General features: G+C 36.8%; 32 protein-coding genes (2 of these 32 only partly in view). 18 read left to right on the top strand and 14 right to left on the bottom strand.

What is annotated here, in order from left to right; genetic code table 11:
* A protein-coding gene (locus UABAM_RS22565) for a hypothetical protein (RefSeq protein ID WP_151970256.1) crosses the window boundary here: on the top strand, positions 1-596 show its 3' end. Its footprint begins 3,514 nt before the window's first position; the window shows 596 of its 4,110 coding nt (coding positions 3,515-4,110); the start codon falls outside the window, past its left edge; the stop codon is at positions 594-596.
* Positions 597-891: 295 nt separating this feature from the next.
* On the opposite strand, the gene UABAM_RS34020 is transcribed toward UABAM_RS22565, so the two are convergent.
* Positions 892-1,239 (bottom strand): transposase, encoded by a 348-nt coding sequence (locus UABAM_RS34020; protein WP_173013504.1) that lies wholly within the window; start codon positions 1,237-1,239, stop codon positions 892-894.
* Positions 1,240-1,398: 159 nt separating this feature from the next.
* Here UABAM_RS34020 and UABAM_RS22555 point away from each other — a divergent pair, with 159 nt between their 5' ends.
* Together UABAM_RS22555 and UABAM_RS22550 are read left to right on the top strand one after the other, a co-directional pair.
* A complete protein-coding gene (locus tag UABAM_RS22555; protein ID WP_151970254.1) occupies positions 1,399-3,702 on the top strand; it encodes a protein kinase domain-containing protein in 2,304 nt (767 codons plus the stop codon).
* A 76-nt stretch (positions 3,703-3,778) separates the two neighbouring features.
* On the top strand, positions 3,779-4,207 hold the full coding sequence (locus UABAM_RS22550) for a hypothetical protein (RefSeq protein ID WP_151970253.1): 429 nt from the start codon (positions 3,779-3,781) through the stop codon (positions 4,205-4,207).
* A gap of 6 nt (positions 4,208-4,213) precedes the next feature.
* Here UABAM_RS22550 and UABAM_RS22545 read toward each other — a convergent pair whose 3' ends face one another.
* Complete coding sequence (locus UABAM_RS22545) at positions 4,214-5,500, bottom strand: IS4 family transposase (RefSeq protein ID WP_261344000.1); 1,287 nt, start codon at positions 5,498-5,500, stop codon at positions 4,214-4,216.
* Here UABAM_RS22545 and UABAM_RS22540 point away from each other — a divergent pair.
* Positions 5,385-7,574, top strand: a complete 2,190-nt coding sequence (locus UABAM_RS22540; RefSeq protein ID WP_229759296.1) for a serine/threonine-protein kinase — start codon at positions 5,385-5,387, stop codon at positions 7,572-7,574. The genes UABAM_RS22545 and UABAM_RS22540 overlap by 116 nt on opposite strands.
* Before the next feature lie 161 nt (positions 7,575-7,735).
* Here the strand turns inward: UABAM_RS22540 and UABAM_RS22535 are convergent, their stop codons facing one another.
* The 4 genes from UABAM_RS22535 to UABAM_RS22520 all read right to left on the bottom strand — a co-directional run bounded on the left by UABAM_RS22535 (position 7,736) and on the right by UABAM_RS22520 (position 15,294).
* The gene (locus tag UABAM_RS22535) at positions 7,736-9,409 is read right to left on the bottom strand and encodes a hypothetical protein (RefSeq protein ID WP_151970251.1); all 1,674 of its coding nucleotides are present in this window, start codon (positions 9,407-9,409) and stop codon (positions 7,736-7,738) included.
* Positions 9,410-9,425: 16 nt separating this feature from the next.
* Positions 9,426-10,898, bottom strand: coding sequence for a C39 family peptidase (locus UABAM_RS22530; RefSeq protein ID WP_151970250.1), 1,473 nt, complete (start codon positions 10,896-10,898; stop codon positions 9,426-9,428).
* Between the two features lie 61 nt (positions 10,899-10,959).
* Positions 10,960-13,350 (bottom strand): autotransporter outer membrane beta-barrel domain-containing protein, encoded by a 2,391-nt coding sequence (locus UABAM_RS22525; protein WP_151970249.1) that lies wholly within the window; start codon positions 13,348-13,350, stop codon positions 10,960-10,962.
* 138 nt (positions 13,351-13,488) lie between these two features.
* On the bottom strand, positions 13,489-15,294 hold the full coding sequence (locus UABAM_RS22520) for a zinc dependent phospholipase C family protein (RefSeq protein ID WP_151970248.1): 1,806 nt from the start codon (positions 15,292-15,294) through the stop codon (positions 13,489-13,491).
* Between the two features lie 308 nt (positions 15,295-15,602).
* Between UABAM_RS22520 and UABAM_RS22515 the strand changes: the two genes are divergently transcribed.
* The 3 genes from UABAM_RS22515 to UABAM_RS22505 are packed head-to-tail and all read left to right on the top strand — an operon-like array spanning position 15,603 to position 19,422.
* The gene (locus UABAM_RS22515) at positions 15,603-15,908 is read left to right on the top strand and encodes a hypothetical protein (RefSeq protein ID WP_151970247.1); all 306 of its coding nucleotides are present in this window, start codon (positions 15,603-15,605) and stop codon (positions 15,906-15,908) included.
* A gap of 47 nt (positions 15,909-15,955) precedes the next feature.
* Positions 15,956-17,686, top strand: a complete 1,731-nt coding sequence (locus UABAM_RS22510) for a serine/threonine-protein kinase (protein ID WP_151970246.1) — start codon at positions 15,956-15,958, stop codon at positions 17,684-17,686.
* A 29-nt stretch (positions 17,687-17,715) separates the two neighbouring features.
* Positions 17,716-19,422: a serine/threonine-protein kinase gene (locus tag UABAM_RS22505; RefSeq protein ID WP_151970245.1), complete on the top strand. Its 1,707-nt coding sequence runs from the start codon at positions 17,716-17,718 to the stop codon at positions 19,420-19,422.
* Between the two features lie 349 nt (positions 19,423-19,771).
* Here the strand turns inward: UABAM_RS22505 and istB are convergent, their stop codons facing one another.
* Entirely contained in the window at positions 19,772-20,464 is a 693-nt protein-coding gene (gene istB / locus UABAM_RS22500) for an IS21-like element helper ATPase IstB (protein WP_151970244.1), read from the bottom strand.
* Entirely contained in the window at positions 20,454-21,983 is a 1,530-nt protein-coding gene (gene istA / locus UABAM_RS22495) for an IS21 family transposase (protein ID WP_173013502.1), read from the bottom strand. The genes istB and istA overlap by 11 nt, the downstream gene beginning before the upstream one ends.
* A 232-nt stretch (positions 21,984-22,215) precedes the next feature.
* Here istA and UABAM_RS34340 point away from each other — a divergent pair, with 232 nt between their 5' ends.
* The 9 genes from UABAM_RS34340 (at position 22,216) to UABAM_RS22455 (ending at position 45,021) form a co-directional block, all read left to right on the top strand.
* Complete coding sequence (locus UABAM_RS34340) at positions 22,216-22,461, top strand: hypothetical protein (RefSeq protein ID WP_449254487.1); 246 nt, start codon at positions 22,216-22,218, stop codon at positions 22,459-22,461.
* A gap of 197 nt (positions 22,462-22,658) precedes the next feature.
* Positions 22,659-26,876 (top strand): HEAT repeat domain-containing protein, encoded by a 4,218-nt coding sequence (locus UABAM_RS22490; RefSeq protein ID WP_151970242.1) that lies wholly within the window; start codon positions 22,659-22,661, stop codon positions 26,874-26,876.
* Positions 26,877-26,881: 5 nt separating this feature from the next.
* Positions 26,882-29,695 carry a HEAT repeat domain-containing protein gene (locus UABAM_RS22485; protein ID WP_151970241.1) on the top strand — a complete coding sequence of 938 codons (2,814 nt, stop codon included), beginning with the start codon at positions 26,882-26,884 and terminating at the stop codon, positions 29,693-29,695.
* A 309-nt stretch (positions 29,696-30,004) separates the two neighbouring features.
* A complete protein-coding gene (locus UABAM_RS22480) occupies positions 30,005-31,291 on the top strand; it encodes an IS4 family transposase (protein ID WP_261344000.1) in 1,287 nt (428 codons plus the stop codon).
* A 207-nt stretch (positions 31,292-31,498) separates the two neighbouring features.
* Complete coding sequence (locus UABAM_RS22475; RefSeq protein WP_151970240.1) at positions 31,499-32,974, top strand: hypothetical protein; 1,476 nt, start codon at positions 31,499-31,501, stop codon at positions 32,972-32,974.
* 47 nt (positions 32,975-33,021) lie between these two features.
* Complete coding sequence (locus UABAM_RS22470) at positions 33,022-34,710, top strand: hypothetical protein (protein WP_151970239.1); 1,689 nt, start codon at positions 33,022-33,024, stop codon at positions 34,708-34,710.
* Positions 34,711-34,734: 24 nt separating this feature from the next.
* Complete coding sequence (locus tag UABAM_RS22465; protein WP_151970238.1) at positions 34,735-36,891, top strand: lipase family protein; 2,157 nt, start codon at positions 34,735-34,737, stop codon at positions 36,889-36,891.
* Between the two features lie 33 nt (positions 36,892-36,924).
* Positions 36,925-38,595: a 3-coathanger stack domain-containing protein gene (locus UABAM_RS22460; protein WP_151970237.1), complete on the top strand. Its 1,671-nt coding sequence runs from the start codon at positions 36,925-36,927 to the stop codon at positions 38,593-38,595.
* Between the two features lie 72 nt (positions 38,596-38,667).
* Complete coding sequence (locus UABAM_RS22455; RefSeq protein WP_151970236.1) at positions 38,668-45,021, top strand: HEAT repeat domain-containing protein; 6,354 nt, start codon at positions 38,668-38,670, stop codon at positions 45,019-45,021.
* 355 nt (positions 45,022-45,376) lie between these two features.
* Here UABAM_RS22455 and UABAM_RS22450 read toward each other — a convergent pair whose 3' ends face one another.
* A complete protein-coding gene (locus tag UABAM_RS22450; RefSeq protein WP_151970235.1) occupies positions 45,377-52,513 on the bottom strand; it encodes a HEAT repeat domain-containing protein in 7,137 nt (2,378 codons plus the stop codon).
* Positions 52,514-53,690: 1,177 nt separating this feature from the next.
* On the opposite strand from UABAM_RS22450, the gene UABAM_RS22445 reads away from it, so the two are divergent.
* Entirely contained in the window at positions 53,691-54,161 is a 471-nt protein-coding gene (locus UABAM_RS22445; RefSeq protein WP_151970234.1) for a hypothetical protein, read from the top strand.
* A 299-nt stretch (positions 54,162-54,460) separates the two neighbouring features.
* Here UABAM_RS22445 and UABAM_RS22440 read toward each other — a convergent pair whose 3' ends face one another.
* Together UABAM_RS22440 and UABAM_RS22435 are read right to left on the bottom strand one after the other, a co-directional pair.
* Positions 54,461-55,363, bottom strand: coding sequence for a hypothetical protein (locus tag UABAM_RS22440; protein WP_151970233.1), 903 nt, complete (start codon positions 55,361-55,363; stop codon positions 54,461-54,463).
* A 93-nt stretch (positions 55,364-55,456) separates the two neighbouring features.
* Positions 55,457-55,669, bottom strand: a complete 213-nt coding sequence (locus UABAM_RS22435) for a hypothetical protein (RefSeq protein ID WP_151970232.1) — start codon at positions 55,667-55,669, stop codon at positions 55,457-55,459.
* A gap of 170 nt (positions 55,670-55,839) precedes the next feature.
* On the opposite strand from UABAM_RS22435, the gene UABAM_RS22430 reads away from it, so the two are divergent.
* On the top strand, positions 55,840-56,166 hold the full coding sequence (locus UABAM_RS22430) for a hypothetical protein (RefSeq protein WP_151970231.1): 327 nt from the start codon (positions 55,840-55,842) through the stop codon (positions 56,164-56,166).
* A gap of 126 nt (positions 56,167-56,292) precedes the next feature.
* Here UABAM_RS22430 and yidD read toward each other — a convergent pair whose 3' ends face one another.
* The 3 genes from yidD to UABAM_RS22415 form a co-directional block, all read right to left on the bottom strand.
* On the bottom strand, positions 56,293-56,664 hold the full coding sequence (gene yidD, locus UABAM_RS22425) for a membrane protein insertion efficiency factor YidD (RefSeq protein ID WP_173013501.1): 372 nt from the start codon (positions 56,662-56,664) through the stop codon (positions 56,293-56,295).
* A 66-nt stretch (positions 56,665-56,730) separates the two neighbouring features.
* The gene (locus UABAM_RS22420) at positions 56,731-57,129 is read right to left on the bottom strand and encodes a response regulator (RefSeq protein ID WP_173013500.1); all 399 of its coding nucleotides are present in this window, start codon (positions 57,127-57,129) and stop codon (positions 56,731-56,733) included.
* Positions 57,130-57,378: 249 nt separating this feature from the next.
* On the bottom strand, positions 57,379-57,671 hold the end of the coding sequence (locus tag UABAM_RS22415; protein WP_151966752.1) for a hypothetical protein. It continues 958 nt past the right edge of the window; the window shows 293 of its 1,251 coding nt (coding positions 959-1,251); its start codon lies beyond the right edge, outside the window; it ends in the stop codon at positions 57,379-57,381.

Below are 57,671 nucleotides of genomic sequence, written 5' to 3'. Positions count from 1 at the left end.
AAGTACGTCCACTTCTTGATAAACTTAGCATAAAAAAAGAGTTACTAAAACAATACATCCATTTGTTTTATCCTATTTCTGGTCAGTATATAACTCAGCAATCCTTGAAGCAACTTCCTGACGGGGAAATGATAAAGAAAGAGTATGAGAGTATAAATACAGGTAGTGACACTGTAGATATACGTCAATCGTTCGGAAAAACATTTCCACCATTCTTTGAACAATCTCTTTTGAGATTAATAAAGGAAAAAGCAGAGGTACCACCTATGTTAGAAAAAACCATGGAACAACTTCAAATTTTAGCTACTGTGTATGAGCGAAAATCTGAATACACAAGTTCTGTAAAATTTAAGATAATGAAAAAAGTAAATAAAACAAAAACGGAAGTTGTTCTCGAATCAAATGCTCCAGAGATTGACTCATTCAAATCGATTCTTGATTCTATGGATGTTAAAGCTGAAGAAACGAATGGTGTATTTGAAGTTTTTTTCGAAGAAACTAAAATATCAGCAAGTGATATTCGTATACAAATGGAGTACTTGAGTAAATCCGAAGATATAGAGTATGTACCAGTTTGGCAAAAGTATAAAGAATAGAAAAGTGAGCACATAATAAAGATAGAGAGTATATATAAATCCAGCGATGATAAGTAGACGGTTTTAATAGATGCGTTACTCTATAGTATTTAGTTTTGTTAGATTTTAAGTAGAAGTCTCTAACAAATGTTAGAGACTTCTACTTAATTTAAATCACCATGAATGATTAAGTCAGAAAATAATTTAAACAACGCTTCACCACAACACAAAATGAAGCTTGAGAGATATTCACAAGTTATGGATTTCATAACCTCTATTGCAGTAATTATTGGGAATGTACCACGAACTGTGGACATTACATTTCTATACCTAGGCGATCAGGAAACATGATAACAAGTTGTTGGAGGATGAGAGGCCAATTATGGATAGGCATCGTCCACTTAGTTTTCGCCTGCTGGACACCTAGGTATACAGATTTGAGAACCGCCTGGTCATGAGGAAAGATTTTTTTACCCCTAGTAACCTTGCGGATGTTGCTGTTCAAACTTTCGATGATATTAGTAGTATACATGATCTTGCGCACCTCGCAAGGGAAATCAAAGAAAGCGGTGAGGTTGTCGAGGGTGTGCCACTTTTTCCAGAAAGTGTTATAATGTAAGTAAACGAAGGAGTACAGTATGGAGCACGATGACCCTATTCGCAAGATTCGTAGCAATAAGGAACTGTCAGATCACTTCAAAGAATTAGTAGCTGTCGTTTTAGGTGAAAAAAACAACACGCAATAGTTCCGTCAAAACCATAATTCAAAACAAATGACTCTCAAAAATTTTATTGTATTTATCGATATAAAAACGAGTAAAAAATGAAAAATTCGGAATTCAAATCCCTATGGACAAAAGTAGTCGGTGCTGAACTACTCAAAAGCAATGAAGTAAGTGCCACATATAAATCGAATAACATGTCATTCTCTAATGACATAACCATGCTTCCTGATGATATAGCAGCAGAGACATTCTCAAGTAGTGAAACAGTTGCTCCGCATAACTCCAGCCATACTTTCTCCGAAGAAAACACCATTGCACAACAGCAAAACGCAACATTCTCAAAAGAAGAAACGATTGCGCCAGTTTCGCAATCGCAACAAATCAACCTCAACTGCAAAAGCGATTATCAGAATTTTCGAGAAATTAATCGTGGTGGGATGGGCATTATTTACGAAGCGCAACAAAGTAAGTTAAAAAGAAAAATAGCCATAAAAAAAATGCTTGCTAATGCACCAAAAGAGAAGTTTTTGGCAGAGTCTTTGGTAACGGCTTACCTGGAGCATCCTAATATAGTACCTGTCCACGACATGGAACAAAACGAAAACGATGAAATCTTACTTGCGATGAAGTTGGTAAAGGGATTGTCTTGGAAACAAATTCTCTACCCGAAAACGCAAGAAGAAAATGAGAAAGCCACACAATATGACCAGCAAGCACATTTGCAAATTCTGATGACAGTATGCAATGCGATCGATTACGCGCATAGTAAAGGAATTGTGCATTGTGATTTAAAGCCAGAAAATATAATGATCGGTGACTTTGGCGAAGTTTTGGTGATGGACTGGGGAATCGCAGTAGACATCAATGAAAATACAAAAGAACAGCGTACTCTTTGCAAGAGTGATATTACAACGCCTATGGGGACACCTTGTTACATGCCACCGGAATTAGCTGAGGGAAGAGGAGAAGATATATCGCCAGCGACAGATATATACCTTCTGGGAGGAATTTTGTATGAAATCTTGCATAAAGAACCTCCTCGAAAAGGTAAAGATTTATGGCAGATACTATTTATGGCAAAAGAAGGTCAAATGCCACATTTTGATGAAACGCTCCCCAACGAATTAATACATATTTGTCGCCAAGCATTGGCTAAAAATATTAGCAATCGTTATGTAAACGTTGGTGAATTTAAAACAGCAATAGAGGACTATTTAAGCCACCATAAGAGTATCGTGATCGCTCAAGAGGCAGAAAAAATTTTAGAAGAGTGTACAAGCGCAGAAGCTTCGGAGATGAAACATGAAGAGGTATACCGAATGTTCACAAAGTCAATCGCTACCTTTGAACAAGCGATTGAACTTTGGCAAGACAATGAGGCGGCCAAGCAAAATTTACTACAGGCGCGAAATTTATATATAAAAACCGCTATTGCAAATGATGATATTGGTATTGCCGAAACCCAAAAAAAATTTTTACAGGCCAAAGAAAAAAAATTACATAATCAAATCGGTAGAATGCAAACTTCAAAATTTATTAATTCAAAACTAATGAAAATCTTAAGTATAGGACTCTCATGCGTTGCCACATTGATATTTTGCTATATAGCAGAATCAATATTCTCAAGTCAAACCTCAGATAATCTTTTAGTATCGCCACTTATAATCTTTTTTGTGGTCAAAGCAACAGAGGAAATAATAAAGGCCCAGACTCAATCCTCTAGCAGTGTACATCAAAATACAATTGTATCTAGCATTCTGTGTTACATATGTATCAATATTGTAACTTTTCCGCTTATTGCCATCGCTATTTATGCTTTTCTGATGTTGTGCTACAGTTATCTGTGGGTAAAAATAGATTTTCGTCAACGACTATCCTTAGTAGTACAACAGATATCCCTCTTCATACTTTATACTTTTATACAACTAATATTTGAACAACTTCATCCAAATTTGGGGCTGGAAAGTCTACTTCAAGTTATAGCCGCTTTATCCGTTGCAGTCATTTTATTTGTGTCATCTAGGTATGCTCAAAAAACAATAGATATCTTTAACTATTACAAGCAGCCATGGCTAAAAACCTTACTTTTTTTGATAAATCTCATGGTTACAGCGGTACTCTATTATGCCATAGATGAATTTCATCATGAATATTTATACTCTCAGAGCTCAAGTGGGTATACCGATCTAATAAATTTTGTTGCCTTCCTTATAGCAAGTTTAGCATGTGTTGCTATTTTTTTTGTTGTATATCTTCGTATATACAATGTCTGGCCAGAAAAATATGACACTAAAGAAAAATTTTTCGCCATGTTGTACCATGTGTTTATCTTTTTTTCGATAACAGTTTTCTTGTTAAATGAACGCCTTCTAAAGATATTAGGATTAACAACCTTGGGCTAATGACCGAATTATTTAGGTAATCAAAACTAATTAATAATCAAGTTCTAAATTCAAAACAAGTGGAAAAGGAGTTCTTATGGATAATAATGTCTTCCGGTCATTATGGTCTAAAATAATTGAAGATTCTCAAAACAAAAACTCTTCTCAAAGCACCTATAGATCAAATACGATGACATTTTCCAACGACATAACCGTTGATCCTAATAAAGTGGTAGAAGAGACATTCTCAAACAGTGAAACAGTTGCTCCTCACTCCAGCAATACTTTTTCGGAAGACAAAACCATCCTACAACAGCAAAACAAAACATTCTCAAAAGAAGAAACTATTGCGCCGGTTTTGCAGTCACAAATCAACGTCGACAGCAAAAGTGACTATCAAAATTTTAAAGAGATAAATCGCGGTGGAATGGGAATCATTTATGAAGCGCAGCAAAATAAGTTAAAAAGAGATGTTGCCATAAAAAAAATGCTACCAGGGACTGACAGGGCAAGCCCATTGACTTAAGAAAATCTAGTAAGTAGGTTTTCGTTTTCTTTTATAGTAATTAACTTGTTTTCGAGGAGATTTAACTCGGGGTCGAGGGCGATCTTTTCGAATGCAAGTAGGAGAAGAAAGAAAAAGTTGAGTAAGTTTTTCAAAAAGTAAATCAGAGTCATTTTCAAAAAGTAAATCAAGAGCGTAGTTTTTAATGGTATTAAAAGAAACGGATTTATTGACCTGCTGAGGATACTTATTGCTAGAAGTTTTCTGATCAAGAATATCTTGAGCATCTTCAATAAGAATAGATTCAAGACCACTAATGTAAATAGTAGCATAGAAATCTTGTTGAACAGATAGAGTAGTTTTGCCAGTGAAATTCTCAAGGTCAAGACGGTTTTTAATGCGATCAAAGAAAGTTTCTATACCCCATCTAAACCAATAAAGCTCTTTAAAATCATCAGTGGGGTACAATTGTTCATCCACTAAGGAAGAAACAAGGACTTCAACATCACCTGTATCAAGCATAACACGAACAAAACGTACAGAAATTTTCGATGGTAGAGACTGGTCATTAACTAATTTCTTTTTATCGTCAGGAGGTTCAATAGTTGTAATACAGCTCTCAATTTTCTGCTTAAACATTTTGTTTGCTTGATAGAAAGAATTAACAGGACATCTAACTACAAAATTGATACCTTTTTTACATAAATGTGCTAACAGGGTATATGAACAATAACCTCTGTCGAAGAGAATGAGATCATTTTCATTTGCATGTTGAAAGTGTTTGTAAGCAAATAGCTCTTCATCTTTTTTACAGTGTCCTATTTCGCTATCAATTGCGATTTCGTTTAGTAGATCATAAAGTACTGACACTGTTGCAAATGCGTGTGATCCTTCTACACTTATGTTTTTATTTTTATATCTTATTGTGCCAAAATGTTCTTCTATCTCTTTTTCATTTGGAAGTCTTACTTTTGATCCGTCTATTGCACATAGACGAAAACCTTTGTATTTTCTGTAGTCTTCATCTTCATACAATGTTTCAACTACTGCTTGCTTATTTAACTCTATAAAGGCTGTATAATTCAGCTTTTTCCTTGCTTTTGTATATGCTCCTGAGGTTACCGTTGTAAAATTTGTAAGCAAGTCTTTTACGAATTCGTTTAGCCTATTTTGTATTGATTTTATGCTTTTACGTATCATGAATACCATTAATCTTGAAAAAGGTAGTTTTCTTTCTCTTGTAAAGTCTTTTTCGTTTTTACGATGCATTTTTTTGAAACGCTCTGACTCTAATAGTTCTTTACTTTTATCTATTACTCTTTTTTTTCATAATCTCTTCTTTTACTGTTTTAAATTATTTTATACTATATACTTACGCTTAAGTCAATGGGCTTGGACTGACAGGGATAAATTCCTAGCAGAATCCTTAGCCAGTGCATACTTAGAGCATCCAAACATAGTTCCAATACATGATATCCAACAAAATGACAATGATGAAATTCTCTTAGCAATGAAACTTGTCAAGGGAACTTCATGGAAACAACTTTTATATCCGAAAACGGAAGAAGAAAAAGAAAAAGCCAAAAAATACAGTCAACAAACACATTTGCAAATTTTAGTCAATGTTTGTAATGCCATTAGTTACGCTCACAGCAAAGGTATTGTGCATTGTGACCTAAAGCCTGAAAATATCATGATAGGTGACTTTGGGGAAATTTATGTTATGGATTGGGGAATCGCTGTTGATGTAACTGACAACATCGATGACAAGCGTACTTTTCACAAAAGTTCCATCACCGAACCGATGGGGACGCCTTGTTATATGTCTCCAGAACTAGCAGAAGGAAGAGGACAAGATATCTCGTATGCAACAGATATATATCTTCTGGGAGGAATTTTGTATGAAATTTTGCATAAAAAACCACCGCGAAAAGAAAAAAGTTTGTGGCTTACATTACTGGCAGCCAAAAAAGGTAAAATGCCTGTATTTGACAGGGCCATTCCCGAAGAACTCATAAAAATTTGTCAGCAAGCATTGGCGAAAAATGCTACACAAAGACCGCAAAATGTAAATTCATTCCGGATAGCAATAGAAGATTATTTCAAACATTACGAAAGCATAATCATCACCCAAAAAGCGGAAAAAATTTTAGAAAAATGCACCGATAAAAAAGCTCGGGGAATGAAAAAAACACAGTTATACGAGATGTACACCAAAGCAATCACTGGCTTTGAACAAGCAATTAACTTATGGCAAGAGAATGAAAATGCGCAAAAAAGTCTGTTAAAAGCACACAACTTGTATACTAAATCAGCAATTGCAAATGACGATTTTGGCATTGCAAAAACTCAAATAGAACACTTACACGAAACAAAAGAAAGGAAGGCTTTACAGAAGAAAATTAGTAAAAAGGAAGCCGTTAAATTCGGAATTTCAATTGTAGTTAAATTCGCACAATTTGGAATTTTATCCATATTTATACTTATGTCGAGTATTATTATTGCACCTTTTTTTGTAAACGTAAAAGATATAGAAAATATTGATTATCTCATGATTCCATTAACTGTGATGATTTGTTTCGTAACAAAGTCGACAGAAGAAGCGATAAAAGCAAAAACGCAACATACAGCAAACATATGGATTAACACAATTATCTCTAGCTTTTTATGTTACATATGCGTGGGGGTTTCGCCGATATGGGCAAGCAAATACTCTATCCTACTAGGTAAATACTCAACTGTTCTCTTTTGGATTGCAACGATTACTTTCTACATATTTATGATGTTACTGTACAGCCGGACATGGATCAAAGTAAGTTTTTCGAAAAGATTGTCCATTGTACTTACACAGATAGGTCCTCTTATTTCCTTTATCACTATACTTGTATTATTTGAAATCATTAGCAATGTTTTTACAATATCAATTTTGCAATCCAAAATAATAATGTTAGTTATAACCACACTATTTTCATCGATAGGCGCAGGAAAAACCGTAGAATTTATAGTTAAGTGTAAACAGCCATGGTGGAAGCAGGTACTTTTTATTATACCGATGGTGTTATCCGTAGCTATCTTCTGCGCTGCTTTGACAATATGCTTTGTTTTGCTAGTTTCTGCTACTGGGGGAGAAGGAGCTCAAGCTATTCTTGCATTGACAGTAATCTTCGGAGGACCTTTGATAGGTATATTGAGCATCATTATTTTTTACAATTTATATTTTCGTATATACAATGTCTGGCCGAAAAAATATCGATTTAAAGAGAAATTTTGGATGATGCTGTATCATGTTTTTGTATTTTTTTCCTTACAAGCCTTTTACCTAACGGGAATATTTCTTTTTTCAACAAAAGGTAAGGCTCTATTGCAGAGTATTAAAAATTATTTTTGATCCAGTCTCTAAATTATCTGGAGTACAAAGCATAATTGCTTTCTTTCAAAAATAACACCAACCTTTTCTTATTGTGTTTTGGTACAAAAACACAATAAGAAAATTAGTTATTATTCATTGCCATCTAAAGCCTGGAAATATAATAATAGTCAGTGAATGTACTAAGGTCGAACTAAACGCACAGCGATGTAAGGTTGCCAGGAAATTGTCGGACTGAGTGTCACACCGGCTACCTTGTTTTTTCCCGAGTATTCCGCCACTCCGGCTTTAAACTCAATCCTAAACCCCTTTGCTTCTTGTGCTTTTCTCTCTAAAGCAGTGACCAAATCACCAATCGCATCTTCAGGGCTTTTTCCATCAATGAGCGCTTTGAAAAAAGTGAGGATAATTTGTTGTGCGAAATCAGTGACTTCGTCCATCAGGCTTTCTAGCTGGCCTTCAAAGTAACCGCTAAATTCATCGACAACATTTTCACTAAGCTTTTCTATAGATTCGAGTCCGATCTGTTCGAGAACGGACATTGTCGCTGTCCCTCCTCCGCCATAGACATCTGCCCCAATAGCGCCGGCAATTTCAAGTAGATCCACCTCCGTAACTTCTCGTCCCCAGGCAACGCGCCAACCGCCTTTTCTGATGCGATCGCGAACTTTCCATTTGGTTGTTTCATAGGTACTGAGATTCTCGAGTTTGTCAAAGAATGCGCCTGCGTCATTTTTGATTTGTATGAATTTCTTTTCGGCTTTTTTGAATTCTCTTTGCAGAACTTCGAGGCGTTGATTGATGTAGCCTTCCACTCTTCTGTATGCATAGTCGCTATCTTTTCCATAAGTTTCTGCGACAAAATACTCCCCTCCCAGTGCAGATAGGTACATCGTTACTCCGTGATACTCTTGGTCATTACTACTTCCTAACTTGTCGATGTAACGATTGCACCCAAAGTTCAGATTTACGTTGATGAGAAAGTAACCTTGTGGAGGCGTTGTTGATTTGATGATTTTTAAATCACTGACAGGATTGCTGTGGTAACCATGTTTGTAGTAAAGATACACACCTGCTGTACCATAACCACACCCTTTGTTTAAATCTCCCACATAAGTGTAACCCGGAGGACCAGTAATTCCGTCGGGGCCACCAATAATCGCAATACCGGTAATTCTTTGATGTGGAGCAACTCGGGCTTTTTTGCCACCGAGTAAAACCCAGGGAGTGTCTGGTCCTGAACCTGCTGTTAAACCATTGTCAACGTGAATCACTTTATGGCCATCTGCCTGGGCCATATGCGCGGCTTTGTCGACATCATGGCTCCATCCTAAGCGCAAAGAGGTATAAGCTTCTTTTAGGATTTTGACTTCGAAACTAACCTCAATAGGATAACCTTCATATACCGTAGATATTACAATATCAATAAAAAAGTCGCGTTTAACTGCTTTGGTGGTAAGAAGTCCGTTGTGGATGCTGGCGTAGTTACTGTGAGAAACATGCCACTTGTAATTGTTGGTAATATCTTTACTATGGCCATTTGGAAAGATTACCGTACTTTTGTATTGCGCTTTGGAATTTTCGTATAGTTCTACTGGCCCGGTAATGGAAACTTCGCGGGGGATATTTGAGGAAACTTTTACTTCTAAACTTCCGCCTGGTGCAACGGCTGCCCCTGGAAGTAGTTCTACTGTTTGTTGTGCTGCCAGAGTTAGGTGATGACCACTCGAAATGGTTTTGTGCTGCAACTTCATGTGAGTGGGAATTTTTTTGGTAATTGTTTTATTGGGCCCCACGTATTCAGCGCTTAGGGAAATCATAAAAATGATCATGACAATGTAAAATTTTGCATTCACTTTAGATATACTCCTCTTAATTTTTAGGCGTTATCTTAACGAAACTTCCTTGTTGTAGATTAGTACCTGGTTGTAACTCAACGGTTTTAGCTGAAATGGTTACATGTGCATCTTTTGTCATAGTTGTAGAGTTTATGGTAATAGAATCTGCGGCAGCTAATTTACCAAATGAGTGAACGGTTTTATTTTGTAGGGTAATTTTCGATGGCGGTGTTTGCTGGCGTTTTTTTATTTCGTTATCAATGTAGTCTACACCATGTTTTTCAAGGAGAGACCTAAAGTAAGATTCTTTATCGTCGGGGATCAAGTTATACTTGTGGTAACATTCTGCAACAACTTGGGGATACTTACTCAGCACTTCTTTTCTAAAATCTGCCACAGAATGTGTGTACAATTTGTTGACAATTTTCTTTTGTACTTCTGTTCTTGCAAATTTGAAAGAATCATGACCGTGACCATTTTTAGTTTTGAGGTCGCTACTAAAATTTTCGACAACTCCGGCAATGATATTACCCTCTTTTACCAGACATTTGTAACGAAATGAAGATACGAATACCATGTTCCAGTTTTCCTTTTTAGGGCCGCCGACGCGAATAAAAGTTTTTCGATCATAGTACGCGTAGGCCGGAAGTTGGATATCAAAAGTGTAGTGATTTCCTACGCGATTGACTCTTTTTACCTTCATATTTCCTGTTTGGGTATCTCGTAACCATGTTTCGTTACCGGTTTTCCCAAATATCGACGATTCACTTTCATCAATGTGGAAATAGAAGGATTTGTGGCAAATAGTATCGTAAATTTTATTTTCAGGAAAAGAAAAAGGCGTTTCTTTATTTTTGAATTCATTTATTGTGGGCCATGCAAAAGATGGATATATCATTGTATTTTGCGGCGCTTGAGTATTTAATAGCGCAATCAGTCCTAAAACAGTTAACTGTACTGGTGCCGGAATTACCTCTCCCCACATTGCGGTTTCGTATCGCCAGCAAGACTCTAAGGCTTCCGATGGTGTGTAGAGGTTACTGTATAAATAATCACGGATATGATAGATTCCGGTACCACCTGGGTCGGAAATTTTGAAATCGTCATTGATTTCATCGTAGCCAATTACAACAACGTAATGCCACATAGCCACACCAGAGCGCACTAAAACGATCGTTGGTATTCCTTTTTTCGCATTGTTTTTTAAATCTGCAATGGTTCCTTTTTTGCGAGTGACAGATAGATCATACTCTTCAATTGCTTTTTCCAAATCATCAGGAGTCGTATAGCCCCAACCTTCTTCTTCTAAAATGCGAGAATCAGCCTTTGTTTTTAAAGGACCAATTCCAGCACTTATGTTGTAGTACTTTAAAAGCATAGAAGCGCACGCTGGCCCACAGCTAAAACCGTCAGGTTGTTCGTAGTTGGGAAAATTTTTGATTTCTTGAGTGGATATGAAGATACTGGTGACAAAGAAAAAAACACATAAAGGTATCATGTGTCGCATGATATATACTCCCTGTTGTAGTTTGTAAGAAATGAAGGTGCCTTCATTTCTTACAATGTATTTATTTTTCTGAAATTTTGTTTAACTTACGTTGCATCTCTAGCATTTGCTTTCGCATCTGCTTCATTTTCTTTTCTTGTTCAATGGTGTAAAGAGTAAGCTCTTCAATTTTCTTCAGTAAGCTGGCGGACAAATTTCCCACATCGACACCTTTTTTGACATCTTCTTTTGAAGGAATTCCTGGAAGGTGTTTTTGTTTTTTGATTTGCTTTTCCAATTCTTCTAGAGATGTCAGTTTGTAGTTTTCATCAAAAACATAGTCTGGCCATTGTACGGCGGCTTTGACAAGAACACTTTGCGCCTGAAGTTGACCTTTGATAAAAGCACTAGTCGAACACAGGCTGCCATTTACATTTATGCGACTTCCCACAGACAGTTTTCCATATACATCAAGATCTCCGCTTCCTCCCCATTCCGTACCAATTTTTACAGCATGTTCTGGTTTTTTGGTTAGTAAGAAAAGATGTTCTTCTGCAGAAATATGCATACGGTGAGGCGAAGCGACGTACTTACTTGTAACACTTGCCCCTTCGATCTTCCCTTCTACTGCAAATGTAGCTTTTTCCGGGTCTTTGCCTGTGACCACAAGTTTATCTGTGTCATGAGCTATTTTCATGTTGTATCCAGTTCCGCTTGCAATCTTCGAAAAGTAGATATTAGACTTGTTTTTCGAAGCTAATCTCAAAATAAAATTATTCGAATCATCGACATAACCTCCCAAGTTCGAAGACCCAAATGTGTTTATTGATAAGTTATCAAATCTTCCGATGGGAGCAATCACTGATTTCGATGTTTTTATATCTGACTTGGCAATAATCATTTTATTCGCGGTTAGGTTACTATCCACAGTAAGAGTCCCTGTAACAGTTAAGCTACTTGTTACATCCGTTGGTTGTGCGATCGTCACTTTATGACGATGCGCTTTTATGATATCGTTACCATCGATTGAGACACCCACATATTCTTGTTTTTTATAACTTTTCTGATCTTCTTCTAGTTCTTCTTCTAGAGGGTCTGTACCCTCATAATCAAAATTAGGATCGTATTTGCTACCATAGAAATAAATTTTCGCGGTAGTGACACTGTTTTTATTAAAATGAATGCCACGAGAACTATTTTGTGTGTCTGAATTGACATTTACAAAAGTCGGTACAGAACTAAAGCCAGCTTGTAGATTACTCACATCTGTTTGCAATTTACTTATTTGCGCATTGTCTATGTTTCCGGAAATTTTGACATTGCCCGCAACGTTTAAAGCCACATTATTTGTTGGTTTAGTTCCTATACCAACCAATCCACCACGATCGATATACATTCTTGTTTGCCCTTGGGTTTTGAAAATCATGGCGCCATGTTGGCTAGTGCCACCCGTGACATCGAAAATCAAATCAAGAGCAGAACTACCACCAAATGCACTAGAAACCACTGTCCCTTCCGCAGTACGTCCAGCGTTAAAGCCATTAAGCTCTAATTTACCGCCTTTGAGTAGACCACCCGCGGTAATACTACCAGAAGCGTTGACATTTCCAGCGACCGTTAGTTTGTCGTTGGTTGGCTTTGTACCAATACCGACATTTCCACCACGGTTGATATTGATTCTGTCGGCCCCCTGTGTACGGAAAATCATGGCGCCATGTTGGCTAGTGCCACCCGTGACATCGAAAATCAAATCAAGAGCAGAACTACCACCAAATGCACTAGAAACCACTGTCCCTTCATCTGTACGACCGGCACTTAGACCATTGAGAGTTAGTTTTCCCGCTTCGATTGTTCCTCCCACTTTGACGCCGTACATAAAGTTTGCATTTCCCCCAACTTTTAAGATGTAGCCTCCTGCAGGGCGTACGCCGATTCCTACTAGTCCACCGCGGTCAATATACATTCTTTCTTTGCTTTGCGTACGAAAAATCATTGCGCCAGAGGAGCTTGTTCCACCATTTATATCCAAAATCATGTTGCGCGGAGAACTTGCTCCAAATGCACTATGAATCTTAGACCCTTCGGAAGTATACTCAAGCTTTAAATGCGGCCCTACAACCTCTAAGGCTTTTGCTCTTAATGTTCCGTTGTTGAAAACGGTCAAGAGAGCATAGTTAAAATCAGCAGCTTCTCTATAATCCCGACCAGATACACGCCCAATGATAAAACGATCATGAGAACGATACGGATTTCCAAAATACCATGAATTACTTCCATAAGTACCATAAATACCAGTTCCACGACTACTTTGCCCAGAGTGTAACTTTATCGCTGCATGGGTCCATCCTGCACCAGTACCACTGACAGTAACCAGTCCACTATTGCTATTTGGGTTGTGAACGTTTACATGCGTGAACGATTGCGCTGTAAGAAATGAGGTGACTGTAACGAATAATAAAATCCATTTTGTCATGAATAATTCCTTTGTATAGTAAATGTTATAAAATATTGTTCTTCACGAGAATGGGGTAAAATCCAAAATCGATATCAAATAAAATTACGACCAACGTTCGTTATCGATTTTTCGTTGTAAGATCTAAGATATGCAAAGCTATTGATCTGCTGATAACTCAGATCCTGGTTGTACTTCAAATCCTGGGGTAAATTCTATCTCTGGTGCTTTAAATACAACCTTCTTTTGCTCTTTTATGATGAACCCTCCACCAGCTTTGATTTTCGAATTTGCTTTATAAATGAATTTACCTGCAAAAAATTGATTTAAGTCTAAGCTATCTTGCACGGGCACATTTATTTTGGTTTCTCCGGCTTGGAACATAAAAATTCGCTGGTAGAATTCCATATCTTGTGCGAAAACCATTTTCGAAGTGCAGCATGCCCACTGGTTGTCGGCATCTAGATTTTCGATAAACCCAAGCATGATGTTGGCTGTGGTCAATCTTCGATATGTCCCTAAGTCTTGCAGTAGTTGATTGATCGTAGATTGATCAAGAAGAATGAGTTTGCTAATAGTGACAGTGTTATACGCCGGAGCAAATTTTTGCCAGTCGAAATAATCACTACTTTTTGCTAAATGAAGATAATTTTTATAAAACTCACCCAACGTTGGTCGAGCCGATCCTTGTCCTAAATGGATGACATCATTAAAATACGTCTCTGGAGACTTGAGGTATTTACTATACTCTTCGGCGGACATTCCAAAGGCTTTTTTGCAAAGATAATTGAGAAAATCATTTTTTATTTTTTCTAGTTCCGCCAAAATCACTTTTAAAGCAGGAACCTTTTCCATGATAAACTCGATTAGAGCCGCTATTTGCTTTAGTGCTTCTTGAATTACGTCGCCAACGACATCTGGAGCACCAATCATCGAAAGATAATGGTCTAGCAAAAAATCTTGCGCCACTTTCTTCGCTTTTTCAAGGTTGGTTCCCGAAGGATCAAACATAAGTGCTGTCGCAATTTCATGGCTAACTTTTGGCCACACCTTCAAACCGCGATCGATATCCTTTATCCATTCACGAGCGTAATTTACAGCATGAATACGCGCGTTGATAAAAGTAGACTTATCAGCTTCGAGAACGCCAATTTCTGCTAACCGTGAAGTTATTGCAAATATATCGGGAATTATTTTTTCTCGCTCTCTTTGGTTTTTCTTTTTCAGACCATCAATCTCTTCATTTCTTTTTTGAATCCAGTTAGAGTAGTCTTGAATATATCTTTCCAACCAACTTTTTGTTTTTGAAGCATAAAGCGGCAAAGATAAATCTGTTCCTTCTCCTTTGAGAAGATATTTTCTTAAATGAGAATCGGGATGGGCATTGATCAAGGTTTGGTAAATAAAGTCTTCAACACCTGCAATGCTAGCATTATAGGTTTTTAAAGGCGGGTTCCTATTTGCCACACAGCTTTCTACCACAAAGTGTTTCACTGCATTGTACTCTGCAAAACTAAATGGCCCTCCTGAAAAATGGTTAATAAAAGTATGCCCAAACATATCTCCGGCGCCATGAGTCATATAGCCTAAGACAAAAGCCTTTGCCGCAGGATCAGCGCTTTGAGCCCTAGACCATAAATACTCGAACCATTTTCCGGCATATTTGGGATGAATAGCTTGTTGCCCAGTGAATATATCCGGATAAGCATCTGGGCCAAGAACACCTGCCCGGTACTGCGCCGCGTGATTGCGCAAAGCGTAGAGAACTTCACTAGATACCGGATACTCCCCAATAGCCCCAACAATTTTTTTCCCTTCATAATCCACATAGTGGATTGTCACCTTGCCATCATCCAAAGCATCTTCAATTGCAATTTCAGCAAGATAAACATGTGTTTTAGGTTTGAACGCATATGCCATGGTTGTGAGAGAAAATAGGAGGCAAGCGATAACGATTGTCTTCATAAATTATCCTTCATGTAGAGGATGTTTTGAAAGGTAAAATAAAGTAAAAAAACTTCAATGTTTAACACCTATCTCTACTGAGTCAAGGTTTAATTTTTTACATTAAAATGATTTGTTTAATATTAACAAAAAGATAAAATATCTTATTATATTTCATATGGTAGTCAAATATTATTTGCACGAATTTGGTGGTTATGTTGCGTAAAGGAAAAAATGAAACCACAGAGACATAAAAGATAACACATGAGCATGGTAATGAGTGGTAGTGGTAAAGTGATAGGATTTTCTGTAAGCAAAAGGCAAAAATAATGAAAAAATTTAGCGTATTGTTTTTATTTGTTCTTATAGCATTCTCAAATGTTTTAGCCCAGTCCATTAACTCTAGTGCCGTGCTAGAACAACTCCAGTCTCCAAATGTCAAACAACGATTCTCTGCCCTTGCTGAAATAGAACAACTTGGGTCAAAAGCCAAAAAATTAAGACCTTCTTTGATAAAACTACAAACAAAAACCCTTCTTGAAGGTAAAACTCCTAAACAGGTTGAGGAGACTATCAAAGCAGAAGAAAAAAGACAAAACGAAGATACAGATATGTGGGAAGAAGAAGCCTGGTAAAACAATAGACAACTTTCTGTATATGTAGGATGGAGATATGTTGAAAAATGAAAGATTCGGAATTCAAATCCTTATGGACAAAAGTAGTAAGTACTGAACTACTCAAAGGTAATGAAATAAGTACCACGTATAAATCAAAGAACATGGCATTTTCAAATGATACAACCGTTTTTCCTGATAAAGTAACAGAAACATTTTCAAGTAGTGAAACAATTGCTCCGCACAACCCCAACAATACTTTCTCTGAAGATAAAACCATTGCACAGCAAAATGAAACATTCTCTAAAGAAGAAACTATTGCATTAGCTTCACAGTCGCAACAAATTAGAGTCGACAGCAATAGTGGCTATCAAGATTTCAAAGAAATCAATCGCGGTGGGATGGGAGTTATTTATTGTGCTCGACAATCTAAGCTTAGTAGAGATGTTGCCGTAAAAAAAATGTTGCCTGAAGCACAAAAAAACAAATTTTTGGCAGAATCTTTAGTAACTGCGTATCTCGATCATCCAAACATTGTACCGATTCATGACATAGAGGAAAATGAAAACGGTGAAATTTTACTTGCGATGAAGTTAGTAAAGGGCATGTCGTGGAAGCAACTTTTATATCCAAAAACACCAGAAGAAAAAGAAAAAGCAAAGCCGTACGATCTTAATGTGCATTTGCAAATTTTACTTAATGTGTGTGATGCGATTAGTTATGCCCATAGTAAAGGCATTGTACATTGTGATTTGAAGCCTGAGAATGTAATGATTGGTGACTATGGTGAAGTTTTGGTAATGGATTGGGGAATAGCTGTTGAGGTAACTGAAAACGTACAAGAAATGCGTACTTTTCATAAGAATGGTATACAAAGCCCCATGGGAACACCTTGTTATATGCCTCCTGAACTAGCCCAAGGACAAGGCAAAGATATCGCATATGCCACAGATGTCTACCTTTTGGGAGGGATCTTATACGAAATCTTATACAAAAAACCGCCGCGACGGGGTAAAAACTTATGGTTAACGTTACTAGATGCCAAACATGGAAAAATGCCTGAGTTTTCGGATAGCAAACCTGCTTTGCTTAACTCCATTTGTCGTCAAGCGATGTTAAAGTTTACGATGTATCGATATGACAATGTTGATAAATTTAAGAAACGCATCGAAAACTTTTTGTCACATCAAGAAAGTATACGAATGTGTGACCGGGCAAAAAGCTGTCTAAATAAGAGCCAAGTTCGCCTTGAAGATATCGAATGTGAAATGAGCAAATTAAAAGATGAAATCAAAGGGCTAAGATGGAAACTCGCTGTCGGAACAGTAAAAGAAGAAATAGATACGGCTACAAAAAAAATACAAGAAAAAAACAAAGACAAACTGCTAGTCAATGACTTATTTTTAGAGAGTATTTTTGGTTTTAAAAATGCATTGAAACTTTGGAGTGAAAATAATGAGGCAATACAAGGTGAAATTCAAGCACGTTTAGAATATGCAAAATTTGCTCTTGGCAACGGAGATGCTCGTCTTGTTACTTCGCAATTGGAAAATCTAAACTCTAAAAATTTGACACTTGAACAGCGAAAACAAATAAAAGAGATACAAGACAAAATAGCAGGCAAACTGAGTATTTATTTTACAACGCAAAAAAATGTATTATCCATTATAACGATGATTCCCCGCTTTCTTTGTTACTTTTTCTTGTCGTTACTTTTTGTAATATTTGGAGAAATTCTAAGCACCTTGCATATCCCAGCAGGACGAACAGGTCAGAAAACAGACAGAAACGGCAAATGATAGCTTTTTACAATTGGTAGAGGTCTACGATGAATGATTTAGAATTTAAATCGCTATGGACAAAAGTTATTGATAAAAAAATACTAGACAGCGATAAAATAAGTCACACTTACAAACCCAACGATATGACGTTTTCAAATGACATAACAGTCTTTCCTACCCACCAAACATTCTCTGAGCAAAATACTCTAGTTATAAAAAATATTGACCAAACTTTTTCTGGAGAAAAGACTGTTGGAGCACAAACGGACGAAACGTTTTCAAACGAAAAAACAACAGCATTATGTTTAGAATCTCCGGATATTAACTTCCAAAAAAATGATCAGGATATACAACAGGTCGATGCTCAGACAGACGTCATCTCTCAGGCATGGCAAAACAAATTAAAAAGAAAGGTGTCAATCAAAAAAATTCCCTCGACATCTCATAACAACAAAGTTCTGACAGAGGCTCAAGTGACAGCTTATCTTGAACATCCCAACATTTTGCCGATCCACAATATCGAAGAAAACGCCCAGGGGCAGACTTTACTTGTAATGAAACTATTGGAAGGCTACTCATGGAGTCAATTGTTGCACCCGCAAACAGAAGAGCAAAAAAACAAATCAAAACAATACAACCTTAGCGCTCATATTCGTATTTTAACAAAAGTGTGCAACGCAGTTCGATATGCACATAGTAAAGGAATTGTTCATTGTGATTTGAAGCCTGAAAATGTGTTAATAGGAAATTACGGTGAAGTCCTTGTTATCGGTTGGGGCATTGCGGTTAGTGTAGATAACGATGTAAAAAAGGTTAGTATCCTTTACAAAGATTCCATTTGCGAACCAATGGGAACACCTTGTTATATGCCTCCTGAATTAGCCGAAGGAAGAGGTAAAGATATATCAACAACAACAGATATATATCTTTTAGGAGCAATCTTATATGAAATTTTGCACAAAAGCGCTCCGCGCAAAAACAAAAATTTATGGAACACATTGCTCGAAGCGCAGAGTGGTACACTGCCAAAATTTGATGGTAAAAATCCTCAAAATTTAATAAACACATGCCAGCGTGCCATGGCAAAGCATACGCATCTACGATACCAAACTGTCGATGAATTTCAGATGGAGATAGAAAGTTTTTTATCGAACCAAGAAAGTGTCGTAATAAGTGATGAAGCAAAAAGCAATCTCGACAACTGCTTAGAACGCATGAAAAATCTAAACTCAGAGATAGTCAAAACCAAGAAAAAGTCATTCTTTACCAAAAGACAAGAGAAACAGAAAGAGAAATTGAAAGCTCATCTTTATGATATGTTTATTGAAAGTATTTTTGGTTTTAAAAACGCCAGTGAAATTTGGCAAGAGAATGTCGAAGCAATACAAGGAGAGATTACCGCGCGACTAGAATACGCGAATTTTGCATTTCAAAATGCAGATACAAATCTTGCTTTGTCGCAGCTAGAAAAATTAGATGAATTAGATACAACTCAAAAAAACAAAGAAGAAATAAGTGAATTGTATGAAAAAATAGCCCGAGATAAACGCGATGTATACTCAAAAATAAATCACCATACTCATGGTGTGCTTTCCGTTACGATTTCTATTATTGGAGCTTGCATACTCTTTGTCGTTTTTTTTCATGCATTCATATTTTTTTCCAAGTGGATTCCGTCACCTGTGTTTGAAGTGTCTATTTTTATAGCAATAATTATAACTCTTATAAAAGTAGCAAGTATAAAAAAACGCTAGTAATAGTCGCGTATACGACTATTGGTAACGGCAAGTTAAAAATCTTTGGTCGTGGCTTTTTAATGTTCTACACCGTCAAAAATTTACAAAAAAATACCCATTTCCCTTCATCCCCACCTCCTTCATTTTCCCAGGAGGTGGGGAGAAGACAGGATAACATAAGTTTTAAGATGAGTAAGGTAATGTAGTTGGCTCGTAGCTTCAGCAAACAACATGACTAAGTTTACGTCCCGCTGCAAGCAGGCAGGCGAGTTGTTTGATAAGCGAAGAGACTACGTAATTAGCCTTACGGTCGCAAAAATTACTTCTTTTTATTTCCCTTCATTGCTTGTTTAAAGCGTATACTACCTCAGTTATACTTGATGATGGTTGCATTATGTGTAAGTCGATCAAGTAAAGCAGTTGTCATTTTCTTGTCGATAAACACCTGTGTCCATTCACTGAAGTTCAAGTTACTGGTAACAACGATAGATCCAGCTTCGTAGCGGTCAGAGAACACCTGGAAGAGTAGTTCTGCACCTTTCTTTGAGAAGGGAACATATCCCAGTTCATCGATGATGAGAAGTCCGTATTTCCGAAGTTTCATCATAAACTTTTCGATTCGTCCCTCTTTATATTCAGACAGAAGTTTGTTAACTAGCTGGCTTGCAGTGTAAAACTTAACAGAGATATCTTTCTGACAAGCTTCGATACCAAGGGCTATCGCTAGATGAGTCTTTCCTCCTCCACTATCGCCAACAAGAACAACGTTTTCCTTTTGCTTGATAAATTCAGTAGTAAACAGCTCCTGTACTTTTTGTTTTGGTAACTTTGGAGCTTTTTTGTAGTCAAGCATTGATTGAGTTTTTACTTTTGGAAACGTCGCTGCTTTTATTCGTCGTTTTACTTTAGCACTGAACCTTTTTTCTCGTTCTAACTGGCAGAGTTTTAACAAGGTTTTTTCAAGGTTAACTTTACCAGAGATGTATTGTTCATAATTTTCTTGGAACGCCTTTAACTTCAGCTCTCTGAGTAAAACTTGAAGATTCGTTTTAGTTGGCATTTTGTCCCTCCATCAGTTGATCAAACTTGTTAACATCTGGTTGTGGAAGGTCGAATTCTTTTATCGCTTTGATATGGTCGACAGAAGCTTCTCCTGCTACTATTTCTTTTTCTGTAAGAGCATCATAAAGATTTTGTATACTTGCTTTGCAAAAAGTATTGTTTTCTATTGCAAGTTCTATAACACTAATCATGTCTCCGTAGTCTTTATTTTTAAACAACAGAAGGCTATCGATGAACTCTTTTGTTCCTTTTTCATCGCCGTATTTCAGTCTCTGTTGATTCCAGAGTTCTTTTACTACAGGACTCCATTTTTCTTCGATAGTTGTTAGTATCCTGGAGCTTTTAAAAGCTCGCGATTTTTTGCGCAACATTTCCATGTAATGCCAGGGATCTAGCTGCCAGTAACCACGATGGTAAACTCTCTGATGCCTCGCTATCAACTTGCTTTGGTAGGTGATTCTTACGTCGCTTAAACCAAGTTCAACTACTACATTTTTATTTACATAATCGTACGGTGCAGAGTATTTGTTATGGTCTACCGTTATTGTCTGGTATTTATCTACTCGTTTTTCGATTAGCTTGTAGTTGTTGTAAGGGCTGTGTGGTAGCTTTAATAGCCTTGATTTCTCCTGTTGGAACTTCTCTCCTATCGTTATTTTTTCTTTATTCTTCTGGCGCATGATATGCGCCAGGCACTGTTCTAACAATTTATTATTTATTTCTTCTAAGGAGTTGCACTCTGGTATTGGAGTTACAAAGTTACGTCTGGCGTATTTGACTAACTGCTCAACGCCCCCTTTTTCATTGCCCTTTGCAGGGCTACAAAACTGTGGAGAAAAACAGTAGTATGAACGGAATGATATGAATGATTGTTGCTCTATTCTTTGTCTACCTCTCAGTACTTTTTGTACTGCTGCTTTTAAGTTGTCATATACTAATTCGTCGAATACTCCGCCATAGTATGCAAACGCTTCGATATGACCGTTGAAGAAACATTCTTGTGCCATTGTTGGATACAGTTTTACGAATATTTTCCCAGAGTATTTAGCGCGCATACAGAACATATATACTTTTACTCTGCTCCCTTTTATATCTACGTATGCTTCGCCCCAGTCGACTTCACTCCCGTGCCTTTTCTCTGGATCTGAAGGGATGAACGATTCGTTGTTTAATATCCCTATCTTTTCTTTTACTTCTCTTACAGCACTTCGTACTGTTCTTTCTGCTCCTTTGAAGCTGTACTCCTCTACCAGCCGGTCATATATCTTTTTTGCTGTATGTCTTTGTTTTACTGGGACCTTTTTATCTTCTTCTAACCACTTCGTTATTATCTCCATGTAAGGTCCCATTACCCATTTTCTTCTGGGCTTTGTTAAACGATACTTTGGTTCGATTCCTTTGATCGCTTTACGTATTGTTTCTCGTGCTTTTTTTGTTTCTCGATGAATACTGTTGATACTTTTTCCGAGCTTGCCATGAGCAAATCGGATATAACCGTACATATCCATTTTTATCATCTTCTCCCCTCCATTCGATAAACTTGGAATTATTTGTTGAAACTCCAACTTACCAAAATGGAGTAAATGAGGGGAGAACATTCCTCTGCCGTTTCCTATTTACTCATAGACTTTTATCACACCGTTTACACCAACCATAGGCAGAACTTTTACTTGTAGTTTTTCGGAAGAAAAACAGACGGCAAAGCTAAAGAAAAAAGACTTTCCGCTATCCAATCATCCTTGTTAAAGAATGGCAAACCTTTACAACGAAAATAAACTTACCTCGTACTCTCAACTCGCCAAAAAACTAGGAACATCTCGTGCGCGAGTGACTCAGATGTTAAATTTGCTAAAACTTTGTGGTGAAGTGCAGAAGATAGTAGTTGGTTTGGGAGATTATTGGGGCAAACGAATTGTTACTGAGAGACAACTTCGTCGTTTGGTTAAGATGAATTATAAATCGCAGATTGACTGTATTAATAAAATGACATTGTAACTGTAAGGTTGTCTAATTTGACGATTGTCTATAGGAGAATAAAAGGGTAACAAGTTTCTTGTTACCTAGTCACAAAGGAAAATTTAAAGTCTAAAAGTTTAATACATTGGTAAAAATCAAGCAAGTTTGCAACATCATCCTAGATTTGCTATGGTATTTTATGTTTTTGAAGAGGTGTTTTTTAGGTGAGGTTTCTCATGATGAAACGAAAATATTTGCCATATGTGGTAATTCTGTTTATGTTATTTTGTTTAACTTTTGCGCAATCAGAAGACGATAATTTAAACAAACGACTAAACAAAATATTACAACAATTACAATTAAAAGATGCACGTTCACATCTTTTGGCATTGTTTGAATTAGAAAAAATGGGTACGAATGCTATCTCTGTTCAATCGGATTTGCAAAAATTACTGGCAAAAGCAAATGATGAAAACAAAAAAGCGATTGAATATGCACTAGATATTATCAAACGATATTTGCCACCACAAACTTTACAAAAGAAATTCCAAAAAACAACAACAAAGCGTTCCCTGGCATCGCGAGTATCCAAAAACCTCGGTGGCCTGAATATCCTCGGTGTTAGTAGCGACTTTCGACAGCGTTTGCGCTATGGTAAACGCCATGCACTAGTTATCGGCATCAACAAATACAATAAATACTATCCTGAGTTAGATGGACCAAACTACGACGCTGGTGAAGTCGCATCTGTTTTGAGCAATCGTTATGGATTTGAGAATGTGGTGTATCTTTGCGATACAATCCCTGCAAATGTCTATCCCCAAAATGAACTAAAAGAGAAAACACAAAGTAAATTTACTCCTTATGGAAAAACTTATACAACGAAATATAACAATACAACTATCGTTGTCAATCCGCTCATTACCAAAAAAGTAATCAAAGAATTTTTATACCAAACCTTTTCTAAAGTAGGTTCTAACGATGCTATATTTTTGTTTTATGCAGGGCATGGTGTACCCGGCAACATCGTTGCAACCCCAGAAAACAAAAATGAAAATGGTTATATTTCGCTAACAAAAGTAGCAAAAGATCTTTCACAAAAAAACGCCAAGCACACTTTGATGGTTCTCGACTGTTGTTTTGGAGGATCTCTTCTCCAAGACAAGTACAAACCAAAACTCCAAGGTTACAACAACGCGACTTTCCAATTTGGTACAGGAGAAAACATAGATAGACTTTTTGCGCGTAGATCTTTTCAGGTAATTAGTGCAGGAACAGGGAACGAGGTAGTTGCTGATAAACTAAGCACTTCTGCAAAGTACGCACAACTCACAGATACAAGTGGCCACTCTCCTTTTTCTGCTGTGTTCTTACAAGCATTGAAAGGATTAGTTGGGCGAGATGATGGTATAGTTTTGACTTCTGACTTAGGTTACTACATGATGACTAACCTCACCAACGACAAACGCTTAAACGCTAAACAAACACCACGCTATGGTAGTCTGGGAGGCGATGGTGACTTTATGTTTTTTCCTGCGTATAAAGTTCTCAACCCAAAACTTTTGGCTCCTTTGTATCTCAGCGACAAAGTTTACGCTGACTTTCGTAGTTCAGGATGTGAAGCATTAGGTAAGTTTATCAATGATTATCCTGAACAAGACCAAATCTCTCTAACAAAAAGTGCTCTACCTCACATTGCAAAATTATTAGAAGATGAAGAACTTCTTCCTCGTAAAACTGCCTTGAAGTTTATCCAGGAGAAAGCTCAAAAACATGTTCGAGAAATAAAGGAATTTGACGATATTGTATCTGTATTGACAAAGTATTTTTCTTATCAAAATAAAGAACGAAAAGTAATAGATTTAGAAAGCTTCTTTTCTCTCAAAAATCAGAAGCAAGATGAAGCAGACTTATATGAAGTAGTTGATTGTTTGGGGGCATTACATTTTTATGCAGATGAGAAAGCTATTGATATTCTTAAGGGATACAGTAATAGACTAAAGTTAAAATGGGAAAAATCATCGAAAGACAAAGCTAAGCCAAAACGTATACAGAATAAAGTAGATAAATTACAAGAACTTCAAAAAATGATCAGTAAAAAATTTCAAAGTCAAGCACAGATATACCACCAGATAGTTAAGGAATATCACTGGTTGATAAATACTGGAATAGAAGAGTTGAAGCTTTATGAAAATCGTATGCATCTGTTTTTGTCAAAAACAGATGATCCTGAGCGCAAGAGAGCATTTGATTTATTAAAAGATGAACTTAAAGATAGTGATTGTTCAAAACATTTTGAGGTATTTAAAAAATATTTTGGCATAAGAGATCAATATCTCAGAGAAGAAGTTTTAAAGTATCTCAAAGAAAAAGGCAAAGACATGGAAACTCTTCTTCGACTACTCAAAGAAGAAAATAAAAATGTTAAAGAAGATATCGCAAAAGATTTAGAAAAAATCGGAGAAAAAGCGTTTTTAGCCATTGTAAAAGAATTAAAGAGAGATAAAAGCAAAAACCGAATATCGAAAAAATTACTATTTGCTTTTCTCACTTGGGAAAAAGTTTCGTTCTTTAAATTAATCGATAAACTAAATACACAGGATCAAGATTTTTTTATCCCAATTTTAGCAGAAGAAAACTTTAATGATATCTACCAAACTATGATCGATGTCAACCAAAAGGAAGACATACGTTCTAAAGCCGCTTCAGTTATAGCTAGGTTAGATAAAAAAGAACCTTTTATCGCTCATTTTTTTCTTTCTATAGATCAGAGAGATCGCTTCGATAAACAAAGCGCTATTGATATTCTTACTTCTAAGGAAACAGTCACGGAGTATTCTACAATTACAATTCTTTTAGAGTTGTTAAAACATGAAAATGAAAATGTGAGAAGTTCCGTAGCTAATACACTGGGAGAAATGGGAGAAAAAGCGCATTCTGCAGTGCCATATCTTATCCCTCTATTACAAGATCCACATAAAAATGTAAGAAGCTCTGCTGCTCATGTGCTGGGAAAAATAGGAGAGAAAGCTGAGCAAGCAATAGATGATATTGTCTCTCTCTTACAGGATAGGAATAGTGAGGTGAGAAAGTCGGCAGCAGAAGCCCTAGGAGGGATAGGACAAAAGGCCCGCTTGACAGTAAAATATCTAACCCCTTTACTTGAAGATGATCTCATTAATGTAAGAACAACTGTAATAAAAGCATTGGGAAACATAGGGGGAAAAGCTGTAGTACCTGCTCTCATTCTTGCTCTAAAAGATCAGGATGAGAATGTCAGATTTTCTGCAAAATTGACATTGGGCGGAATAGGAGAGAAAGCTGTGGTCCCCACTCTAACTCTTGCCCTAAGAGACCAGGACCGAGATATGAGAAAAACTGTAACAAAAGTATTGGGAAACATAGGGGGAAAAGCTGTGGTACCTGCCCTAACTCTTGCCCTAAGAGACCAGGACCGAGATGTGAGAGAATATGCAGCAGGTGCATTGGGAAAAATTGGAGAAAAAGCCGAAAAAGCTGTGCCAGCTCTTATTCTTGCTCTAAAAGATCAGGATGTATACGTGAAACAATCTGTAGTAGAGGCGCTGGGTGATATAGGAGAAAAAGCTGAAAAAGCTGTAACAGCTCTTATTTTTCTATTGAAAGACAAAAACGACTTAGTGAGGAGGTATACAGTAAATGCATTGGGAAAAATAGGAGAAAAAGCTGTGCCAGCTCTTATTCTTGCTCTAAAAGATCAGGATGTATACGTGAAACAATCTGTAGTAGAGGCGCTGGGGGATATAGGAGAAAAAGCTGAAAAAGCTGTAACAGCTCTTATTTTTCTATTGAAAGACAAAAACGACTTAGTGAGGAGGTATACAGTAAATGCATTGGGAAAAATAGGAGAAAAAGCTGCGCCAGCTCTTATTCGCACATTAAAAGACCAGGATTATGGTGTGAGAGGGTATGCAGCAGATGCATTGGGAGAAATAGGAGAAAAAGCTGAAGAAGCAGTGCCAGTTCTCATTCCTCTACTAAAAGATCAGGATTGGAGGGTGAGAAGTTCTGCAGCAGGTGCATTAGGAAAGATCGGAGAAAAAGCTGAAGAAGCTGTACAAGCTCTTATTCTCTTGCTAGAAGACCAAAGTGAAGATGTGAGAGAATCTGCAGTATCGGCACTGGGAGAAATAGGAGAAAAAGCTGAAGAAGCAGTGCCAGTTCTCATTCCTCTACTAAAAGATCAGGATTGGATGGTGAGAGAATCTGTGGTATCGGCACTGGGTGATATAGGAAAAAAAGCTAAAAAAGCTGTACAAGCTCTTATTCTTCTATTGAAAGACGAGGGGAATCTGAGATACCTTGCGATGGTGGCATTGAGAAAAATAGGAGAAAAAGCTGAAGAAGCAGTGCCAGCTCTTATTCTCGCGCTAAAAGATCAGGATTTATATGAACATGAAAAAACGCTGTCGTAGAAGCATTGGGAGAGATTGGTGAGTCTGAAAAAGTTATTCTCGCTCTTATTCCTCTATTAGATGAAAATAAAAATTACGATATTAAGCTTTCGGCAACAGAAGCATTAGAAAAGATAGCAAAAAAAGCAACACTGCCTTTCATTTCTCTTTTGCAGAATAAAAAATTTTTTGTAAGAAGATATGCAGCAAAAGTATTGGGAGAGATAGGGGAAAAAGCACATCCCGCAATACCAGATCTTGTACTTTTGTTAAAGGACAAAAGTTCAAATGTAAGATGGGAAGCTGTAAAAGCGTTGGGAAAGATCGGAGAAAAATCTTACTCTACTGTATCTTACGTTATTCCTCTGTTGAGGGATCAAGATTCAGTTGTAAGGCGAGAAGCAGTAAAAACATTAGGAATGATGAAGGAGAGTGCGTATCCAATGGTGCAGTATATTATTCCTCTACTGAGAGATGGAGACCCAAATGTAAGATGGGAAGCTGTAGAAGCGTTGGGAGTGATCGGAAAAAAAGCAATATTTTCACTTATCTCTCTTTTGGAAGACAAAGATCAACATGTCAGAAAAGCTGCTGCTATAGCATTTGGTAGAATACAAGAAAGTGAATTCTCTACAGAAGAATGCATCATTCCTATCTTAGAAAATCTCTCAAAAAACCAAGATTATGATGTTAAGATCTTTGCAACTATCTCACTAATAAATATGAGAGAAAAAGCCATATCATCTATTATTCTTCTCTCGAAAGATTCAGATGTAATATGGCAAGTACTAGAAGCACTGAGGGAAATAGGTGAAAAAACATACTCTGTAGTACCGCATCTTATCCCATACCTTATACATCTGATGAAAGCAGACACAGATGTAACACAAGATGTCATAAAAGCAATCGGAAAAAAAGCAATACCATCTATAATTCCTCTTCTAAAAAGCGAAATTTCAGATGTTAGATGCTCTGCAGCTATAGCACTAGTAATGCTCGGAGAAAAAGCAACCTCTGCTACTCCATACTTAAGTTCTTTACTAAAAGATGAAGATTCTAATGTCCGACGATATGCCGCGTACGCATTGATATCTCTGTTAAAATATGAAAACTCGGATGTAATAAAGGAAGCTAAAAAAGTACTGGGGCTGAAAAAGAACGCATATCCAATGATACACCTATTGGAAAATGAATACTTCGAAAGGAATGCTTTAGAAGCATTAGCAAAGATGGGCGAAAAAGCTGTACCATATCTCATCCCTCTGCTAAAAGATCCAGATGTAGAACGGAGTGTAATAGAAGTATTGGGAAACATGGGAGAAAAAGCTATTCGGCAAATAATTCCTCTCTTACAAAATGAAGATAAAAATATTATAAAAAATGCAGCCGAAGTATTGGGAGAAATCGGAGAAAAAGCTGAAAAAGTCGATAATGTAGTATCACATCTTGTCCCTTTATTGAAAAATGAAAATTCTGATGTAGTGTGTAGCACATTGTTGGCATTGGGAGAGATAGGAGAAAAAGCTGAAAAAGCTGTATCGGCTCTTGTTCTTGCTCTAAAAGACCAGGATTGGAGGGTGAGAAGAAATGCAGCGTGGGCATTGGGAGAGATAGGAGAAAAAGCTGAAAAAGCTGTATCGGCTCTTGTTCTTGCTCTAAAAGACCAGGATTGGAGGGTGAGAAGAAATGCAGCGTGGGCATTGGGAGAGATAGGAGAAAAAGCTGAAAAAGCTGAAAAAGCTGTATCGGCTCTTGTTCTTGCTCTAAAAGACCAGGATTGGAGGGTGAGAAGAAATGCAGCGTGGGCATTGGGAGAGATAGGAGAAAAAGCTGAAAATATAATACCAAAATTAATTCCCCTCCTAGAAGATCAGATCTCAAATGTGAGGCATTCTGGAGTAGAGGCACTGGGAAAAATTGGAGAAAAAGCAGTACCAGACCTCATTCTTGCGTTAAAAGACCAGGATGAAGATGTGAGAAAAAATGCAGCAAGAGCACTAGGGAAGATAGGAGAAAAAGCCGAAAAAGCTGTACCTACTCTTATTGCTGCTCTAAAAGACTATGATTGGAGGGGGAGAGGGGATGCAGCGAAGGCATTGGGAAATATAGGAAAAAAAACTGAAAAAATAATAGTAGCATTAATTTCCCTCTTAGAAGACCAGGATTACTATTTGAGAGGGGATGCAGCTGAGGCATTGGGGAAAATCGGAAAAACAACTCTTGCAATTCAACATCTTATCCCTCTTTTGCAAAATGATAGTAAATATGTTAGATCTTTTGGGAAAGAAGCATTGGAAAAGATAAAGAGAAAAGGAAAAGAAGCTGTACCATGTTTTATACCCCTTTTGAGAGATAAAGATTTCTGGATTAGATATTCAGCTTTAAAAGCATTAGTAGATATGGGAGAAAAAGCTGCACCTTCTCTTATCCCCCTATTAAAAGATTCAGATAAAGATGTTCAAAATTCAGCAGTTTATGCCTTGAAAGAAATAGCAGAAAAAAATTCTTTAAAAACTGTTATTCCTCATATCCGACAATTTTTACAAATAGAAGCAAATCAAAAAGTATTGGGACTTAAAGTCTTAAATTCATGCGTATGGCATGCTTATCTAGAAGAAAAGAAAAACGTCTTTACTCAAGAAGACATACAAATTTTATCCAAATCAGAAGACTATGAAATTCTAAATACCGTTGCTGCTATTTATGCATGGCAGGGAAATACCAAAAAAGCAAACATGTACTCATCCAAAACATATAAAGAGACAGCAAAAAGAGTAAAACTTTTACTTGAAGGAAAAACTCCAAAGCAAGTAGAAATAGAATTAAAAGAAAATCAATAATTCCTGTACTGTTAGTCTTTATTACAAAAAGTTCTCAAAAAATAAAAATTTTACATAACTTAAGTGGTTTAGTTTGAGAATGTAATGATAGAGCTTCGCTAAAGCATTGTTTTTTTGTAGACAAACAAGATATTGTCGGTTATTGTAAAATTACAATTGAAAATTTTAAAAATTTTGAAAAAGTCATAGTGCTGAGTTTGTTTTAACAAAACCACGCCCCTGTCACCCCAAGCCCATTGACTTAAGCGTAAGTATATAGTATAAAATAATTTAAAACAGTAAAAGAAGAGATTATGAAAAAAAAGAGTAATAGATAAAAGTAAAGAACTATTAGAGTCAGAGCGTTTCAAAAAAATGCATCGTAAAAACGAAAAAGACTTTACAAGAGAAAGAAAACTACCTTTTTCAAGATTAATGGTATTCATGATACGTAAAAGCATAAAATCAATACAAAATAGGCTAAACGAATTCGTAAAAGACTTGCTTACAAATTTTACAACGGTAACCTCAGGAGCATATACAAAAGCAAGGAAAAAGCTGAATTATACAGCCTTTATAGAGTTAAATAAGCAAGCAGTAGTTGAAACATTGTATGAAGATGAAGACTACAGAAAATACAAAGGTTTTCGTCTATGTGCAATAGACGGATCAAAAGTAAGACTTCCAAATGAAAAAGAGATAGAAGAACATTTTGGCACAATAAGATATAAAAATAAAAACATAAGTGTAGAAGGATCACACGCATTTGCAACAGTGTCAGTACTTTATGATCTACTAAACGAAATCGCAATTGATAGCGAAATAGGACACTGTAAAAAAGATGAAGAGCTATTTGCTTACAAACACTTTCAACATGCAAATGAAAATGATCTCATTCTCTTCGACAGAGGTTATTGTTCATATACCCTGTTAGCACATTTATGTAAAAAAGGTATCAATTTTGTAGTTAGATGTCCTGTTAATTCTTTCTATCAAGCAAACAAAATGTTTAAGCAGAAAATTGAGAGCTGTATTACAACTATTGAACCTCCTGACGATAAAAAGAAATTAGTTAATGACCAGTCTCTACCATCGAAAATTTCTGTACGTTTTGTTCGTGTTATGCTTGATACAGGTGATGTTGAAGTCCTTGTTTCTTCCTTAGTGGATGAACAATTGTACCCCACTGATGATTTTAAAGAGCTTTATTGGTTTAGATGGGGTATAGAAACTTTCTTTGATCGCATTAAAAACCGTCTTGACCTTGAGAATTTCACTGGCAAAACTACTCTATCTGTTCAACAAGATTTCTATGCTACTATTTACATTAGTGGTCTTGAATCTATTCTTATTGAAGATGCTCAAGATATTCTTGATCAGAAAACTTCTAGCAATAAGTATCCTCAGCAGGTCAATAAATCCGTTTCTTTTAATACCATTAAAAACTACGCTCTTGATTTACTTTTTGAAAATGACTCTGATTTACTTTTTGAAAAACTTACTCAACTTTTTCTTTCTTCTCCTACTTGCATTCGAAAAGATCGCCCTCGACCCCGAGTTAAATCTCCTCGAAAACAAGTTAATTACTATAAAAGAAAACGAAAACCTACTTACTAGATTTTCTTAAGTCAATGGGCTTGCCCTGTCACCCAACCGCTGCTACATTGTCTACCATATGAGTTATAACCGTTCCAAAACATAAATACTTAAGAGGTTTAATTGAGAAAGAATTGGGCAAATATAAATTCAAAAGATTAATTTTTTTAGCCCATGATGTTATAAATTTTTCAAAGTTATTAGTTTCATTCAGATCAGGAGAATTTGATGCAAAAATATATAGTTACTCTTTTATTTTTATCCATAGTTGGATTTACTACAGCGCAAAACCACACAGAAACTATCAATGCTACAAACTTACATGTAAAATCAGCAGAAAGCCCAACATCTTTACTATTGGAACATGAGTCTGGAAAGTGGAAGCTAACTTCCAGTGGTCCCCATTTTTATCTCAGCAATATGAAAAGCGGTGAAGATTTGTTTGCAGTAAAAAGCAACGGTTGTATTGCTATTGGTACAAATACCAATCTCAATGGCGTAAGCCACAGACTTTTTGTTGATGGTTCCATAAAGGCTTCTGGAAATATTTTTTCTCAAAATATTAACAGTGGGCTTATCAAGGCATCTACCAATATCATTGCTCAAAATAAAATTGGTATTGGAACAGATAGTCCTGAAGGGGTGCTACACGCTAAATCAACAGAAAACTATGCCTCCCTGCTGTTGGAAAGTAATCTTGGAAAATGGAAGGCTTCTTCTAGTGGAACTAATTTTTATCTCAGCAATATGAAAAGCGGCGAAGATTTGTTCGCAGTAAAAAGCAACGGTTGTATTGCTATTGGTACAAATACCAATCTCAATGGGGTAAGCCATAGACTTTTTGTGGATGGATCCATAAAGGCTTCTAAAGATATCATTGCTCAAAATATTAATGCTAAAAAAGTGAACATAACAGACTTGACGCTGGGGACTGGAAAAATTATGTCTCCAACAGAACTTTCTTTCAATACCCCTGTTGGAAAAGCAATGACAATCGATAAGGATGGCTGGGTAGCAATTAATGCACAACCTTCTGATAAATACACTCTAACAATAGGTGGGCATACCAAAATTAATAACAACCTTAATGTTAGCGGAGCGATTGGGGTTGGTACAACAGATCCAAAGGCAAATTTACATATTTGTTCAGAAAAGCATTTTACATCTCTACGGTTAGATAATCATAAAGGTAACTGGAGGCTAGCTTCCAGCGGAGGTAGTTTTTACATTAGTAATTATACTACGACTCCAGCTCGAGATTTGTTTGCTATCAACGAAGGTGGGAATGTTGGAATTAAGTGTTCTCCTCATTCCACATACAGTCTTGCTGTAAAAGGAAAGGTACTAGCAGAAGAAGTACTGGTTGCACTTCATCAAGATTGGCCGGACTTTGTTTTTGATGACAGTTATAACCTGACTTCTTTAGAGGAAGTAGAGCAACAAATTAAAAAGAATAAACATTTGCCTGATATCCCTTCAGGAAAAGAAGTAAAACAAAATGGTATCCAGTTAGGCGCAATGCAAGGGAAACTACTACAGAAGATAGAAGAACTTACTTTGTATACAATTCAGCAAGATAAACAAATCAAATCACTCAAGGTGGAAAAGCACCAAATGAAAGAACGCATGGAAGCAGAAAAACTTGAAATGCAAAAGCGTCTCGAAAAAGTTGAAAAACTACTCCACGGTTTATTGAAGAAATAAGAGAAAAGGCAGATCTCCTGCCTTTTCTATCACGAAGAAGGAATGTTATGAAGATACTTTTTTTATTTTTCTTGTTCCCCATATCGTTATTTGCTGATTATTATGGACCAGTAAAAACTGTTTATAAAAAAATTCCTACAGAAACATATCTTGGCAAAAAATTGTTCGATGGAGCACAAAAAAACAACACAGTTACCAGGAAAAAGGTACAACTTATACCTGGATTTCACACTACACAATCCCGTATCCGCATCTCGCGAAATATCCCTACAGGCATTTCTGTTAGTGGCATAAGTGCTTTGTATGAAAAGCGTTCAGCAAAATATAAAGCTACTGCACATTTTCCTGATACAACTCTAGATATAACAAATGTTTGCAAGTGGATTGTTTCTCATAAGAGCTATGGTGGTATCTTTCAAGGTAATTTTGAAGCCAAAACAGTTCCCTACGATATTGAAATTGATATTGTCGCCGCTTTTGCTGTAGAAGGTGTTGTGTTTGAAGTAAAGTTTCCTGTAAAAATTTTAAAGCTCGGTATCACCTCAATTCAGGCAGGAATTGATAAAGAAATATCAGGCGCTATAGAAAAAGCGGAAGCAAATGGTCATAAGCATATTGAAGTGAGAGGTACAAACAGTTTTACCAGTGGCACTGCGCCTACTACACCGCATATCTTTCTAGGAGTTAAGACCGAGCCTATTTCTCCAGATAATAGAATTACGGGTATTGCCATAGTCGCAGGTGGTAAAGAAATTCCTATTTCTCCAGGATACAAAGTTGTTGTTGATTTGAACAAAGGATGTGGCGACGGAACGGCCTATGTTTATCTTTGTATCAAAACAGGAGGAAATAACCCTATCGAAAACTTAATTGCAGCGAAAGACGCAATGGGGTTACCTGAGCCAGGATATACAAGAATAAACCTCAGTACAAACTTTGGATGCCATCAACATATAAAAGAATCAATCCAGTCTCCTTTGCGCGAATATCATGGGCAGGATATTTATATTTTTGTAAAAGGTGGAAATGAAATACTTGCTATTCCTTATGGAAATGATGAAGATTACCTACACAAAAATATCGAAGGATATGTTAATCAAAAACTTGAAATTTTAAAGGGAGAAGTTGAAAAAGCAAAAGAAACTGCACAGACCATCCAAAGAGAACTTCAGAAAATAGAAAAAGCTGTTAGCAATGTTGTCGGCTATGAAACAAACAAGTGGGATAAAAGAGAAGAAATTTATAATCATGAAAATGAAGATGGTAAAGGACGTTGGACAGTAGCCTGGGGAAGAGAAATTACAGAAACAGACTTAGCCGAAATTTTAGTAGCTATAGGTATTGATATTTATGGAGGAGGCGGCAACGCAACTCTCACCAAAATAGAAGAAATTGGCATTGAGTCATTTGAAAAAATTACAACAAATACAATTGAAACATTTTCATTGTATTTAGAAAAAACTGCACGACAAATAGCGGATGAAATGCTCAACGATATAGATAATTTAGTTTTTGATGTCATGGAACGCTTTTTCAAAGCCTTAGTAGATGGGAAAGATCCAGATGAAGCTGTTCGGAGTTTTGTAAATGGGAAAATAAATTCATATGGCAGCATTCGTATTCATGTTAGGGCTGGTGTAGCTTCGTATTCTGGTTCCAATAAATTATTTGGACAAACCGCTTCAAAAACGTTTTCGTGGCAACCATTTGTTGCTATCCGCGTAGTTAGAGATTAGGTAATTTAAAAATTGTGAGGGGATATGAAAACAGTATATTTCATTCTATTTTTTATCGCTACAAACTTTTTAGCGTCTCAAGAAAAACAGTTATATTTAGATTGTGGCTTCGAAACAGGTAAAAACTTAAAAGTTGGTGTAATTCATAAGTCATTAAATGACATACAAACAACACAAAGGTTTGGTAGCTCTAAAACTGAATTGATGGCAAAAAAACAAATTTTTTTTAAGCCTGGTTTTCACTGTAAAAATCTAAGGGCTCATATTGATAAGTCTGATATTCATAGGATAGCTATCTTTGGCCCAGATTCGTTTTATGAAAATGAGCAACCTCAATTTGAAGCTTATGCTTCTTTTTCCGAAAATGAACCGTGTTCATATAGGGTAACAGATAAATGTGAATGGATGATTACCCCAAATGGATATGCTAAACTTGAAAATAAAGTGTTTCAAAATCAGATAAAAAAAGTTTTTAAAACACTATCAACAGATAGTAGAGATTTAGAGGTGAAGATAGTTGCAGCTTTCAACGGAGTTTCTGTTAAGAAAAGTGTAACAGTATATAGAAAAGGAATAACGCATCTTACTGTAAAATGGGATAGTAAAGAAATTCCGGAAGGGTACAAAAGTACCAAGGATCTCAATACTGGTGCAGGTGGAGAGTATATTTATTTGTGTTATAAAGTTGAAACCCCCGAAAATCCTGATGACAGAATCACTGGTCTATTTTTGGTAGCTGGTCCAGAAAATGTTTCTGCCCCTCCTGGTTATACTTTAAGGGGACATGACCTCAATGCTGGTGCTGGTGGATCATATATATACATGGCTTACAAAAAAGGAGGGTATAATCCACTTCAAGAAATAGAAGTTTTAACTCGCCACGAAGAAAGTACAAAAGGGTATGAAAAAATTCCTCTCGACTTAAATTGGTCAGTAGGCGGAGAATATTTATATTTATCAGTAAAAGGCGGAGAAGAACTAATCTACCAAATAGTTGGCGAAAAAAGTGACTATCAAAAACAATCTGACTGGGACGCCTTTACTGGTTGGGCTGACGAAAAAGGAGAACATCTAGGGAATTTTGTAAAAGCGACCTTTAACATCAAAAGGCACCTCAGGGTTACAAATGATTACCTTGCCGATCGAAGTAAAGTCTTAAATACGTATATTGATAATCGTTTCCGAACTTTAGAAGATAGCTTACGTACAGAACTCAAAGCGGGAGGAAAATACCTTGACGAGAGAATACGAGCTGTTGAGAATTTCGACCTTAAAAACTACGATCCCCAAAATGAGTGGGAACATGGAATGAAGTTTCTCAAACGACGCAAAGAGACTTTAAAAAAAGCGAGCATGGTAGAATTTAACAGGCTAGAAGGAACTCTTCTAAGAGAATTACTAAATGCACTAATGGATCGCGATACAGAAATACCTAAGAAGTTTCATCAAAATACGGATAGTCAGGGAAAAACACTGGATGGACATATAATCTATTATGTTAATGGTGTTGCAACTACCGAAAAGAAAGCTCAAACTTCTATGAGAATGCTTGCTGATACTCTACAACACCCTATCCGCGTAATTTATAATAAATCACATGATGATCCTGATGGCTATAATACAGGAAATAAATTTTATGCACTAGATTTTACAGAAACTCTTAGTGATCTAGATTGGTATAATCTCGCACCTTTTGAAGAAACACTCCGTGTGTTGTCCAAACTTGCACAAGAGTTTTTATCATTTGATGTAACAATACCAAGAGATCCAAGAAGATTACTTGATAAAATCTATGTTAGTAACTACTGTACTAGACGCGTTGCAGGGCTAATGTACGAAAAAGCTCAAAAGGGCGAACCGATGACGATAGTAAGTCATTCTCAAGGATGCGTAATAGTTCGTAATGCGTGTTTTATTATGCAAATTTTGGGATATAGACCATGGGTAAAAAAGCATTTACGTTGGGTTGCTGTAGGTTCTCCTGTTAATGAAAATTTTAACCATCCACGACCACCAGAACAAGAAAACCGCTACTATCGCTTAGTTGATAATGATGACATTGTCGTCAATTCTGTAGGTATGAGTGGGCTATCTGGCTGGAGTTTTGATGCTCATGACTTTAACGAGGTATATATACCCAGGTTACGAGGGATCATGAAAGATTTAGACATGATTAAGTAACAAGTTTGTTAGTGGTTTTGCAGGAGAATGATAATGCTTAATCTAAAGAATTGGCCTCTTTTATGTTTACTTTTACACTGGAGTATATTTTTACCTGCACAAGATATGTGTAAAACAGTTGACTTAAGTAGCGAAAACTTTACCGAGCAAACACACCAACAAGAAGAACAGTCAGGTCTCTCTCTTGTTGGTGCTGTTAAAAAATTATGGCCTAAAAACGAAAGAGTTCTTCATGTTCGTTTTGTTGGTATCAGAAATCGTATCCTTGAACAGCAGATTCAAAAAATCGTAGAAGACAACTGGGAACAGTGTTGTGGAATCGATTTTGTATTTGATAACAGCAGCAAAGCTCAAATTACGGTAAATATTTCTTCCAGCCAAGGTAACAACTCTTATGTAGGGACGGATTCTAAAGGTAAAAATCCAAGCATGAACTTTTTGTTTTACTACTATGATAAAAAGTCCAAGAAAACAAAATTGCGCAGTGATGTGTTGAGAGAAATTGGTGGCAAAAAGGTCATTCCTTACGACTCTTATACATATGGAACCATATTACACGAATTCGGCCATGCTATGGGTTTTAAACATGAACAACAAAGTCCGAACTTTAGAGTAGAGTGGGATGAGGAGAAACTTTTCAATTACTACAAGGAAATCTACCCTAAAAAAGAAGATGAAGTCGTTCGCAGTATGATGTCTATAAATATGACAAAACTAAAAGGCAGTTCTTTTACGCGTAGAGTTTATGGTAAGGTACAACAAATCAATTCTGACTCATCTAACAATCAGGGATACAACACGGGGCCATTCCAAAGTGAAATAGTGGAAGTACGATTCAAACCTATGCATGCTACAACAGATTTTGATCCTCACTCTATTATGTGTTATCCGATTAATTTGCACCTGGTAAAAGACTACAGCAAGTACCGCCTGGGAATTTTAGATGGTAAACATGAAGAGGATCTCAAAGGATGGCGTAATACTTTAGAGATGCGCTATGATTTCCGCAAAGAAGGACTAGAAATCGACAAAGATGCTGAAATAATTTTATATAGAAATAATGACAACATTTACATCAGAACCAATATTGATGATATCCGTTATATACTAATGCCAAACTCAAAGTCAGGAAATCTAGATATTTATCCATGGTGGGGAGGACGTCACACCTTATCTAGCGTAGATCGATATTTTGCAAATAAATTATACCCATATACCAGAAGTTCTGACAACCATCGATTTGTACAACGTGAACTCTATCGTGCTTTTGAAGAAATACTCTCACGCCAACCTGATATCAACGAGATAGTAGAGTGTAGTAACTACATGCATGATTATGGCTTATTAGAAATGCGTTATCTGATAGCCAAGAAAGCAACGAAAAAGATTAAAAGTTTTTATCTCATGTATACAGGAAGTGAAGCAAGTGATGAATTTGTTGAGGATAGTAGACAACAACTAGTAGAAAGAAATATGGATGATGTTGTAATCAAAAAGCTGTTGAAAAATGTGACTATTCGCTCACAAGAACAATTCGGAGAGCAACAGGCTAATATTGAAAAAGCAGTAAATATTGATGTTAGTACTTTTCAAAATGCTCCTGGTGGTGAAATGATGTTGAAAGCCCGAAGAAAGATAACTCTCAAACCAGGTTTTCACGCTAAAAAAGGCGGAAAGTTTTTAGCAGAAATTCATAAAGAGTAGATATGAATACTAGTTAAAGATGTGTAATAAAATATATTCAAATATCGAATCGCAAATTATATAGAGAAAGTCATGAAGAAAACAATAGTTCTCATACTTATATTAATAAGTTTTTGTACCGCCGAAAATAGCGATATAAAATATTGGGTTAATCAACTGGAACAAGGCTCAAGAAATGAAAAAATCAAAGCTATAAAAGAATTGCGCGAAAAGCAGGTGAAATCAATCCTACCTCAACTCGAAGAAGCACGTCGAAAAGCGCTAGATGCAAATGATGATAAATTAACTCTACTAATAAGCAAAGTAATTAGATCTATTGAGCTATCTTCTAAAAAAACTCTTCAAAAGAAAACCCAAGTTAGCATAAGAAGTAGAGCAACAAACCCTCCCAAAAAGCTTGGAGGTCTCACAATTCTTGGCTCTAGTCCCGACTTTAGTTCACGACAATATGGCAAGTGTCATGCTATTGTTATTGGAATTAATAATTACGAACATTTTACTTCGCTAGCTGGGCCTTGTCTTGATGCCAGCGAAGTAGCAAGAGTTTTAGAGAACAGATATAATTTCGACAATGTTCACCTTCTTGCAGACACAAAGCCCTCTACAACAATAAATTTCAAGACTCAACAAGTTACAAAAGATTTAATCAAAAATAAAATAGAAGCTCTTCGCCAAAAGGTTAAATCCGACGATGCTTTGTTTTTTTTCTATGCCGGACATGGGGTTCCAGGCTATCTGGTTGCGAGTGATAGCAGCAAAGATGGTTTGGGAAAGCCAAATGTTAAAAGCATGATGTCCCTAACAAAAATAGCCAAAAATCTGAAATCACTTGGAGCACGACACACTTTAATGGTTTTAGATTGCTGTTTTAGTGGCTCGTTATTAGAAGGAGAATATAGACCTGATTTTTCAGACTTAGCAAATGATGAATTTGTAACTCCGGGAGGCGACAACCTTACCAGGGTATTTAAGCGCCAAAGTTTTCAGATCATAACAGCAGGTACTGGAGATGAAGTTGTTGCTGATAAGTTGGATGAAAAATCTGCGATTTATGCACAACAGTTTAAAGATAGCCGGGGGCATTCACCGTTTACCGCTGTGTTTTTGCAAGCTATTCAAGGATTAACAGGACGCGACGATGGTGTCGTTTTAGCATCTCAGCTAGGGTTTTATATGATGGATACGCTGGTAAATGACAAAAGAATAAAAGCCTCTCAGGCTCCACGGTATGGTACTCTAGGGGGAAATGGCGATTTTATGTTTTTTCCCACAGAAAAAGTACTCAATCCTAAAATGGTTGCCCCGTTGTATCTCAACGGTATTGAATTTGCCTCATTTCGGCGCTCAGGATGTGAAGCATTAGAAAACTTTATTGATGGTCAGGCACACAAAAAAGACCAGACTGCTTTGGTGAAAAGTGCTCTACCTCACATTGCAAAACTACTCCAAGACGAACAAACATTTCCTCGTATGGCGGCGTTAAAATTTATTAAAAATGTAGCACAGCAACATGCTCACAATATAAAAGAATTTTCTAATGTGATACCTCCCTTGTTGAAACTAGCAAAATCTAGAAACAAATTTTCTTCTGAAGATGATTATTTCAAAGTTATTGATTGCCTAGGGTTTTTGTGCATACATGCTAACCAAGAATTTGTGAATGTTTTCAAAAACTATTGCAACGATCAGGATAAAGAGTGGAAAGAATATAAAAAAGATAAAAAACTTCCATTAGTTGTAAGAAAAGAAAGACAAAAACAAAATGATCTTTTACAAACACTGAGTACTACAACTAAAAAGCTACAAGAACAAGCAAAAATTTACTGGCAGACGATTAAAATATATCAATGGTTGCATACCGAGGGAAAAATAAAGATCGAGTTCTACAAAAATGGCAAAAAAACATTTCTTTTATCCACTGAAGATGAAGAAAAAAGATTAAAAGCTTTTCATCTCGTGAAAGATGAAATTACCGATAAAGAGTTTATCAAATACTTTGAAACAAATGATACAAACAAAGTGATAAGAGAAGAGGTTCTATTGTTTCTTGCAAAAGCAAAAAGAGACTTACCGATACTTTTTAAATTGCTCCAAGAAAGCAATGAAGATACGAAAAAACAAATAGCTAAAGATCTAGAAAAAATAGGAGAAAGAGCTTTTTTTGCTATTGTTAAGAAACTTGATAATAGTAAAAACCAGACATCAAGAAAGCTGCTATTTTGCTTTGTTAGCTGGCAAAAAAAATCGCTATTTAAGTTGATAGACCAATTAAGCCAGGAAGACCAAGATTTTTTTATTCCGGTTTTAGCAAAGAAGATTTTTGATAGCCTTTACGAGATCATTATAAATCGAAATGAAAGTGAAAAAATAAGATCGCAGGCAGCTTCCATTATAAAGAAAAGTGAGATGATAGAATCCTTTCTTACAAAGTTTTTCATTTCTATAAATGAAAGGGATTCGTTTGAAAAACAAATTGCTATTGACATTATAATCTCGCAAGAAAAATATTCTACAGCAAAAATTCTTTTAGAGGTCTTAAAAGATCAGGACCCTGATGTGAGAAGAAATGCAGTGGAAGGATTGAGAAATATAAAAAGTATAAGAGAAGCAGTACCAGCTCTTATTGTTGCTCTAAAAGACCAGGATGTGGATGTGAGAAAATCGGCGGCACAGGCATTGGGAAACGTAGGAGAAAAGGTGAAAGAAGCCATACCGGCTCTTATTGTTGCTCTAAAAGATAAAGATTCGGAGACGAGAAGTTCTGCCGCACAGGCATTGGGAAACATAGGAGAAAAAGCGGAAAAAGCAGTGTCAGCTCTTATTGTTGCCCTAAAAGACCAGAATGTGAGTGTCAGAGGACACGTAACACAGGCACTGGGAAAAATAGGAAAAAAAGCGGAAGAGGCAGTACCAACTCTTATTGTTGCTCTAAAAGACCAGAATGAGGGTGTGAGAATGGATGCCGCACAGGCATTGGAAAAAATAGGAGAGGCGAAAGAGGTAGTGCCAGCTCTTCTTATTCTTACTCTAAAAGAGCAGGTTTGGATGAGAATAAGAGCAGGAAAGGCACTAGAAAGCATAGGAAAAAAAGCAATACCAGCTCTGATTCTTGTTCTAAAAGACAAAGATTCGAAGATGAGATATTGTGCAGCAAAGGCATTGGGGAAAATAGGAGAAAAAGCTCTCTCAGCAGTGCCTGACCTCATTTTCACCCTAAAAGACCAGAGTGGAGATGTGAGATGTTGTGCAGCAGAGGCATTGGGAAAAATAGGAGAAAAAGCTTACTCAGCAGTGCCACATCTCATCCCTCTCTTACAAGACGAAGAGGAGTATGTCAAAGAGACTGTAGCAGAGGCATTGGGAAAAATAGGAGAAAAGGCGAAAGAGGCAATACCAGCTCTTATTCTTGCTCTAAAAGACAAAGATTCGAAGATGAGATATTGTGCAGTAGAGGCATTGGGAAAAATAGGAGAAAAAGCATGTTCCGTAGTACCAGACCTGATTCTTGCTTTAAAAAATGAAGATCCTGGTCTAAGAGCTCATGCCGCAAAGGCATTGGGAGGTATAGGAGAAAAAGCTCACTCCGCAGTGCCATATTTAATACCTTTGTTACAAAATAACCATGCAGGTGTAAGAAGCTCTACAGCACGGGCATTGGGAAAAATAGGAGAAAAAGCTTACTCAGCAGTGCCACATCTCATCCCTCTCTTACAAGACGTATATGTAAGAACTGAAGTTGTAGAAGCGTTAGGCGAAATAGGAGAAAAAGCCGAAAAAGCAGTGCCAGCTCTGATCCTTGCCCTAAAAGATCCAGATGAAGTTGTGAGAAGTTCTGCAGCAGAGGCATTGGGAAAAATAGGAGAAAAGGCTAAAGAGGCAATACCAACTCTTATTCTTGCTCTAAAAGATGAAAGTAAATGGGTGGAAAAATCGGCAACAGAGGCATTGGGAAACATAGGAGAAAAAGCCGAAAAAGCAGTGCCAGCTCTGATCCTTGCCCTAAAAGATCCAGATGAAGTTGTGAGAAGTTCTGCAGCAGAGGCATTGGGAAAAATAGGAGAAAAGGCTAAAGAGGCAATACCAACTCTTATTCTTGCTCTAAAAGATGAAAGTAAATGGGTGGAAAAATCGGCAACAGAGGCATTGGGAAACATAGGAGAAAAAGCCGAAAAAGCAGTGCCAGCTCTGATCCTTGCCCTAAAAGATCCAGATGAAGTTGTGAGGTGGTGTGTAGCACAGGCATTGGGAAACATAGGAGAAAAAGCTCATTTGGCAGTGCCACATCTCATCCCTCTCTTACAAGACGAAGAGGAGTATGTCAAAGAGAAAGTAGCAGAGGCATTGGGAAAAATAGGAGAAAAAGCTCACTCAGCAGTGCCTGACCTTATTCTCACCCTAAAAGACCAGAGTGGAGATGTGAGAAATTCTGCAGCAGAGGCCTTGTGGAAGATAGGAGAAAAAACTGAAAAATTAGAGAAGGTAGCGCCAGCTCTTATCTTTGCTCTGAAAGGCAGAGGCAGAAGTGTAGGAGTATCTGTCGGCAGAACTCTAGGAAAGATAAATAACATAAAAAATATAGAGTTTGTAGTATTTTTGTTAAAAGATGAGAGTTGGGAAGTGAGAAGTTATGCTGTAGAAGCACTGGCAAAGATGGGAGAAAAAGCTGTTCCCCCGCTTATTTCTGCCCTAAAAGATAAAAGTTCCTTCGTGAGGTCTGATGCAGTAAATGCTTTGAGCAAGATAGCTAAGAAAGCTGGGAAAGTTGAGAAATCAGTATCAGCTCTTATTCTTGCCCTAAAAGATCCAGATGAAGTTGTGAGGTGGCGTGCAGTACAGGCATTGGGGAAGATAGGAAAAAAAGCCGAAAAAGCAATACCAACTATCATTCTAGCCTTAAAAGACCAGGAGGGATATGTAAGAAAATCTGCAGTAAAAGCGTTAAGCAATATAGCTAAGAAAGCTGAGAAAACTCAGTCAGTAGTGCCTGACCTCATTCTCACCCTAAAAGACGAGAATTGGGATGTGAGAGATTCTGCAGCACTGGCATTGGAAAAGATAGGGAAAAAAGCGGAGAAAGCAGTACCAACTTTTATTCTTGCTCTAAAGAATCAGGATAAATATGTGAGAAGTTATGCAGCGAGAGCATTGGGAAAAATAGGAGAAAAAGCGTATTCAGCAGTGCCTGACCTCATTCTCGCCTTCAAAGACCAGGATAAACATGTGAGATATTGTGCAGCAGAGGCATTGGCAAACATAGGAGAAAAAGCTGTTCCCCCTCTTATTGTTGCTCTAAAAGACCAGAATCGGGATGTGAGAGAATTTGCAGCAAAGGCATTGGGAAAAATAGGAGAAAAAGCGTATTCAGCAGTGCCCGCTCTTATTCTTGCCTTCAAAGACCAGGATAAATGGGTGAGAAGTTCTGCAGCAGAGGCATTGGCAAAAATAGGAGAGAAAGCTAGTAAAGCAATACCAACTCTGATCCTTGCTCTAAAAGATCCAGATGAAGATGTGAGAAAATATACAACATGGGCATTAATTGAGATCGCTAAGAAAGCTAGGAAAGCAGTACCTCTGACTCTTGTCCTAAAAGATAAAAATTTCATAGTGAGAAGTTATGCTGTAGAAGCACTGGCAAAGATAGGAGAAAAAGCTGTTCCCCCGCTTATCTCTGCCCTAAAAGATAAAAATTTCATAGTGAGAAGTTCTGCAGCAGAAGCATTGGGAAAAATAGGAGAAAAAGCTCACTCAGCAGTGCCTGACCTCATTCTCGCCTTCAAAGACCAGGATAGACACGTGAGATATTGTGCAGCAGAGGCATTGGCAAAAATAGGAGAGAAAGCTGAGAAAGCAATACCAACTCTGATCCTTGCCTTAAAAGACCAGGATTCTAAAGTGAGAGGGGCTACCGCATGGGTTTTAGGGGAGATAGGAGAAAAAGCGGAAAAAGCTGTACCAGGTCTGATTTTCGCTTTAAAAAATCAGGACTTAAGTACGAGAAGATATGCCATATGGGCGTTAGTGAAGATAGGTAAAAGAGTGCTCCTGCCTATTAAAAAATTTATCCAAACAGAAAAAGATGAAGTAGCGGTGGCGTCAGGTCTTCAAGTTTTGAATTTCTATATGCGAAAAGCATATCTTGAAGAAGATAAATTTGCTCAAGAAGATTTAGAACTTTTATCTTTATCAAAAGATAAAGACCATCTTGATACAGTAGCAGCAATCTATGCCTGGCAAGGAAATGTAAAAAAAGCAAATCAATATACCACAGGAACCTCTAAAAGAGTAAAACTACTGCTCGCAGGTAAATCTCCCAAGCAAGTGGAGTACGAAATGCAACACGAAGCCTGGGGTGATGACTCAGAATATGCAATGGAAAATGAAGATTGGGATGATGGAGACGAAAATTGGGACGACGAAGAGTGGTAGTAAAAAACTGTAAAAGTCTCTATCTGATCTGACGTACACCGTAAGACAAGTTTAAAATTACCTGACACCCTACCTCTCCGGTCTTGCCCTCACCCATCCTTGTCGGAGCAAAACTGGAGAGGTGGCCAGAATTATGCTGAGACAACATAATTTTGACATTTGAGCAGTTATCAGATATTTTGAGTTTGCTTGATTAAATACCAAATTTTATAAGTAACTGACTCCTCAATGATTTGGATAACGTTTGCAAAAATCTTTACTTCTTTGCTACTAAATTCTTTTCTACAGAATCATTAGATGCTTTTAAAAGCCCGCTTTTACAATTTAGATTTGCTATTTAAAGCTGTAAATCGCATCAAAAACTATTCTTAGTTTTTATTTCTTCTTCAACTTGTTTTGGGGTTTTTCCCTCAAGTAAAAGCTTTACTCGTTTAGCCGTTTCTCTAAATGCTTTGGATGAGTATATGTTTGCTTTTTTTGTATTTCCCTGCCAGGCATAAATTGTCGCGGTAGTATTTAGAATATTATAGTCTTCTGATATTGCTAAAAGTTGTATATCTTCTTGGGAAAATACACTCTTATCTTCTTCAATATAAGCTTGCCATACACATGAGTTCAAAAGTTCTAACGCTGCTTGATTTTTTTCTTCTTGTAGAAAACGTCTAGTGTAAGAAATAACTGTCTTGGGATTTTCTTTTGCGATTTCCTTTAGCGCATAAACAGCTGAATTCCTAACGTATTCATCAGAGTCTTTTAATAGAGGGGTAAGAGATGGTACAGCTTTTTCTCCTGTATTTACTAATTCTTTTAATGCTAAATATCTAATCCAAAAATCTTCTTTATTTTTCAAAAGAGGTACAATCTGTGGTATCTTTTTCTCTCCAATTTTCCTCAGCGCTTTTGCTGCTTTCTCTCTAACATTATCTTCACATTCACTATCATATTTTAAGAGAGGGATGAGATGTGGCACTGCCAAATGAGCTTTTTCCCCTATTTTGCCCAATACTTCTGCTGCTACTTCTTGTGTATAAGAATCTTTTAGTAGAGGAATGAGATGTTGTACCGCTTCTTCGGCTTTTTTTCCTATTTTTCCCAATGCTTCTGTCGCTACTTCTTGTGTATAAGAATCTTTTAGTAGAGGAATGAGATGTGGCACTGCTGAGTGAGCTTTTTCTCCTATTTTTCCCAATGCTTCTGCTGCAGAGTATCTAACATATTTATCCGGGTCTTTTAGGGCAACAATAAGATCCGATGTTGCTTTTTCCGCTTTTCCCCCTATCCCCCCCAATGCTTTCGCTGCTTCTATGCGAACCTCTTTATCTTCGTCTTGTAAGAGAAGAGTGAGGTATGGTACAGCTGAGTAAGCTTTTTCACCTATTTTGCCCAATGCTTCTGCTGCTACTTGTTGTGTATAAGAATCTTTTAGTAGAGGAATGAGATGTGGTACAGCTGAGTGAGCTTTTCCTCCTATTTTGCCCAGCGCTTCAGTTGCCTGTTGTCTGGTATTCAGAGATTTATTTTTTAAATGAAATATAAGCGTCGATATAATATTCCCTCTTATTTTTTCCAGTACTTTCTCTACAAGAGCCATAGAGATATCGTTTTGTAGAGGGATGAGATGTTGTACCGCTTCTTCGGCTTTTTTTCCTATTTTTCCCAATGCTTCTGCCGCTACTTCTTGTGTATAAGAATCTTTTAGTAGAGGAATGAGATGTGGCACTGCTGAGTGAGCTTTTTCTCCTATTTTTCCCAATGCTTCTGCTGCAGAGTATCTAACATATTTATCCGGGTCTTTTAGGGCAACAATAAGATCCGATGTTGCTTTTTCCGCTTTTCCCCCTATCTCCCCCAATGCTTCCGCTGCATCTATACGAACATCTTTATCTTCGTCTTGTAAGAGAGGAATGAGATATGGTACAGCTGAGTAAGCTTTTTTTCCTATTCTGCCGAATGCCCACGCCGCATATGCACGTACCTCTTTATCTTTATTTTCTAGAAGAGGGATAAGATGTGGTACTGCGGAGTGAGCTTTTTCTCCTATTTTGCCCAATGCCCATGCCGCATATGCGCGAACTTCTTTATCTTCATCTTGTAAGAGAGGAATGAGATGTGGTACTGCAGAGTGAGCTCCTATTCTTCCCAATATTTTTGTTGCATCTACGCGAACCTTTTTATCTTTATCTTTCAAGAGAGGGATGAGATGTGGTACTGATGAGTGAGCTTTTTTTTCTATTTTTCCTAGCGCCCATGCTGCAGAATTTCTCACATCTTCATCTCTATCTTGCAAGAGAGGGATGAGATGTGGCACTGCTAAGTATGCTTTTTCTCCTATCCCCCCCAATGCCTCTGCTGCAGAACTTCTCACTATCAAATCTTCATCTTTTAACAAAGGGATAAGATCTGGTACTACTGAATGTGCTTCTTCTCCTATTTCTCCTATTTCTGCCAATGCCTCTGCTGCATCTGTTTGCATACTATGACATTGATCATCGCGTAGTAGATAAATGAGATGTGGTACTGCGGAATATGCTTTCATAAACCCTAATGTTCTAGCTGCAGAGCGTCTTACAAAATAATCTTTATCTTGCAAGAGAGGAATGAGATGTGGTATTGCGGAATATGCTTTCATAAATCCTAACGTTTTAGCTGCAGAACATCTTACTTTATAATTTCTATCTTTCAAGAGCGGAATAATAGATGTTATCATTCTTTTTTCTATTGATTGGAAAATTTCGGCTAGCTCGTCTGGGCTTATAGATACTGTGTCTATGTAAATAATAAAATCTATAACTAAATGAGCTTTTTCACCTAATCTTTCTAGTGCCCGTGCTGCCTCTATGCAAACTTCTTTATCTTTCAAGAGGAGAATAATTGACGATGTCGCTTTTTCTCCCATTCTTATCAATAATTCAGCTGCTGAAACTCTTACCTCCCAATTTTCATTTATTGAGAGATGTTCTAAAACAGAGGTGAGGCATTCTTCTGTAGAAAATACGCTTTCCCCTATCTTTCCCAATGCTATAACTGCAGCGTTTCTAACGCTTTCATCGTCATCTTTTAAAAGAGGGATAAGAAAACAGATACTTTTTTCTCCTATCTTTCTCAATGTCTCTGTTGCATTTTTTCTGACCCATTTATCTTTATCTTTCAGCAAAGGGATGATGTACTGTACTAATGGATATTCGCTCTTTGTCATCATTCCCAATGATCTAACTGCAGAATTTCTTACACTTGCATGATTATCTCTCAATAGAGGAATAATATATGATACAATAGAGCGTACTTTTTTCCCTATGTTACCTAACGTATCAACTACTTTATTTCTAACATTCTCATCTTTATCCTGTAATAGAGGGGTGAGGTGTGGTATTGCCAAATGAGCTTTTTCTCCTATTTTACCCAACACTTCAACTACTTTATCTCTAACATCCTCATCTTCATCTTGCAAGAGAGGGATGAGATGTGGTACTGCAGAGTGAGCTTTTTCTCCTATTTTGCCCAATGCTTCTGCTACATCTGCACGAACCTCTTTATCTTTATCTTGTAATAGAGGGATGAGATGTGGCACTGCAGAGTGAGATTTTTCTCCTATTTTGCCCAATGCTTCTGCTACATCTGCACGAACCTCTTTATCTTTATCTTGTAAGAGAAGAATGAGATGTGGTACAGCTTTTTCTCCTACTTTACCCAATGCTTCTGCTACATCTGCGCGAACCTCTTTATCTTGTAATAGAGGGATGAGATGTGACACTGTAGAGTGAGATTTTTCTCCTATTTTGTCCAAGGCTTCTGCTGCCGAAATTCTGTTCCATGAATATTTGTCTTGCAAGAGAAGAATGAGATGTGGTACTGCGGAGTGAGCTTTTTCTCCTATCTCTCCCAATGCTTCTGCTGCTTTATTTTTAACATCCTCATCTTTATCTTGTAAGAGAGTGATGAGATGTGGTACTGCTAAGTAAGCTTTTTCTCCTATCTTTCCCAATCCCCAACTTGCAGTCCGTCTCACATATTCGTCATTGTCTTTTAGAGCAAGAATAAGAGCTGGCACTGTTTTCTCCGCTTCTCCTATGACTGCCAATACCTCTGCTACAGATCTTCTCACATTTTTATTCTGGTCTTTTAGGGCGAGAATAAGAGCGGGTACAGCTTTTTCTCCTATCTTTCCCAATGCTTCTTCTGCTGATTCTCTCGCATATAGATATTCGTATTTTAGAGCAAGAATAAGAGCTGGTACAGCTTTTACAGCTTTTTCTCCTATATCACCAAGAGCCTCTGCTACAGAAATTCTCACATCATAATCACCATCTAAGGCATCAGCTAAAGCTGGTACAGCTTTTTCCCCTATTTTACTCAATGCTTCTGCTGCATGCTTTTGTATATCAGAATTTTTTAGTAGAGTAATGAGATGTGGCACTGCGGAGTGAGCTTTTTCTCCTATACCTCCCAATGCTTCTGCTGCTTTCTTTTTGACATCCTCATCTTCATCTTGTAAGAGAGTAATGAGATGTGGCACTGCGGAGTGAGCTTTTTCTCCTATACCTCCCAATGCTTCTGCTACTTTCTTTTTGACATCCTCATCTTCATCTTGTAAGAGAGTAATGAGATCTGGTACAGCTTTTTCTACTTTTTCTCCTATTTTTCCCAATGCCCATGCTGTAGAGCTTCTTACATCTGCATGATTATTTTGTAACAAAGGTATTAAATATGGCACTGCGGAATATGCTTTTTCTCCTATACCTCCCAATGCCTCTGCTGCATGAGCTTTTAGACCGGGATCCCCATTTTTTAAAGCAAGAATCAGGTCTGGTACTGCGGAATATGCTTTTTCTCCTATCTCTCCCAGTGTCTTTGCTGCAGAGTTTCTTAAATTTTTATTTTCGTTTTTTAATAACAGGGAGAGAATCGTAACAGTCGAATATTCTGTTACTGTTTCTTTTGAAGTAAGAATATCAATAGCAACTTGCTTGTCGAACAAATCTCTTTCATTTATAGAAGTGAAAAAATGAGCGATAAAGCGCTCTTTTTTATTTAATTTTGATATAATAAAAGCGGCTTTAGACCTAATATCTTTTTTGTTTTGATACTTATCCGTCATCAAACTGTAAATACTGTTAAAATTTTCTTCTGCTAAAATAGGGAGAAATATATCTTGATCTTCCTTACTTAACTTTTTATTTATCAATTCAAATAGTGGTTTTTTTTTCCAACTCCGAAAAGCAAACAATAACTTTTTAGATTTTTCGCTTTGATTATTAACTTCTTCAACAATCTTTAAAAAAGCTCTTTCTCTGACTCTGACATTCTCTAAATCTTTGGCGATGTCGTTTTTGATATCTTCTCTCTTGTCTAGTTTTTTTAGTAATTCAAAAAGTATGGTTAAATCTGTTCCTTTTGCTGCCAAATAAGTTAACACTTCTTTTCTGATGTACTGGTCTCTAACCATGAAATATTTTTTGAAATCGTCCTTGCTAAATTCTTCTTTGTATTTGTTGAATGAAATTTTGCGCTCTTTATCTTCTGTATTCGACAAAAATAAATTCATGCGATTTTCATAATCTTTTAGCTCTGTTTCCCCAATAGTAGTCAGCCATCTGTATACGTTCACTACTTGGTAGTAGTAATGTGCTTGTTTCTGAAAAGACTCATCAGGTAATGAGCCTAATTCTTTGCATTCTTCTAGTTTATCTTTTACACTTTGCGGTTTTTTCTTATCTTTGGAAAGTTCTTGCCACTGTAACCGTAGTTTTTTGTTGTAAGCTTCTAGTATATCAACAACCTTTTTGTTTGCGTCCTTATGTAAAATCCCCAAACAGTTTATCACTTCATATAAATCTGTTTCATCTTGTTGATTTTGCAGCGTAAAAAAACTATTCAAATCTATTTTTTTATCGTTATAAGAAAAGTATGCCGTTAGTGCAGATACAACGTGGTTAAACTCTTTGATATCTTTAGCGTATTTTGTCGCTTTTTCCGTAATAAAATTTAGAGCGGCTTTACGAGGACCAACTTCTTCATCTTCCAAGAGTTTCGAAATGTGATGCAGTGCACTTTTGGTCAAGGAGATTTGATCTTGCCTGGAATATGTATTGATAAATTTTTCCAAGGCCTCACATCCCGAACTACGGAAGTCAGCATACATTTTATCACTAAGGTATAGAGGTGCTAAAAGCTTTGGATTAAGAACTTTATAGGCGGGGAAAAACATAAAATCTCCGTCTCCTCCAAGGCTACCATAGCGTGGTGTTTGCTTCGCATCTAAACGTTTGTCGTTTGTGAGTGTCGTCATCATGTAATAGCCTAAGTCGGATGCCAGGACAATACCGTCATCTCGGCCAACTAATCCCTTAAGTGCCTGCAAGAACAGAGCTGAAAAAGGGGAATGCCCACTTGAATCTGTGAGTTGTGCGTATTTGGTTGAAGCACTAAGTTTATCTGCCACCACTTCATTTCCGGTGCCGGCACTAATTACCTGAAAAGATCTACGTGCAAAAACGCGGTCTATATTTTCACCCGTACCAAATTGAAATGTGGAATTATTATAGCCTTTAAGTCTTGGTTTGTACTTATCCTGAAGAAGAGATCCTCCAAAGCAGCAGTCAAGCACTATCAAAGTGTGTTTGGCATTTTTTTCTGAAAGATTTAAGGCCAATTTTGTTAGAGATATATAGCCATCGTCGTCTTTATTTTTTGGAGTTGCCACAATATGGCCAGGTACACCATGTCCTGCATAGAATAAAAAAATGGCATCATTGGGACCGACCTTGGCAAAGGTTTCGGTAAGATATTTTTCGATAACACCTTTTGTCACAAGCGGAGCAACAACGATGGTTTCACTTCCATTTTTTGTGGTATAAGATTTTCTATTTTCGAGGCGTCTAGGGTTTCTCTCTTTGAGTTCATTTTGGCGGTAGACATTTCGTGGAATTGTGTCACAAAGGTATGTTACATTTTCAAAACCATAGCGATCTGCCAAAATAGAAGCGACTTCGCCAGCGTCGTAATTCGGTCCATCTAACTCACTGTAATATTTATTATACTTATTAATACCAATGACTAGAGCATGTCTCTTACCATAGCGCAACCGTTGCCTAAAATCATTGCTAACACCAAGAATATTCAAACCTCCTACATTTTTGGAAATACGTGATGCTGGAGAACGTTTTGTTTGACTGGCATTTGGAAAGATTTTAGAAGGGAATTTTTTATTGATAAACTCTATTCTTCGCACTGCGTAGTTAATGGCATGTTTACTGTGACCATCTGCAGATGTTAGCGCTTTCTCTAATTCTGGACGTATTTTTTTTGCATCAGCTCCTATTTTTTCCAACTCAGCGAGAGCTGAAAAATGCAATTGAGTATCAGGAGACTTTAGGTATTTGAGTATTAGTTTAAGTTTTTCATCTAATGTTTCTTTGTTAGATTGTGCAAAAGCTATGTTGAATAGCACAAAGAATATTAATGTATTCTGTAAATATCTTTTCCCATAAACCATGATTAGACCCACCAAAATATTGTAATAGATAACACTCTATTTTAGCAGACCACTCTATCACTTTTAAGTAAGTTTTAAAGCTCTAGCACAAAAAGATTGTGGTGGTATAAAATGTGTCGTTTTACAGTAGAGACACATATCATGATATTGATTTTTACATCTTTTGGCATTGTAGATTTTTTTATTGCACGCTGAGCACTTGTATTCGCCGACAATTGTGTCGAAGTCTTTTTTTGCGATGACATCTTTCAATCTAAGATCAGCAATTTCATTATGACTACCACATATTCAGTTAACCTAATTTATATGATAGTTTTTACGAAAGTATTTTTGGATTTAAAAATGCACTAGATCTTTGGAGCGAAAATAAAAAAGCAGAAGAAGGAGAAATTGAAGCACGACTATCCTTTGCCACCTTAGCTTTTGAAAATGGCGATACTCGTATCGCCAGTGTGCAATTAGAAGATATACAAAAACTAGATACACGCTACACGGCACAACAAACCAAAATAAAAGAATTACAAAAAAAGATGAAAGAAAATAGACGTGATGTTTTCTCTGAGATGAGAAGTAACACCTTTAATCTTGTACTGACCGTCTTTTTTGTTATTGTTTTCGTTGGTTTTATTATTTTTATTCTCGGTCTAATAAACCACAGTTTAGAAATTACTGATAACCCCCTCATATTTTTTGGTACATGCATTATACTTTTTCTAATAGGAAAACTTATTGATCTAAGTAATTAATAAATGTACATTTGAAAAATTCTCCCGTCCTATTGATAAATAGTACGATTTCCATATTCAAAGATAATAACTCTTATGTTAGAGTCTGCGGTACATCGGAATGTTTATCGCTTGCTTATTTTGTAAGGAGTTCGAACTGATAGACCTTCGCTTAACTGAATGACATTCGAGTCTGGCACTAGTATTTTGAGGATATTTTCTTAAATGAGAATCGGGATGGGCATTGATCAAGGTTTGGTAAATAAAGTCTTCAACACCTGTAATGCTAGCATTATAGGTTTTTAAAGGCGGTTCCTATTTGCCACACAGCTTTCTACCACAAAGTGTTTAACAGCATTGTACTCTGCAAAACTAAATGGCCCCTGAAAAATGGGTAATAAAAGTATGCCCAAACATATCTCCGGCACCATGAGTCATGTAGCCCAAGACAAATGCTTTTACCGCAGGATCATCACTTTGAGCCTAGACCACAAATACTCGAACCATTTTCTGACATATTTGGGATGAATAGCTTGCTGTCCAGTGAATATATCGGGATAAGCATCTGGGCCAAGAACACCAGTCCGTTACTAAAAGATCTTGATAGATATGTTAAAATTGTTACAGGAATGGCGTTAAGAAAACTGCGAGAAGAGGCATTGCCTTCTATTAGATATTTTCTCCAAAAAGAGAAAGATAAACAAGCAATTGAATCTGCACTCCAAATTTTGGGGGAATATTTGCAAGCTGCATACATAAAAGAAAACACTAGTAGCTTTACTCAAGTAGATGTAATGCTACTGTCAAAATCAAAAGAGAAGGGACATCTGGATACTGTTGCTGCTATTTACGTTTGGCAAAAAAATGCGGAAAAAGCACATATGTTGCCACTAAAGCAAAAGAGAATACCCCAAAAAGAGTGAAACTTCTTCTTGAAGGTAAAACTCCTAAACAGGTTGAAGAGACTATCAAAGCAGAAGAAAAAAGACAAAACGAAGATACAGATATGTGGGAAGAAGAAGCCTGGTAAAACAATAGACAACTTTCAATAGCATTTTGCCCAATCTATTAAGCTTTCTTAGCATAAACAAGTGTTGATTGATATTAGAGGGTAGTTATTCGCTATTATTTTAATTGCTTATTTAAAATTTTGTCCTCGCATATCTGAGAAAGAGTATGTAGTTAAGAGTTACACCATCGTATAATTCTAGTTTGGTAGATTTTATTTCCACCATTGTGGCTCTACAGGATGATAAGGTTTTATAATATCTTCCGCGATTTCTCGAACAAAGCTTTTTTCTTTTGTACGATAACCGTTCTCCAAATACTCAATCGCTCTCAATTGCACTTCGACTTCCGTCCCTCTATCGCGAAGGCCAAATTTCTTCCTGGTGATTTCTTCTATTTTGAGACGCCAATTTACTACCGTTTTAGCGGCTTCATATCCATCCGATTCATGGATAAAAAAGTGTTGGTGTTTTTGCCACCACTCTTCTGCTGTTTTTTTCTCCGGAAATCCCCATTCCATCACGCAGACCATCAATAATCCCTGATAAAAGCGTAATTGATTTTGGGAATCGCAAACGCATTGTAAAACTTGTTTTCGTGCGTTATCATGTGGCAACAGCTTCAGAATTCGCGGGAGATAATATTGATGTACAATTGAATGTGTGTTTACTCGTTCATTTCCATCAACAACTAACGAAAAAGGTGAACCACCAATATGTGAGTGCGTCCAATGAGGAGCGGTTTCTCCCAACCACTTGTTGATAAGATGTGTATTTTTTCCATTGCGAACAAAAAAAAGCATATCTGCGAATTCACACCTCATTCGGCCACGGCAAATATCCTGAGAATAAGTGCGCCACCCCAAAAAACATATATCAAACCAAAAGCAAATGGGGGCAAGCAAAATGATTATTTTTGCTGCCATAGTTACCTTCTCATATTTTATCCACAATAAATGCCATACAAAATTCCAAGAAACGCATATTAGTAAAATCAAAGTCGTCGTTTGGTTGGGAACTCCATATGTCAAAAGAGGTAAAAATAGTATCAGTGGAAAAAATAATAAAAACATTGTGATTACTTTGTAAAACGTCTCAGTATTATTTTGCTTCGACATAGTTAACTCCTTGATTTTTTGCAACAAACTTTTCACCTTTTACTTATTGGCTATGCGTTTGCTTTAAAACCGTTAATGTCCTCCGTCTTTTACTTATAGAAGCGTTATAAACAAAGATACCGATATCATTATTAAAACTACCAAGACAAAATACACAATGTATACCAATGAAGAGCAAGCTAAATCAAAACAGTGCAACACATAGGAAATAAGCTCTTGACACAAATTTTCAAATATCGATATTACTTCTTTTCCTTCTCTATTTTCTGGTGGTGTCTTTTCTTGCAATCTAGTTTTATCTGACATGATTCGCTCCTAAATAGAATTGTAAAAAGAGTTTCGTTTTACAATCAATACGACACGGCCTATTTTTTTTTGACAAGTAATGTCGTATTGATAAGTATTAACAGAATCGTCAGCATCTTTTCGATGAGGAAGCAAATGGCGTTTTAAACAAATTTTTCAAAGGAGTTAAAATGAAGCGATGGAATAAAATATCACTGACTTTGCTTGTTACTCATGTTGTTATTGTGTGCTTACTGTCTGGTTGGTCATACTGCGACGTAAAAAACTTAGAGCTGGGAATATATTTCAAGTTAGGTTACTTGTTAAATTTACCTTTGGTGGTGGGACATGTGTTGGAAATGGTTATTTATTTTTGGTCTCTTTTCGCTTTTCCTCTCACGGCATTGCTCCTACCTATTTTCTATAAAAAACAAGTTGTCAATAGTGGAGAACGGTTACTTTGCCATGTATTTCTGAGTATTTTTCAATTTTATGCTCTTCTTCCTTTAGTAACGTAATAAACCTTAATCGAGTGGATTGCAATGGATTGCCCATTGCAAAAATCTTGGCGCACGAACAATATACCATCCTAATCGCAAACCATTTCCAAATGTATTCCCCAAATATCTTTACCTCGATAAGCTCTAAAAAAATCGGAACATCGAGGCAATAAAGCAACAATCAGCCGTCTCGCATGCCAATGAAGTTGTGTTGCAGTTGGAAGTGGTCAAACGATTTTTTACGCGATATCCATTTGCCTTTTCTTGTTTTCGCGGTTGTTCATATTTTTGGTTTTCGATGCTACTATTTAGAACAATAGAAGCCTCTTTGCATTCGCGAAACCTTAAGCCTGCAAGTCTTAGACTGTTCCATAATCCTTTTTCTAAAATTTGTCGCTTTATATACTGAGAGCAAGATTCTTGCTTATGGTGAACTTTATGTGCGCAACAAAAACCTTTGTATGGAGATATAAATCTCTGATAGAAATTAATGGCTTGTATGGCTAAAATTTTCATAGTCTCCTCCGCTGATATTGATATTTCCATACTTAAGTCAGATAGTAAATGGAAAGTAAAATATATTTAATCGTCCTTGGGTAAAATGATCTCGGGAACGTGGCGTTTCAAACAGTTGTGAATTTCGACAATTCGACATGGCTTTTTGACAAAATCATCACAGCCTAATTGTGAGATTTTCTTCCGATCCTCTTTAGATGAAAAAGCGCTAATCGCGATAATCTTTGTCTTACAAGAAGTATCCAATTTGCGAATAGTCTTTGTCGCTTCGAAACCATTCATAATCGGCATGCACATATCCATCCAAATCAAATTTGGTTGCCAGTTGTGCCACGCATCGATGGCTTCTTTGCCATTCTCTACCTCTAGTAATTCAATCGCAGGTATGTTTTCCATAATAGTTCGCAAAAAAAAGCGATTCTCCCACTTGTCGTCAACAATTAATATTTTATATTTTGAATTCACGTCATATCTCCTTTCGCACATAGTCTCTTTATTCTTCAATACGACGCAGATCTCTAACGTTTTGGTGGTTGGTATAAAACCACAGAGATCACAGAGAAAAAATTATAAAAAACCAGCAGAAACATCATTCTTTCAAAAATCAAACAAACCTTACATTCATAGTGACTTACAACATTCTAAATCTTTTTTTTGAAAAAAATTTCTCTGCGACCTCTGCAGAAGTTTCCGTAGTAGTCGGATAAGTAGGAGTTACCTAACAGAAGAAAGGGGAGAGTACTGCAACCGTTTTAATTTAAATGATTTAGAATCAAGAAAATAATGATCTCGAATATAACGAGAAAGTTTAGTAAGAGTAAATTTAGTATTTTTGATATTCCAACGCAAAGAAGGAGAAAGAGCAGCAACTTTCAAAGAAAGACGAGCAAAAATAAAACGTAAAGAACTGATGGCAAAAGAAGCATTTTGTGCGACATGATAAGTTCCATGATAAGAAGCAATGGCAAGAACATGCTTAAAGTCGCGAAACATGTTTTCGATCTTCC

The organism is Candidatus Uabimicrobium amorphum (assembly GCF_009002475.1).
Taxonomy (GTDB): Bacteria; Planctomycetota; Uabimicrobiia; order Uabimicrobiales; family Uabimicrobiaceae; genus Uabimicrobium; species Uabimicrobium amorphum.
The sequence above is the reverse complement of the archived record's forward strand: the minus strand, read 5'-3'. Positions and strand labels throughout refer to the sequence as shown.

Excerpts from the sequence above, each read along its gene's own strand:
- UABAM_RS22555 (WP_151970254.1), top strand. The coding sequence starts at position 1,399 with ATGAAAAATTCGGAATTCAAATCCCTATGGACAAAAGTAGTCGGTGCT.
- UABAM_RS22550 (WP_151970253.1), top strand. The coding sequence starts at position 3,779 with ATGGATAATAATGTCTTCCGGTCATTATGGTCTAAAATAATTGAAGAT.
- UABAM_RS22540 (WP_229759296.1), top strand. The coding sequence starts at position 5,385 with ATGAATACCATTAATCTTGAAAAAGGTAGTTTTCTTTCTCTTGTAAAG.
- UABAM_RS22530 (WP_151970250.1), bottom strand. The coding sequence starts at position 10,898 with ATGCGACACATGATACCTTTATGTGTTTTTTTCTTTGTCACCAGTATC.
- UABAM_RS22525 (WP_151970249.1), bottom strand. The coding sequence starts at position 13,350 with ATGACAAAATGGATTTTATTATTCGTTACAGTCACCTCATTTCTTACA.
- UABAM_RS22520 (WP_151970248.1), bottom strand. The coding sequence starts at position 15,294 with ATGAAGACAATCGTTATCGCTTGCCTCCTATTTTCTCTCACAACCATG.
- UABAM_RS22515 (WP_151970247.1), top strand. The coding sequence starts at position 15,603 with ATGAAAAAATTTAGCGTATTGTTTTTATTTGTTCTTATAGCATTCTCA.
- UABAM_RS22510 (WP_151970246.1), top strand. The coding sequence starts at position 15,956 with ATGAAAGATTCGGAATTCAAATCCTTATGGACAAAAGTAGTAAGTACT.
- UABAM_RS22505 (WP_151970245.1), top strand. The coding sequence starts at position 17,716 with ATGAATGATTTAGAATTTAAATCGCTATGGACAAAAGTTATTGATAAA.
- istB (WP_151970244.1), bottom strand. The coding sequence starts at position 20,464 with ATGCCAACTAAAACGAATCTTCAAGTTTTACTCAGAGAGCTGAAGTTA.
- istA (WP_173013502.1), bottom strand. The coding sequence starts at position 21,983 with ATGATAAAAATGGATATGTACGGTTATATCCGATTTGCTCATGGCAAG.
- UABAM_RS34340 (WP_449254487.1), top strand. The coding sequence starts at position 22,216 with ATGGCAAACCTTTACAACGAAAATAAACTTACCTCGTACTCTCAACTC.
- UABAM_RS22490 (WP_151970242.1), top strand. The coding sequence starts at position 22,659 with ATGATGAAACGAAAATATTTGCCATATGTGGTAATTCTGTTTATGTTA.
- UABAM_RS22475 (WP_151970240.1), top strand. The coding sequence starts at position 31,499 with ATGCAAAAATATATAGTTACTCTTTTATTTTTATCCATAGTTGGATTT.
- UABAM_RS22470 (WP_151970239.1), top strand. The coding sequence starts at position 33,022 with ATGAAGATACTTTTTTTATTTTTCTTGTTCCCCATATCGTTATTTGCT.
- UABAM_RS22465 (WP_151970238.1), top strand. The coding sequence starts at position 34,735 with ATGAAAACAGTATATTTCATTCTATTTTTTATCGCTACAAACTTTTTA.
- UABAM_RS22460 (WP_151970237.1), top strand. The coding sequence starts at position 36,925 with ATGCTTAATCTAAAGAATTGGCCTCTTTTATGTTTACTTTTACACTGG.
- UABAM_RS22455 (WP_151970236.1), top strand. The coding sequence starts at position 38,668 with ATGAAGAAAACAATAGTTCTCATACTTATATTAATAAGTTTTTGTACC.
- UABAM_RS22450 (WP_151970235.1), bottom strand. The coding sequence starts at position 52,513 with ATGGTTTATGGGAAAAGATATTTACAGAATACATTAATATTCTTTGTG.
- UABAM_RS22445 (WP_151970234.1), top strand. The coding sequence starts at position 53,691 with ATGCTTTTACCGCAGGATCATCACTTTGAGCCTAGACCACAAATACTC.
- UABAM_RS22440 (WP_151970233.1), bottom strand. The coding sequence starts at position 55,363 with ATGTCGAAGCAAAATAATACTGAGACGTTTTACAAAGTAATCACAATG.
- UABAM_RS22435 (WP_151970232.1), bottom strand. The coding sequence starts at position 55,669 with ATGTCAGATAAAACTAGATTGCAAGAAAAGACACCACCAGAAAATAGA.
- UABAM_RS22430 (WP_151970231.1), top strand. The coding sequence starts at position 55,840 with ATGAAGCGATGGAATAAAATATCACTGACTTTGCTTGTTACTCATGTT.
- yidD (WP_173013501.1), bottom strand. The coding sequence starts at position 56,664 with ATGAAAATTTTAGCCATACAAGCCATTAATTTCTATCAGAGATTTATA.